We start from the raw sequence: 40,455 nt of genomic DNA on the forward strand, positions 1-40,455 counted from the left end.
ACTATATACAATAAAATGTGTTTTCAAAAAAATAGGACGGTTGTCACCGTCCTATTTTTACCTCTAGTCCTATACTTTACCTCTAACAGATAAATTATAAACAAGAGTTCATTCAACTTATTGCTATACCGTACTTATATCTCAATTAAATTATATCTGTTCCAACTCCTAATTATTAATTCACTAACTATATAAAATAGCCGTATTTCATGTTTTCTGTACCAACAAGTGTTACAAAGGTTAATCTTCTGTTTCCTATTATTTATGTGCCAAGTGATCCCAAGCATAAAACAGTTCAGATACAACACAACGGCTACGAGTCAATTTCATATACGCAAACCATCGCCGCATATAATACATATGCTCTTGCAAGGCTTCCCGCAATTTTCGTTGTGTATGTTGCATGGAATGGTACACCATAATAGGTTCAAAATCACCATAGCAAATATAGCAAGTATCTGGTGTTTTACCCGGTTTCAACCTGTACGATTCAGGTAATACCACATTGAATTGACCATATACAATATCACGACCAATCGGTTGACGTACTTTCAAAAATGCCATCGTCATATGTGGTCCATAGGTACGCGGATCTGTATATGCAGGTTTTACCCCCGTTACAGGACGAATAGGCGATACGCCCCATCCTTCATCGCGAAGCAAGTTACGCAAAAATCGACGCATAGATTGTTCTACAACGACCTCGCGCCCATCCGCATAATAACAATGCGTACCATCTGTACCGTTAACATACTGAGGCAATACACAGCAAATGTATTTGCTAGGATCTCCGTATACATCGTGAAATTGATTGTCTGCGACTGGTTCTAGTGTTGTATCAGTATCCAATTTGATATACATGGCTGTACTTTCCTTTCTTTACAAAGAATAAAGTAATATAAGGAATATTCCCACCATAAATTGTATATGCATATATTGTATGAAAATTCGCCTCCGCTCTTATGAGTTTATTGTATACCTATTATAATTACTTGTAAATATATAAATCGCGATTTTTAGAATATTTATTTAATTTATACCTTGAGATGAACTGCTGGTAGCAATCATCATATACTGCTGTAACCGTTGCAATGCCCTTTTATGACGGTTTTGTACGGCTTGTGGTGTAATGTGTTCTCTACGCCCAATCGATGTGAAAGAATGACCTTCTACATATACATTATGTAGCAATTGCTGTTGGTCAGGGGTTAATCGTTGCAAAGCAGACCACAATGTATGACGTAGTGAATCTTCCTCTGATTTGTCTAACACAGTAGATTCTACTGTGACCGTATCAGCAAATTGTTCCATCGATATCAGAGTACCGTCTTCACCATCACTGACCGCAGGATAAGAAATTTCATGACGCCAACAACGGGTTGTTTGTTTAAAAAATCGTAAGTGACCATAATGCATCATGGATTTAACATATCCAGCAAAGGGAATATCTCCTGATGTGTCATAACTCTGAACCGCTTCGAGGAATACAATCCATAAAAATGATTCCACATCATCCGCCACCGTTTGATGGGACGATAAACGAGCATATTTCAAAATAAGGGGTCTATACCGACGACATAATTCAATCTGCGCTGCATCTAAGGTCAACCCTGAGCAATCCACCACCTCTTGACTAGAACTTTGCACAGTCATCAACGGAGATTGACAAATACGTATTAAACTCACATCCGTAACAGCTGCTAATACAACAGGCGAACAAACAACGGTCTTGGTAGGTTCTACTATAGTTCGATTTTGTATGCTACTCATAACTATATCCTTTCTGCCTAGGCCTAGTTGCATCATACTAAACATTAAGAACGTGCGCAAATCGGTGATATCAGTGAAAAACAGTGAAATAACCGATAGAAATCATGTATTATAATCGGTACATAAATTTTATAATGTATTTTCTCCCATATATGCTACAATATAATTGAGAATTCATGAGCTTTACATGAATATGCCTTTTCAATGTATTAATTTGAAAGAAGGGATTACTATGCGAAAACGGCATTTCTTATTATCCATGTTAATTCAAGGGGCATTGGCATCTAGTCTACTCGTAGCAGGTGCGGTAGACACCACCCCAGGATCAGGCGTCGGTGTCGCTGTCGGCACCGGCAGTAGTGCACCTAAAGCAGAGAATGTGGCCATCGGCAAAGGCGCTACTATCTCCTATAGCAATGGTGCCAGTGCCGCCACTGGGGATATTGCCATTGGTGCAGGCGCCAAGACAAACAACTATGCCAGCCAAGGTGGCAGCATCGCCATGGGTAGAAACGCATTTGCAGAAAATATGACAGGTAAACAAGAATCTAATTTCACCTTTGGTCAATCTACCTACCATGCTGGCAACTGGCTAGGCACTTTACAAATACCAGATAACCCAGAAAAATTAGCTGGCAGTATTGCCATCGGCGATAACACCTACGCCCGTAGCGGTAGTATTATGATCGGTTCTCACAATTTTGATGGCCCTATGGGCGATGCAACTAGTGTCCAATCTAGTGCTACACGTTCTCGCAACATCAATGTTAATGCTACCACTATAGGCACCAATAGTTATAACCAAGGTGCTCACAGCACCATTACAGGTTCCTATTCCATCATTACTGGCGCCTATAATGGTTCTGCTTTTAGCGGCTATGCCACACAAAATCTAGGTGCTACCATTACCGGTTCATTAAATAGTATTGAATCAGAAACCTCTAACAATAGATATTCCGGTATTGCTAACACTATATCGGGCGTAGCGAACCGCACCAATAATTCCAATGGTTCTCTTATTTACGGCGCAGGCAATGAAATTATCAATTCCCATACGAGTTTAACAAATGTACCGACTAGTGCTACTGGTACGGTTCCAGAATTCGCGGAACAATTACGCAATTCTGTGCGTGCATCCAATAGCGGCGGTGCTACCATGATTCTCGGTGGCGGAAATAAAGCAGATACAACACAACATGTATCGCTAATTGGCGTAAACAATACAGCAAAAAACACTGAAAATTCCCTCGTTATGGGCGATAATCACACAGTCAATGATTCAGAACACGCCATCATCATCGGTACTGCTGATGCGAATAAAAACATGACTACCACTGCCAGCAATATTGTCGCTATCGGTCATAACAGCAATGCACAAAAGGACTATGCTATCGCCATCGGTGAGAATGCTGTTGTTAGTGAAAGCGGGTCCCTCGCAATTGGTTCCAATGCAGTTGCCTCTGTAGATAACGGTGTAGCCCTCGGTACATATTCAAAAGCCACTGTTGCAGCCGGTGCCGTAGGTTATGACACAAGCACCAAAAAAGCATCTACCGATACAACACCAACATGGAAATCCACAGCAGCTGCCGTATCTGTAGGTGACGTAGATAATAGATTAACCCGACAAATTACATCTGTCGCAGCTGGCACAAACGATACCGACGCCGTCAACGTGGCACAATTAAAAACAGTACAACAACAAATCGATACCAATACAAGCGATATTAAAAATCTCACAACCAAAGTGGACAATCATACAACCACAATTAACAATCACACACAACAAATCGCTGATAATTCTAAACGGATTACCAATAACACAAATAATATCGCGGACAACCGTCGCATTATCGACGCGAATACTAAAAATATCACCAACAACACAAACAACATCGCGGACAATCGTCGTCTAATCGATAAAAACACTAAAAATATTACTAATAATACCAACAATATTGCTGACAACCGTCGCCTCATTGACGCTAATACGACAAAGATTAATAACATCTCAAACAATATTGCTGACAACCGCCGTCTCATCGATGCTAATACGAAAAATATTACCAACAATACTAACAATATTGCTGACAACCGTCGCATTATCGATGAAAATACTAAAAATATCACCAACAACACAAACAATATTGCGGATAATCGCCATCTAATCGATGCTAATACTACAAAGATTGATAACATCTCAAACAATATTGCTGACAATCGTCGTCTAATCGATGAAAATACTAAAAATATTACTAACAATACTAATAATATTGCGGATAATCGTCGCCTCATCGATGCTAATACTACAAAGATTGATAACAATACCAACAATATTGCTGACAATCGCCGCCTCATCGATGCTAATACGACAAAGATTGATAACAATACCAACAATATTGCGGATAATCGTCGTCTCATCGATGCTAATACGACAAAGATTGATAACAATACCAACAATATTGCTGACAACCGTCGTCTAATCGATACGAATACGACAGCGATTAAATCTATCAACTCCAATGTTCGTCAACTAGATAATCGAATGAACCGTGCCGTAGCTGGTGCCGCAGCGTTAGCAGCTTTGCATCCACTCGATTTCGATGAAAATGCAAAATGGGACGTAGCCGCAGGTTACGGTCACTACAAAAACGGTAATGCCGCAGCCCTCGGAGCTTTCTACCGTCCAAACGAGGATATGCAGCTCAGCATAGGGTCCACTGTCGGCAATGGTGAAACCGTCCTCAACGCAGGCATATCCGTTAAAATCGGTTCTCACGACACCGCATCCGTATCTCGCAAAACATTGACAAAACAAGTAGAAGATCTGCAACATACAGTACAAACACAACAACAAGAAATAGAGGAACTTAAGGACATGATTCGGTCCATAAAACAATAATAACTATGTTATAAACGATATGAATGTTATAGTCTAAATAAAACACCTATTATCATCAGAATAAATTTGATGATAATAGGTGTTTTTTCCTTTATCTATTGATTATGCCTAGAAACTAACTCATTATTAATTCTATAAGTACTATCTATATATGTTATATATCCCAATAATAGCATATATAGATGTATTGCAAATCGATGCCCCATGCTAAGATCCACAAATCCTTGTATAATAATACCCAATGTAACCCATAACATAGCTAAATACATTATATGATTCCTATCATTTAAATAGTTACGAATTAAATATATTACACACAAAATATTAAATATAATGTAACCCAAAGCACCGATAAGTCCAGAACCAGTGAGAAAATATAAAAAGGTATTATGTGGATGTGATACATTAGGCTCTTTTGCTTTTGGATAAATGTATTGCTCTTTATAATAATATTTCCACTGCTCTAATCCTACACCAAATACTGGGTAATCGTACCACATATTAATGCTAGATTTATAAATTAGTAATCGTTCATTATCATAATTTCTTGCCCACAACGATGGGTTAATTGCTAAATACGAAAGAACACTAATACATAAAGCACCAATTATAATTGTTATCTTAGCAAATGTATTGTTCCACCTATTTAATATACCATATAGCATACATGCTATAACGCCACCGATGATAAATCCAGCAAAACCACCTCTAGAATATGTATGGATTAATACATACCCATTTAGCAATATAGTGATCAGTATAATAAAAGCTTGAATTCTATAGAATTTATATATTTTCATAAATCCCACTATAGAAAATGGCAATACTTGAATCAATGTATTGGCCAGTATATTAGCATTTGAAAATATAGATACAAGTCGAGGCATTGAATTATTTCCAATACTTTCCCATATAGCTATTAAACTTAACAAAGCACCACTAATAGATACAATACAAACTATATAGGACTGTATTCTATATAAATGATTAGCTAGTATCATAGATACAAAAGGTAATGTCCAAGTTACAAAGGAAATCGTTTTCCCTGGTACTGTTCCATTATATATACCTGCAATCAACAAACTACCCAATAGACTACAATAAGCTATAATTAATAATTTTGATTTTTTTGATATTTCTAATTTCTTGTATGATATAATACCACATATAATAGATATGCCTAATACTACATTAGATAATCCTGTAGAAAAGGGAATTACACTAATAACTATAAGGGCTATAATAGAGACATTCCAAATATAATATACAATTTTATTCATCAATATTGCATCCTATATATTTATAATATTAACTTTAATACATCTATCATATATAACGATTTTAATCGACAAAAATATACTAACAAGGAGGCTCTATGAATTATTATTTTATTTCCGATAAGAATAATGCCAAAAGAAGAGAACACATTGCTAATCAATGCAAAAAAATTGGATTAGAACCACGTTATTTCGATGCCATTATGGGAAAAAATATATCAAATCTAGAATTACATCAGTCTGTTGTAGAAACAAACTGTTTAACACCTAGTGAAATTGGTTGTGCCTTAAGTCATCTTTCATTATATAAACAGTTGATTGCATCATCTCATCAAGCATTAATAGTCTTTGAAGATGACGTACATTTTACCGACTCTTTATCATTAGATATATTACAAGAATTATATCAATTTGTAGAAACACATAAAGGTCCTTGTGTACTTACCTTAAAAGCTAGCGAAACATACTATACAAAAGTAAAATTTCTCAATCCTTTTACTATCTACTCTACACCACGTTTTATGGATGCCTATGCTTATATAATTAATAAAGAGGCTGCCCAAAATATAATAGCAGCACAAACACCTTTATCATTTGAAATAGATGTATATAGATATTATTATTATTTAAACCTCTGTGATTTATATTCAGTATATCCTAGTCCAACCTATGTGGATGATACAATAGAATCCACTATAAAAGACCGCGATACAGAAGAGTTTAAATTATTGCGTTCAAAATATCGCACAGCAAATTTTAACCAATTATTTTCAAAACTTTCATTAAAAAATAAAATACTATCAATATATCGACGAATCAAAAAACACCAAAGTAAATCGACATATTAATGATTATTCTCTTTTAAATATGGTTTCAAATTTTCTCCAATTTGTTGTTCATACGCATCCAATAATTCGTAGCGTTTACGGTATTGGCTGCGTTTTTGTGATTTGATGTCTTCTAATGGTTTACGGTATTCTTCTACAGGTATAGAGTAAAAACGCGGATCTGTAGTAATGGTACCACCAATATCTTCCCACAATGGGTCTAGCTCTGCTACCTTTGCTTTATGACCTCGCACCATATGGGTGTTAGCGTAAAAGCCTTCATCAGACACAGCATACATGGATTCTACACGGCAATATTTCGCCAGTTCTCTAATAAGGAACACAATAAAGTTCTTTGGACGGTATCCAAACATTTTTTTCGTAATGTGTTTCGCATTATCAAGACCATCTTTATATCCTTGGATAGTACCAATCCACAATGTTGGTTCCCCTTTTAAGCCTTTACCAAGTCGAATGTTGGCGTGATATACGCCTTCATTACCAAGTTGTAACAATATCGTAAACAAACCTTCCTTACGTTGACCAGTCATGAAATTAAGATGCGCCGTCATGTTTAATTCTTCGTCACGCCACAATAAAATACCTTGTTCCAAACCTGTTGGTTTTAATTCATCAGGATTATATATCAATTCAATGGCTTCACTCGTGAATACTGTTTCAAGAGTTGTAAAATGATTTTTTACAGCATCGATACGCTCCCGCAATGTAGAGTCTTTAAATAAGAAAATACGACTCATCAATTCATATAAGCCTTCTTGTTTGTCTAAAATATGTGGATCTGGTTTATAATTAGCAAAAAATGATTTATATTCCATCATTTCCGATTTATGCAACACAGTACGCAAAAAATGCAAAGTTACACGGCGAGTTTCACGCCATGATTTACTACCATAAATGGCGCGACCATTAGCCCACTGTTCTTTTATATATTGGAACATACACTCTCCTCACTACTATACGATTGTATGTGTTTAAGATTACGATTTCAATATAGATGTAATTAGCTGTCTGTGACTATAATCTTCATTAGCTTTTTTTAGCCCTTCTTCGTACACCTCAGGATGTTCAATCATTTGATTCACAAATTTTTCAAGTCCCTTACGAATGGTATCCACCGAAGATATATCGAGGCTTTCACCAATTCGATAATGAGCGAGCACCTCTGGATTAATTTCCGGTGACATAAGGGATGGTTTGTAAAAACCGATGGCAGTATAGAGCATAGCACTCCAGTGATAGCGATACCGCTCAGCGCCATAAGGCATGAGAATAGCATCAACGGACAGGAGGGCACGGTCCCAATCGGAACCGATAAGGTTAGCATGGAGAAATTCGATAGTATCCACATCATTGTACTCTTTCGCAATATTCTCAAACAACTCACCATCTTCTAGTTTCGCCGTCGCCCCTTGTACGAGAAGCTTTACAGCACCTGTGAAAGTAGCGGTTTTGAAAGCATCCAACAAAGGGATGATGTTTTTTTCTTTTCTAAATTGACCGAAAAACCCCAGTCGCAACGGTTGGTGTGTAATAAATGTCGGCGTTTCCCCTGTAGATGGAGTAAACACCGGAGGTTCCACAGCGCGAACGCGCGGCAAATCACTGCGTAACATATCATCGCGCAAGGTGATGACATCTAAATAGATATTGTCATACTGATGAGCCCGCTCTGCTTGTTTGATAAAACGCTCATTTTCTCCTTTGCCAATGCCGTGAAAAATGAGATGTACTGGCACTTGTGCATGTTTGAGCTCCGTATCTAAGAGGGCTTTCACATAACGATAAGTAGCCGTAGGAATGATGATAGCATCACAACGATGTTCTTTGATAAGGCGAGCAGCGGAATTAAACCACCCGCGACGTCGTTTTTCGCGGAGTATCGACAGAAATGGTTTCTTCCATCTCGAAGCACCTGCATAGGTTACCACAGGACCACCTGCAAGATACAATACCTCTACTCCATAGTCCACCTTAAAGGTAAAGCCTTCAGGTACCATCAATACAGGTTCATGGCCTTGACGTTTCAGTTCATTGATGATGAGACGATCAAATTCCACCTCATGACCGGCAGGCATGATAATACTTTCAAGAATTGCAACGCGCACGGTAGAACCTCCTTATAATAATATAGCCTTCTAAGCATTCGATACTAATTTGATACTGCATCATAGAGAAAACACATTATGGCAATATGATTCGCTATCATATTTCTACTACAATTTACCATTGGATTTGAGCAAATAATATAGTTTCACATATTTAATCATGGTATAGAAATAGTGATTTACAGACAAAATAAATCCCATTTTGCCATCCAAGAATCCTCTATCCAAGATGTATACCTTGAAAAAAGCCCAACTAGGACGAATGATAATATCCTTAAAAAAAGAGCAGGATTTACCAGCATCTCTATATTTTTCCGCTGCCAAAGTAGTATAATTGTTGAATTTGTTGAAGTATTGTTGCCAATTGTCGTATGTGTAATGGTACATAGGCCCCTGTAATTTTGCTTCTTTATAAGGTGTAATGATAGCCGGATGCACATAGCCTTCTACATAACTACCTTCTGCAGGCATGAGGCGCAATACATAATCGGGACGCAATACGCCATGAGTGGCCTTATTATGATGAAATTTATTTCGCCGCTGCATCCAATATGCCTTTGGCTCATCCTTTTGCACAGCCGTAACGATTTCTGCACCTAATTCAGGAGAAATCCGCTCGTCCGCATCAAGGAATAGAATCCATTTCGATTTCGCCTCTTGAATGGCAAATGTTTGTTGACCACCCCAATCACCGTTCATAGCGTGCTGTACTACGCGGGCACCCATGGATGCCGCTATCTCCGGCGTCTGATCCGTACTGAAATCATCGATAACCAATACTTCGTCAGCAAATCCTACCGTATCGATGCAGTCCTTAATATTCTGTTCTTCATTTTTTGCCAAAATAATAACTGTTACTGTAGACATATGTACCTCATAAAATAATATCTAGTAAATAACTTCTACTATCTTTCTATTATTTTGTAACTCTAATTTGTTTACGCCAATATGATAGTTTAGCTCCCAACTTATGAATAACATCAAAACGATTGAAAGCCCATAAAAATAATTTATATTTAGTGCTAAGCATCTTATAGGAATATTGATTTCTATATTGTCTAACTAATTCTGCACATTTTTCATAATATATTCTATTTGACTCATTAGGCTGTGCATAATAGGCTGTTAAACATGATAATACAGATTTCATCAACAAACTATTACAAGCATCAACATATGGTAGTCGTTGTTGCATAGCAAATTCTAATCGTTCTATATAGCCTAAAACAAAATCCCATCTTGATTTGGCATCAAAAGATGTTTGCGTTATAGAGTTAGGATTAAGTCTATAATAATATAAACATGTATCAATGTGACCTATCTTTTGAGCATTATGCATAATTAAATAGGAAGTAGCAGAATCTTCAAATTTACGACCTATAGGAAATCGAACGGTATCTATCACACTTCTTTTATATAATTTATTCCAAGCCGCTGTAAATCCATCACATAAAGATAGCTTTAAAGCCTCATCATGATTATATATAGTCAAAGCTCCATCATTTTTATAAGATTTTATATTATTCTCTGACTTATATCTAAAAGCATTACATTCGATTATGTCTAATTGATGTTGTTCTAAAGCATCTACTAATACACTATACATAGTTAAGTCTAAAAAATCGTCAGAATCAACAAAAGCAATATAGTCCCCAGTTGCTTCATCTATCCCTCTATTTCGAGCCGCACTTAAGCCACCATTATGTTGATGAATTACCTTTATCCTAGAATCTTGATTTGCATACGTATCACAAATAGTTCCACTATTATCAGTAGATCCATCATCAACAAGAATAATTTCTAAATATGTATATGTTTGATGAATAATAGATTCAATACACTGTTTGAGGTATGGCTCTACATTATATACAGGAACAATGACTGATAGTAATTTCATAGACTCCCCCTTGCTCTCTTATAAACAATACAATTACAAACTACATGCTTTTCTCCTAATCATATAGATTATTTTACTCCACCTTATTCCCCTGTTTTATCCGCCACGCCGCCAGTTGTCGCATGGTGTTCATATAATCTTGATAGGATTTTGGCATGTCCTTATTTTCTATGTAGATGCCATTCGCATCCATCCACAATCGATGGTTAAATACGAACGAATAAGGTTCAAATAAACTCGGTACCATAGATGTATATGTTTGACCAGGTCGTCCTACTAATTCTGCCAAAGTAGGGATAAGTTGGATGCTCATACCAAATGCATCGGGTCTAAGCCATTCTTGTTTGATTCCTTGACCATAGAAGATAAGTGGTATGGTAGAAGCCACCTTTGGTTCTTGTTCGGTAGCAAAGTTGAATCGTTCACTATGGTCACCGGTAATAACGAATAATGCCGATGGATCGTGTTGTTGTTCTTCTCGTATATATTGACCCATTACATGATCTGCGTACCAAATATGGCCGATTTCATTAATTTGTTGATCTGTATTAGTCATTGATTCTGGCAGATGGCTGCGCACAAATTCTGCATCAAAGCCTTCTTTGGTGACATCAATGCTATATGGCGGATGATTCGACGTAGTCATAATGACATTTAGGATTTTCTCGTTTCTGTGTTCATTCATATACGCAAATATAGCTGCAAACATATCTTTATCTGCTACACCCCACGCATTGGATTCTTCACTTTGCATTTCTGACGCATCGTGAAATTCATCAAAACCTTGTGCTAAGGCGAAAGCTTTCACATTTTGCCATGTACTAAAACCACCATACCAAAATACAGTTTTGTAACCTAAATCTTTCATTACAGGACCAACACCTAAACCATAGGGTTGTTCGTAACTCATATGTTCATAATTAGGATATAATCCCGTATCCGGCATACCTGTTAATAGACCATTAATAGCAGGCATAGTTCCCGTTCCTTGTGCTAATGCGTACTGCGTATGCATCGCATTCGGTTGCTGTTCAACATAACGACCTTCACTGACGATATAGGAACCTAACTCATTAAATTTGCTTAGAAATGGCCATAATCCATAAGACTCACCGAGGATGATATGAATAGATTGGGGTTGTTGTTGTAATCGTTCGATACTAATTGTTTTTGTGAAAGCTTCATCAAAACCTGCTCCATTCCAATGCCCACCTACAGATTCGATATGTTGTTTCAATTCATCTGGTGTAAATTGAACGGTTTCTAACTGACGAGTCCGTTCTGCGATAGCTTTCACACGATATAGAGCCTGTGCATCGTCCAATATCGTTTCATTGAGCAAATTAGAATTGAGTCGAGCCGCGCTTTCCCAATTAATAGAATGGGTATAGTTGAAAGCTCCACCAAAGCGAAAGAAAATAAATAAAATAACAAATCCTACCAAACTGCTTATGCCTGTCATCCATTGACTTCGTTTAGACTTAGGTTGCCAAACTAAAGTAGGTATGTTAAGCAATTTCACCAACAACCAGCTCAATAGAGTACCTACTATCAGCGCACCAATGAGAAATGGAATGGCATGGTATTCATTGATAGCCGTGTTAATAATAGCCTGTATATCATCGTGTTTACCATTGATGAGCATCGCATTATAAGATGAATTAAAAATAGTATAGAATGGAATGCGACCAAAAAACAGTAAGGTCATGACTATTGTAACAATGGTATACCAAATGTTTCGTATCCGTTGAGCAGGCCAATGGCTCGTGATGACATGACATAATGTAGCAAATACTAATCCTACCAATGTAATGGCACCTACGGTTTTCAGACTCAATCTAAACCCAAGCCACAAAGACATTCCTATATCAGCCCATGATGTATGAGATAGCTGAGATTGAAATAAGGTTAAAAAAACAACTCGGAATATGGTAATTAAGATAGCCATAAACAAAAAAGCTTTTGCTTCCTGTTGAATACCACTAATCCATCGTTCCCAGCGATTCATCATATGTCTAATCCCCTTATACTAAAATTTTTAATTATCTATCTGCTATTAAATTGCTATTTACTTCTGTTAAATTACTATTTACTTTGGATATTTGCCACACTTAGAGCCTTTACAGCGCTTACACTTACCACAACCACGGTCTATCGTAGCACCCGCATGTGTGGAATGTTGTTTCCATGCTACGATAATTTCTTTTTTTTTAATTTTTTAGATTCTTTAGACCCTTTGATTTCTTGCTTCGCCGCTTTTTTAGAGGCTTTCTTGGCGGCTTTACTTTCTTTTTCTAACGCTTTATCTGCTTTTTTGGCTGCTTTCTTAGCAGCTTTTTTTTCTTTTGCTAAAGTTTTTTCTGCCTTTTTATCTGCTTTTTTAGCAGCCTTTTCCTCTTTAGATTTAGACGATATTTCACCTTTAGTAAGTTTACCGGAGATTTTAGCCCATTCTTTTTCAATGCGCTTCATTTGTTTTTTCAACAATTTATCAATTTTCTTTTGTTCTTTTGAACGATGATGTTTTTCTTTAGCAGATTTCTTCTCTTGTTTAGACATAGAAACTTGTTTATCTACGTCTATTATATTAAATTTTATTTCTTCGTTACTTTCTCTATCTTCTTTACTTTTAGTATCTGCTATATCAACCAAGTCAGAGGTATTCCGTTCACTAGTTTCTGTCATATCATCACCTAGTAAATCATGTTCCAAGTTATCATAACTATGTAACAATGACATACGATGCTGCACCGCTTCAATTTGATTCCACAATTCCACGAGATTCGCCGTATACTGCATACGTTCCTTGATTTCTAAATACGCTTGGTACACAATGGCCAATTCCTGTTCACTAAGTCCCGCTTCAGCACCGATTTCCTCAATTAACTGCTGCATTTGCTGATCTTTGTCATACTGATGAATGAGGCCGTCCCGAATTGTATCTATTACTGCTGTTTCTATATATTCCATGGCGTCCTCCTTTGTGATATACACTTATTCCTAATGTACCATTATATCAAAAATTACACTGTTTTTCTGCGATAAATTGGGGATGTTACATAAAAATAATCTAAAGTCGTCAAACATTTGTAACACGTACTCATAAAGATATGTTTTTTTACAAATATACATATCCTCAAAATCACTAAAAAGTCTATTTAATACGTAACGCTATACACCAGTATTTTCTCTTTTTCATCATCTTCATCAAACAAATCTCCACAGTCAATGGTATCGTCCAATTCCAATCGCCAATGGTTATTTAAAAACTGTTCTGTTTCTTGTGACGGATAATAGAAAAACAATTGAATGTGCCGTTCTTGTTTGTGAAAGGAGTCAAATATATTCGACAATACACGTTTGATAGTATGTAATGGAAAAGGATTAAAGAAAAAACAGCGGTCTACTATTTCTGACACTTCATAGGTGGCAGCATCGCCTAATACAAATGACACTCTGTTGCGTGCGGCGGCGCTTTCACCATTGATAAGAGCCCGTTCGTACAAGCGTTCATCGTACTCTACTCCGATAACGTGGCATCCTGTTTGATACGCCATGAACACAGCGACCCGTCCCTTACCACTGCCGTAATCAATGAGCGTATGTTTCTTGCCAATATATCCACTATTAGCGAGGCGTTCAAGAACACAATAATCCGTTGCCTCGTATGGATGATGATCTCCATCAGACCGACTATCATCGCGACCGGACGTTTTTATCTGTAGTATCTGTTCCCATTGTTGTTCGTCAATCATTGTTATACCTTTACAAATCATAGTTCTAGATGTAATATAATAATACAAAGGAAATTAAGGCATCGCATTTTTGCACGCCAAATGAAAAAAGCAGGGTGGCAGCCCTGCTTTTTTCGGGCTAGTTACTGACCTAAGTATTCATCTAGCCACTTGCAGATATAGTGGGTAATTACACCTGCTATGATGGACACTATTAAGGAAATTAAGACTTCTAGCATCTCTACACCCCCTTCCTGTTACCAGTCTGGGGCAGTAACAATTTTATTATACTATCGATGTATACCATAATCCATAAAGAAGATATATTTGTAAATGTAATGACAAGTATATTTGCTACAAAAGACACATAAAACAGCAGAGCTCCAGCTCTGCTGTTTTATGTTATAATGATACTATTATAATTTTTCTTTACGTAAAGGAGCAACCCCACATGGACAGTGATCTGACCTTAGATTTTATCATTATCATCGCATTGATTATCGCCAATGGTCTATTTTCGATGACGGAGCTCGCCATCGTGAATGCCAAGAAACGCCGCCTCGAGGAGATGGCAGAGTCTGGTAATGAACGTGCCAAAAAGGCTTTTGAACTGGCTGAGAATCCAAATGATATGTTCTCCACTATTCAAATTGGTATCACTTTGGTAGGTATTTTAACAGGTCTTTATTCTGGCGCTACTTTCTCAGGTCCTCTTGAGGATGTATTGGTGAAAGCTATTCCTAGTATCAGTGCCTATGCTGCTTCCATTAGTTCCTTTTTAATCGTTGCCATTATCACTTATTTATCCCTCGTCATGGGCGAATTAGTGCCAAAACGCTTGGCACTCAACAGTCCTGAAACCATTGCCGTATTAGTAGCAAAGCCAATTTATTGGCTTTCACAAGCATTAAAACCTATCGTGTTATTCCTAGGCGCATCTACGGAATGTTTACTCAAATTGTTAGGTGTAAAAATCAAGGAAGAAGCACCGGTGACGGAATCGGAAATCAATAAAATGCTCACCGAAGGGGTTGCTATGGGCGCCTACGAAGAAGAGGAACCGATTTTGGTGGAAAATATTTTCCATTTAGCAGACATGAATGCCGGTGATGTAATGACGCCACGAACGCAGTTGAAATGGATTGACATAAATAGCGATGAACAGGACATTATGGATGTGTTAAAAAATGCGAATTATCACAGAATTCCTGTAGGCGAAGATTCACTAGATGAATTTAAGGGTTTCATTACCGTGTCTGATGTGCTGGTTCAAATTATGCAGAATCGTGAAAGCGCCGACAGCGCGTCTACATTGTCAATTCACAACATTATCAAATCTTGTTTGCGCGAACCACTCCTCATGCCGGAATCTATTTCTCTCATGAAATTATTGAACACCTTGCGTACAGAAGGGGTACATGAAACTATCATCCTCGACGAATATGGCGGTTTTAGCGGTCTTGTTACCTTGCATGATATTATGGAAGAAATCGTAGGTCTCATGCCGTCTGGTGAAGAGGAAATCAAGGAAGAGGAAAATCGCATCGTAGAACGAGACGATGGTACTTGGCTTGTCGATGGATTACTGGACGTAGACGAATTTAAAGAATTTTTCCATATCCACAAAGATTTACCACGGGAAGAAGATGATTTATATAAAACCATGGGTGGTTTATTAAATTTATTATTTGGACGTATCCCACGAGAAGGGGATTGTACATCGTGGGATGGATATACCTTTGAAGTTATGGATATGGATCATACGAGAATCGATAAAATTCTCGTTTCTTATGTACCTCCTATCATAGAAAGTATAGAAGAAGAGTAGTTTCTATTAACATTTACTATGACATATTATAAAAAATAAATGATAGTAGAAAATAAATGTTAAATACCTTATATGCCTCCCACATTTTTATAAAGCAATAAAAAGAGATTAGCCAATCTGAACAGTATCCTTATGTTATACCTTTAGGATTATTACAGATTAGCTAATCTCTTTTTTTTCGGAAGAATATCATACCTCAAAAAAATCTAACTTTAATGGAATACAATATTTAATTCGTATTAATACCATCCACTACAGAATCAACAATTATATTCTTAATCTATAAAAAATAAATTATGGTCTTTTCTAATATCCTGTAGTATATTTAATTGTATAAAACGTATTAAAGGAGAATCTATATGAGGCGTGTATTATCTTATAGCATAGGATTATTTCTAAGCACTATATTACTTAGTGGTTGTGGATCTAATCAAGAATTATCACAAATGCCAGTTAAGGTTAGAACGATGACAGTAGGTGAATCATCAGCCATACAAACTGCAGGATATTCTGGAACTATTCATAATCGGATAGAAACGAGTTTAGCCTTTCAAGTAGGTGGTCGCATTATTAATAAGTTGGTAAATGTAGGCAGTCCCGTTGAAGCTGGTCAAATCATCGCTGAAATTAACGGTATAGATACAGCAAATCAAGTTCAAAATGCACAAGGCGCTGTGGCAGCGGCTCAGTCTGCTTATGAATTAGCAAATACAAATGCACAACGGTATCGTCAGCTCTATGCACAACAGGCGGTAAGCAAATTACAATTGGATCAAATGGAGAATCAATTAAATGCCGCACAAGCACAGTTACAACAAGCACAAGCTAATCTCAATTTGAGCAGCAATCAGAATAGTTACACCAATCTCATAGCACCAGACAGTGGTATTATTACAGCCCTCAATGTGGAAGTAGGCCAAGTGGTAGCAGCAGGACAAAATATAGGAACCTTAGCAGCTGGTCACGAGCCAGAGGCAGTGATTTCATTACCAGAACAAGAAATGTCCACAGTCCATGTAGGCAGTACAGCGACGGTGACATTTTGGGCTCTTCCTAATGTAACAGTGCAAGGTATAGTCCGTGAAATATCCCCTGTGCCAGATCCAGTAGCAAGAACCTATACAGTAAAAATTTCTTTGCAAAACCCTCCACAGGATATTCAACTAGGCATGACCATTAATGCTGTCATTAACAAGCAATCCACAGGCAATATATCTATACCATTAACGGCACTAGTGAAAGACAAACAAGGAAATAACGCAGTTTACATCATCCGTGACAACAAAGCCCATTTAGTGCCTATTACAACAGGTGATTTTGGCAATAATTCTGTTATTGTCACTAATGGTCTCGCTAAAGGAGATATAGTTATCACCGCAGGTACACAACAATTACAAGAAGGAACGGCGGTGCAACAATGATGAAAAATTTTAATCTTGCCGATTGGGCGCTCCGTCACAAATCGATTATTTATTATTTCATTGCTGTATTGATGACATTCGGCATTTTTTCGTACACCCACATGGGACGTATGGAGGATCCAGATTTCACCATGCGTACCATGGTGGTCGGCGTATCTTGGCCTGGTGCATCGCCACAACAGATGTCAGACCAAGTAACGGATAAATTAGAAGAAAAATTGCGCGATTTGCCCGGCGTGGATTATACGAAATCTTTCACAGATGGCAGTAAATCCGTCATTTACATCAATTTAAAAGAAGATATGCCATCTAGCAAAATTCGTCCCGCCTGGGAAGAAGCGCGGAATATGATTACCGACGAGTGGCGGAATTTGCCGTCTGGTGTACAAGGACCTACCATTAACGACAGATTCGACGATGTGTACGGCATCATATATGCCGTTACTGGCGATGAATTTAGTTACGAAGAAAAACGGCAACAAGCAGAAGATTTAAAACGCCAATTATTATCTGTACCAAACGTAAAAAAAATCACCCTCGTAGGGGTGCAAGCAAAATCCTTGGACGTCACCATCAATAAGGATAAATTAGCATCCTATCAGGTGAGCACTCAACAATTGTTAACCGCCTTGCGCCAACAAAGTGCTATGGTACCATCTGGCATGATTAATACGGATACAAATAATGTATATATCCGTATTAATGGTGTATTCGATAGCGTAGATGCAGTGAAGCAAATGCCTATACGTATCAATAACCAAACCTTGCGCCTCGGTGATATGGCGGATGTAAAAATGACCTACCAAGATCCGGCGAGTCCGCAATTTTACTACGAAGGTAAACCAGCGGTAGGCATCGCCATTTCCATGGACGCTGGCGCCAATAACATCGAGTTTGGCGATGCTATCGATAAAAAATTGAGCGAATTGAAAACCACCATTCCTGCAGGCATGACGATCGAGCAAGTATCAAATCAGCCTCACATAGTAAAACAATCTATTGGTGATTTTTCGCAATCCCTCTTTGAAGCTATCGCCATCGTATTGCTCGTCAGCTTTGCGTCCCTCGGCCTCAGAACGGGCATCGTAGTAGCCCTTACGATTCCTGTAGTAGTATCTACCACCTTTATACTCATGTTTGAAAACGGAATTTACCTTCACAAGGTGAGCCTGGGTGCCCTCATTCTCGCGTTAGGCCTCCTCGTAGACGACGCCATTATCGTAGTGGAAATGATGAGTGTCAAATTAGAAGAAGGTTTTGACCATTGGAAATCGGCTACCTTTGCTTATGAATCTACAGCATTTCCTATGCTTTCCGGCACTCTCATTACTTGTGCAGGATTTCTCCCACTCGCCTTGGCAGATGGTATGGTAGCAGAATTTACAAAAACCTTATCTATTGTTGTATTTATAGCTCTCATACTTTCTTGGTTCGCATCGGTACTAGTCAGTCCTGTACTAGGTTACAAAATTATTGAAAACAAGGCACCGAAACCTAAATCAGAATGGTCCCGTCGTGATCATATTATGCATCGTATGAAAACTGTTTTTTATGATCGTTTTGAAAGTCTCCTTCATTGGGCGCTCAACCATCACAAAACAGTATTAAGTATCACCGTAGGAGCCTTTGTGCTTTCATTATTATCATTTCCACTCATTAAACAGGAATTTTTCCCATCCTCCACACGAAATGAAATCATCGTATCTATGCAGTTCCCGCAAAGCTCATCCATCGATTATACGGCAGCGCAAGGGAAAACATTTGACCAATACCTCAAAGGAAACGAACACATTGACTCATTTACGTCCTATGTAGGTCAAGGGGCACCACGTTTTGTACTCACCTTTGAACCTGAATTGCAACGTGCTAATTTCTTGCAATATATTATCGTCACAAAATCATTAGACCACCGTGACGCATTATACACAGAGTTACAAAATTACTTGAACAATGAATATCCATCAGCCCTTGTTAATTTGCAATTCGTTCAAATTGGACCACCTTCAAAATATCCCGTTATGCTCCGCATATCTGGTCCTGAATCATCAAAGGTAAAGGACATTGCCAATCAAGTAAAAATGCAAATGCAACAAGATTCAGAATTACATAATATTGCATTTGATTGGCCTGATACGGAACCAGTAGCAAAGGTTCACATCGATCCAAACAAGGCTCGATTGCTAGGTATCGATAGCTACGCCGTATCATTGCATTTACAAAGTTTATTATCCGGGACAAAATCTGGTGAATACTATGAAGGCAATCAAACCATTCCTGTAACTTTCAAATTAGGCGGTAATGAAAGTCACAATCTAGGGGTTCTTTCATCATTACCAATTCAAACAGGAAATGGTTCCTACGTACCACTCAGTCAAATTGCTACCATTTCAATGGACCAAGAAGAGGGTATTATTTGGCATCGCAATATGATGCCTACCATTAGTATTCACGCCAATGTAGGTCCTGGTGTATTAGGCAATGCGAAAACGAAAGAAATTTATAACAACCTCAGTCAATTACGACAAGATTTGCCGACTAGTTATACTATTGAATTAGACGGATCCGCTGAAAAAAGTGTGACAGCTATTCAAAAATTACTCATTCCTATACCAATTATGTTATTCGTCATTATGACGATTTTAATGTTCCAATTGAAAAAAATTCCTCTCATGTGTATGGCATTATTGACTGCCCCTCTAGGATTAATCGGCGTAGTCATAGCACTTAACGTGACGAGAACACCATTAGGATTCATGGCTATTCTAGGAATTATCGCCCTTAGCGGTATGATTATTCGAAACTCTATTATTTTATTAGACCAAATCGAAATTCACCGCACTCAAGGTCAATCACCGCGAGAAGCTATCATCAGCTCCGCTACCTTGCGTTTTAGACCGATTATGCTCACCGCCATCGCTGCCATTATGGGTATGATACCACTCATGGGATCCATATTTTGGAGTCCATTGGCTATCGCCTTTAGTGGGGGATTGTTAGTGGCTACCGTGCTCACACTCATCGTGTTGCCGGTTATGTATGCAAGTTTTTACAAAATCGATTAAAACGCCTAGGATTTGTTGGGCATAAACAATTCTATAATATAAGTAATGAAAGATAGATTTCCCCCTTTTCGCTCCATACGCTTAACGCACATTCGTGCTACGTATAAGTAGGGTGTGAGGCAGCAGAGGAGCGTAGTGACGCATGAAGCCCACACATCACTTAATTCTGAGCGTAAGATTTTGCAAAGCAAAATCCACAGCGAAGATAAAGTCGCTAAAAGGGGGAAATCTATCTTTTCATTTTACAGTATATATAAATTAGTCCCAACAAATCACTTACGTCAGCGGCCTTTTACTCTCGGAAAGAGGGGTCTATTAGTTGGTAGTATACATTCTTTTTCTTTTGGTGATTATCATTTGTTTGCAGTAGCATTTTGTATTATTAAATATATTCCTCAAAGTATTGTAAGGTACTGTATTCTACAAGTTGTTTGTTATGATTTTTTGTTAAATCTAGTTTCGCTTTTTTATATAATTTTATATATGATATAAATTTAGATTTTAAAATATATTCTTTACCTTTTAATGCATTAAATTCTTCTTGTCTAATAGTAGCTGGAACTGTTTGATTTGACTCAGATATAGGAACTGCTTTAGTTAAATCAATACCACAATTATTAATTTTATCAGTCCATTGTACAAATTTATGTTTTATATTAGACCTTAATGGTAAGGCCCATAATTGATGATTAATGGATATAACAATTTGGGCATAAGGTCTTTCCATTTTATTTTCTATTTCTGGATATGAAGATTTTGGATATGTATTATAAAAGCTTTTTGTTAAGTATATAAATTTCATAATCAAATCTCCCTCTCAAAATATATAGCAAAACCCCCAATGTAAACTTACAAAGGGGGTTTTACTCTATTGAGCTTTCTTTTTTTTACGTGGCACGCTCTATGACCACCTCTTCAATTGAGCTTTCTTTTTTTTACGTGGCACGCTCTATGACCACCTCTTCACTGTTATTATATAATGGTATAAAACAAATTATCAATAGGCTTATAAAAATATCTATAAAATACGATTTATATATATTAATAAACTTCAATATATAATTAAATTTTCTCTATTTTATATAACAACCGCAGTTCCAGTGCATGTAACCATTAACATACCTCCATCTTGACCTAGTGTATTGTATTGCACAGATACGCCAATAACTGCATTAGCACCGATTTTTTGAGCTCTATCAGCCATTTCATCAAGAGCTGCTTGACGAGCTTTCATCAATGAATTTTCGTAGCTACCGCTGCGACCACCAATTACGTCACGGATGCCGGACATAAAATCTTTAAGGAAATTACGGCCTTCAACGACTTCACCAAATACAATGCCTTTATATTCTTTTACATCATGACCTTCTACGTTCATTGTAGTTGTAATAATCATAATTTTCTCCTTTCATGTTCAAAAATCCCATATTTTGAACATCATTTACTAAATTATACCAATCATGTTCAAAAAATCAAAATTTTGAACATAAAATATACAATATGAAATAATACCCTCTTTTTCGCTCCATACGCTTACGGCCTAAAGGCCTACGTAAAGTCGCGAGAAAAGAGGGTATTATTTAGTATTACTAGTATATAATTTATTAAAACTATATTTTATTTTTCAAAATCTCTGTCTAAGTTAACTTCTTTTAAAGGCACTAATTTAGTTTTCTTCGTATATTTATATCCCAAGTACACTGCAAAGAATACAGGTAAACCGATATAGGCTACGGATACACCGTACCAGTCGATGGTATCACCCATGAAAGCGGAGTAGTTTTGGCCTGCAATGATGAATATACAGAGAATAAACGCCAAAATTGGTCCAAATGGGAATAGAGATGCTTTGAATGGCAATTCGCTAAGATTTTTACCTTGGGCTTTAAAAGCACGACGGAAACGATAGTGAGCCACTGCAATGCCTACCCAAGCGATGAAACCAGACATACCAGAAATATTAACAATCCAGTTATACGCTGTACCTTCACCGATAAAGCTAGTTAAGAAGGCAAATAAACCAATAGCTGTTGTGATAATCAATGCTGGCACAGGCACGCCTTTTTTGTTCAATTTAGCAAATATTTGTGGCGCTTGTCCTTCTTTTGCTAATGCATACAGCATACGTGTAGAGGAATATAAGCCAGAGTTACCAGCAGATAATACAGCTGTCAAAATAATGGCATTAATAAAGCTAGCAGCGAAAGAGAATCCAAAGCGGTCAAATACGAGAGTAAATGGGCTAATGGATACATTTTCTACACTAGAATTTAACAAATTCGGATCCGTATAAGGAATGAGGAAACCGATAACTGTAAAAGCACCAATATAGAATAGTAAAATGCGCCAGAAAATAGAATTAATAGCTTTTGGTACATTTTTTTCTGGTTCTTCAGCTTCGCCAGCGGCTACGCCAATGAGCTCTGTTCCTTGGAATGAGAACCCAGCTACCATAAAAATAGCTAATATGGAACCCCAGCCACCAACAAATGGCGCTTCTCCTGTGGTCCAATTTTCAAATCCCGGAGATGTACCACCAATACCAAAAATGAGCATAAAGCCACAGAAAAGGAATACAAAAACGGTGATAACCTTAATAGATGAAAAAATATATTCGCTTTCACCAAAGGCGCGAGTAGATAAATAATTCAATCCAAATAGAAGCAATAGAAATAAAGCGGACCAAACGATGGCAGGTACATCAGGAAACCAATATTTCATAATGAGAGCCCCTGCCAATACTTCAGCAGCTAATGTAATAGCCCAGTTAAACCAGTAATTCCATCCCAATGCAAATCCGAATGCAGGGTCAACATAGCGTTTTGCATAGGTTCCGAAAGAACCAGGTATGGGCAAATAGGTAGCCATTTCGCCGAGAGATGTCATAAGAAAATATACCATAATACCAATTAGGCAATATGCCACAAGGGCACCACCAGGACCAGCAGTACTTACTACTTCACCGCCGGCCACGAATAAACCTGTACCGATGGCGCCACCTAAGGCGATCATATTCATATGACGAGCTTTGAGAGAACGTTTTAAATGTTGTTCCGTATTCGATGTGTATTCAACATTTGGATTCGTTATCGTTTGATTCGATTGTGTCGAATGTTGAGACAAATTAGTCACACTTGTTTGATTATCATTTTGATTAGCCATACGCATCTCCTTTTACAAATCAAGATTGCGCACATATTTGGCGTTATCTTCAATAAATTTACGACGTGGTTCTACTTTATCCCCCATAAGCACTGTAAAGATTTTATCTGCTTCGATAGAATCTTCTAAACTTACTTGCAAAATAGTACGATTTTCTGGGTTCATCGTAGTTTCCCACAATTGTTCAGGATTCATTTCCCCTAAGCCTTTGTAACGTTGGATGGTGATGCCATCGCGACCGATTTCATCAAGTTTTTCTGTTAATTCCACATCGGAGTATACATACCAATGGGATTTTCCCTTTTTAATTTGATACAAAGGTGGTTGCGCAATATAGATATGACCTTCTTCTACTAATGGCTTCATATATCGATAGAAGAATGTGAGGAGCAAGGTACGAATATGAGCGCCATCAACATCAGCATCTGTCATGATGATGATTTTATTGTAACGAGATTTCGTAATATCGAATTCTTCACCAATACCAGTACCAAAAGCAGTAATCATAGAACGAATTTCATTATTCGCCAAAATTTTATCAAGACGAGCTTTTTCTACGTTTAATATTTTACCACGCAACGGCAAAATAGCTTGGTAACGGCGATCGCGACCTTGTTTAGCGCTACCGCCCGCAGAATCGCCTTCGACGAGATAAATTTCTGTCATGGACGTATCTTTTTCAGAACAATCTGCCAATTTACCAGGCAAACTAGATACTTCTAACGCATTTTTACGGCGTGTTAAATCACGAGCTTTACGAGCAGCCTCACGAGCACGGCTCGCCATAGTTGCTTTTTCAATGATTTTTTTCGCATCTTGTGGATGTTCTTCAAAAAATGTTTTCAAACCATCGGACACAATAACATCAGTAATACCTTTTACTTCACTATTACCTAATTTCGTTTTTGTTTGGCCTTCAAACTGCGGTTCAAGTACTTTCACAGATACGACAGCAGTCAACCCTTCGCGCACATCTTCACCAGATAAATTAGATTCATTTTCCTTGATTAAACCAGATTTACGACCATAATCGTTCAATGTACGAGTCAAAGCAGAACGGAAACCAGATAAATGAGTGCCTCCATCGATAGTATTGATATTATTAACGAAGGATAAAATATTTTCGCTATAACTATCGTTATATTGCAATGCTACATCGACTACAACGTCATCTTTAGCATTTTCAATATTGATTACCGTAGGATTAATGGTTTCTTTATTTTCATTGAGGAATGTAATAAAAGAACTTAAACCACCTTCATAATGGAAACTTTCCACACGAGGCTCATCTTGGCGTACATCGCTTAACGTAATGCGCAAACCTTTATTAAGAAAAGCTAATTCTTGTAAACGAATTTTTAATGTATCAAAATTGAACACCGTAGTTTCAAAAATGTCAGCATCTGGTTTAAAAATAACAGTCGTACCAGTTCCTTCTGCTTTTCCTATTTCTGTTAATTCTGATGTTTTATGACCACGAGCAAAGGTAATTTCTTGAACGATACCGTTTTGAGATACTTGCACGCGCGTCCATTCACTCAAAGCATTAACAACGGAAATACCAACGCCATGAAGACCGCCAGATACTTTATAACCGCCGCCGCCAAATTTACCGCCAGCATGCAATTTCGTCAATACTAATTCTACTGCAGACATACCGGATTCATGCATTCCTGTAGGAATACCACGGCCGTCGTCCACAACGGTAATACTATTATCTTCATTAATGGACACTTCGATATGCGTAGCGTAACCAGCCAGCGCTTCGTCCACGGAATTGTCTACAACTTCGTATACGAGGTGATGTAAACCGCGCACCGACGTACTACCAATGTACATCCCCGGGCGTTTACGCACCGCGTCTAGGCCTTCTAATACCTGTATATTCTGGGCCCCATAATCTTGTTCAGGCATGAAACAAACTCCTCCTAACAATTTCGTAACAGAACATAACCTCATTGTCAGTTCCTGTATAAAATCTATCTTTTTATTATACTATATATCCCATCATATAGGGAATTACTTTTCTTTTGGTGAAAACTAGTTCTCTACGTCTTTTTTTATGATATATCACTGTAGATCCTTATCCACTTCCACCTTGATGATTAAATCCCAATATCTACCATTGCCGCGGATGCAATAATCCATAAAACTCAACAATTCGTTTTTGCAATGTTTTTAGTGAAATCCCAGAAGCATACACTACATCATCAGTAATAATATAAGTTTTCACATCCTCTGGTTCCACCATATATATAATCTCTCCATCATAATGAGCGATAGGACTCTTTTTTAATTCATCTCCCTTAGCATGCACCATAGTGATGATAGCACCCATAGGAATACTCACATTATCGCCAATATGTACGTACATATTACTCCTTTATTTCCTCAGGAATATCTTCCCATTCGTTAAACCCACGAAGAGCATTAATTTCCTTTTGTTTTTCTTCACTCAAAAATTTAGACCTATATTTATGGCATAAATTGATAACATGTTGATCCGTTAATTCCTCCGGCCGTTTATGAGTAATGAGCATGGCCGCCATATACATATGATTACGGCTAGTCGATCCTTTATAGATTTTATCTAAATAAAAATAAATAAGTTCACGTACAGCGGTAGCAAATTCTATAAAACTGCACGGTACATGAGGCATACAATCATTATATTTACAATAAGGATACTTCCGCACATACTCTTTAATGCGCTTAATCTTAGCGCGGGCTATATCATACTCACAGGATACACAATATGTTGTGTTTCTCTCCATCAACACATGACAACGATGACATCTGTGAAAGCCTTGCTTTTCTAAATGGATTTCTTTTTTCCGCCGATTAATAAGCAATGTGCGAAAAGCGTCTTTTAGTTTTTTATCCTTCGCATTATCTACAAGGGTATCAATATTCTCCATATCTTCATCGGAAATGGAAATATTACCCCTATTAATAAAGCCATTCGCCTTTTTTTTAATTTCAAAATCCAATGGTTCTTGAGGATTAGCTTTCACATAACTCTGACGATGCATGATGAGGCGCATATCTGTAATAATCTCTGATTTATAATAATCATTGATATGTTGAAGTATGCGTTTCTGACTCATCTTAATTTCCTGCATCCATTGCGAAGTATCGGCACTGATGATAATATGCGGTGGTTTAATATCGATAATACGCGTATGTGCAGCGATAACGGGGCCCACTACATCTTTCCAATGGTGGGTAATACTATGTAATTTAAATTCTTCCAATAGACCCAATTTACTAAGACCCTTGGCCATATAAATATCAATAGTATCCATATTAAATGCCCTTCTAATCCATAATCAACTTATATTACGCAATGAACCAAATTCACTTACCAATCAAAAACATCTAAAACTTCAATTTTAATTAGCCATACTGAATACGTCCCTCTTGGCAATGAATGAATTGAACTCCTGGTAAATTTTTAAAATCGTGAATATCTGTAGTAGTAATCACCGTTTGAATCCGTTTATGAATAAACTGCAATAAATTCGTCCGCCTTAACTCGTCTAATTCGCTCAATACATCGTCTAGGAGTAATACAGGATATTCCCCTACTTCGGATTTAATAAATTCTAATTCCGATAGTTTTAATGAAAGCACCGCAGTCCGTTGTTGTCCTTGAGAACCAAATTTTTTTAAATCTATAGCATCCGAAAAAAATCGCAAATCATCCCTATGAGGACCAACACTAGTAGTTAATCGATGGCGATCTTGAGGCAAGTTCTGTTTCAACAAATCATAAAAATCTTCTTTTTTATAGATAATGTTACCTTCTTCGCCATAAGTTTGTTCATAGCCGATGGTGAGATTCTCAAGACCTCCTGTCAATTTACGATTCATCAAATCGATGAGTAAATTAATTTTTTTTAGACTTTCCAGACGTTTTTTGACGAGAAAAGATGCCATATCTGCTAATTGAATATCCCATTCGTCTAAAGGGATATTCTGTTTTCCTCTATATTCTTTTAATAATGTATTGCGCTGCTGTAACAATCGATTGTATTGCAACAGTTGATGATAATAGGTAGCGCTTGTTTGGGATATTTCCATATCAAGAAAACGGCGACGTCCCGATGGACTGCCCTTGATAAGCTGTAAATCTTCTGGACAAAATATAACTGTATTTAAAGTACCAATCAATTCCTTTTGAGATATTTTCATATCATTTAAACGAATATCCTTCGACCCTTGGCGAAATAATTTTATATTTACCTTTTGCGGCGTATCTTTTTTCTCAAAATTGACTACAATGCCTGATTCATTAGCATTAAACATCAACATATCCGATGTATCATTAGTACGATGGCTTTTACCAATGGTACCTACGTAAATAGATTCCAATATATTGGTTTTACCAGCCCCATTTGTACCATAAAGAACGACGATTTCTGGATTGAGTTCAATATCGATAGACTGATAATTGCGAAATTGAAATAATTGCAGTGAGTTAATTCTCACTGATTATGCCTCCTCTTTAGTGATAATAAAATCGACTTCAAGACCATCTATACCAATCACATCACCAGGACGGCATTTTTTACGTTTCTCTGTTACCAATACACCATTCAAAGTGATTACTTCATCATCAATAAGAGATTTAATTTGACCACCAGTCTCAATTAAACCTTCTAATTTTAATAACTGGTCTATTTGAATATATTCGGTATGAATAGATACCATTTGTTGAGGTTTGCTCATATTGTCCTCCTATAATGGACGGTTTAATTACTATACCTATGTATTATAGTTATAGATTTTTATTATATATAAGTATTTTTATACAAAATATATACAATAGTTTATAAAAATTTATACATGTAAATTTTTAATTTATATTTTATAATCCTGTACAATTTCTAATTATTAGTACGAACAGGAGTTACTACATAAGTATAATTTGGATTATTATCTTGACGAATTACAACGGGGCCATTTTGTTTGAGATACAAATGGATATTATCACCAGTAGAATGGCGAAGAATATCGGAAATATAACGACCATTGAAGGAAATAGTAAATGGAGTACCCTTAAATTCTACAGGAATATTTTCTTTAGCCATACCAATTTCTGCATTTTGACTAGATAAAGTTACATTTTCTGTAGACCAATCATAACGGATAACATTATAACTCATATCTTTAGCAAGTAAGGATACGCGATCAACAGCGCCGGCAAATTCTCTTCGATCAATAACAGCACTAGAATCAAATTGAGATGGAATTACTTTTTCATATTCAGGATAGGAACCTTCGATAAGACGGGAAATAATATAAATAGATTCAAATATGAATGCAATTTGATTACGATTCCAAATAATTTTAATCACTGCAGGATTATCAGTTGGCAGTAATCGAGATACTTCAGCTAAAGCTTTAGTCGGTACAATAACACGCATTGGAGATGTAGCAGGTTCATCAATAGTAACTTTTTTTACTGCCATTCGATGTGTATCAGTAGCTACCATAGTTACTTTTTTATCATTAGCATCTTTTATTTCAAGAAGAGCACCAGCAAAAACAGGTCGATCATCATCATTAGCAGCTGCATAATTTGTTAAATCTATTAATTCTTTCATTGCTTGGCTGTCGATAGTTACATGATCTTGATCGTGTATTTGTTCGACTAAGGAAAAATCATCTGGATGTAATGTAACAAGGTTAAATTCAGAGGAACCAGATGTGATTTTAAGAGAATTACCTTCTTCTGGTTTACTTAATTGGATAATGTCACCTGGTAATTTACGAATTAATTCTTGAAAATAACGAGATGCTACTACCATAGTGCCTGGTTCGATAATTTCTGCATCAATAGTTAAACGAATGCCTAATTCAAAATCATTACCTTGTAATTCAACTTGATTATTTTTTGTTGTCATGTAAATTGATCCAGGTAAATTAGAGCTTGTTTTATTTTGAGATACTTTTTGTAATACATTGATAGCTTTTTGGAGATTTGATTTTGGAAATTTTATATTCATATTGTATGGACTCCTTATTATGTTGTTTGTTAATTCTATAATGATGTACTATTGTAGATTTTCTAATGTATAACATATTCTTGTTTATAATGAATTATGAAAGTATATTGTTTCGTGCTATATAGATAATCTACGTTGGATCGTTTTCTACAATTGTTTTTTGATTTGTTTGTTAGTTTAGTTGTTTTAGTAGTAGGGCCTGTGTATGTGTGTAAAAGTGAAGATTCTTTTGTTATGACGTGGTTTTTTGGATGTGAATAACTATGTGTATACTATGTATTGGTTTATCCACATAATCACAGAAATTTTATGTTTTTGAGTTATCCACTAAGTTATACACAATATATCCACAAAAATATACACATGTGGTTATAAACAATATATCTACATATAATTTATATTATATCCACAATTAAACCTTAATTTATCCACAATTTATCCACAGTTAACCTATATTCTATGGTTAATGGTCATGTTTTTTATTAGAATTCAATTTTTCCTTAATTTCTAATATTTGTTGTTTTAATTCTTGGTTTTTATCTATTTCTTTGCTAATTTTATCGTATGCATGGAGTATGGTTGTATGATCTCTAGAGAAAGCCTGTGCAATTTGCGGATAGCTTTCATTTACCACATCGCGGCATAGATACATGGCAATTTGGCGAGGAAAAGCGAATTGAGCTTTCCTTTTTTTACCTAATAAATCTTGTTTTTTGATATTAAAATAGGTGCTTACCACATCTTGTATAGTTTCAATATTGATGTAAGTAACATGTTCATGTTTTATAAGGTTAGCTAACGTTTTTCTAGTAAATTCTAAATTAATCGGCATTGTTTCTTTACTAGCTGATGCTATGAGCGTTCTAAAAGCGCCTTGCAGTTTTCTTATATTTTCATCAAATTGAAGAGCCATATAATTAATGGCATCATTTTCAATATCAATAATATGTTCATCTTTATTTTCCCGCTCAATAAGGGATTTTAAAATAGCGATACGGGTTTCTAAATCTGGATGTTCCATTGTGGCTACAAATCCTGCTTGGAATCTAGAGCGTATGCGTTCTTCAAATTGATCCATATCATCAGGCATGGTGTCCGATGTGAGGACAATTTGCTTACCATTATTGTAGAGTTCATTAAAGGTGTTGAAAAACTCTGTTTTTGTTCCTTGTTTATTTTCTAAATATTGAATATCATCAATCATTAACACGTCGATATTTCTGAAAGTATTCCTAAATAGTTCGCCTTGTCCTTTTTGGATGGATTCTACGAAAAGGGTTACAAATTTTTCACTGGTAATACTCATCACTTTAAGATTTGGCTGTTTTTCATTAATAGCATTACCGATGGCATGCATTAAATGCGTTTTTCCTAGACCTGATGGACCATAGATAAATAGAGGATTATAATTTTGTCCACCTGGATGCTCTGATACGTATTGTGCAGCACTAAATGGAATACGATTGGCATTACCTGTAATGTAATTATCGAAACGATATGATGGATTTAGATTGGATGCAGATAAATCGATAGGCACATCCTTTGGTTGCAATGTATTTATTGACTTTGTTTGTTGTTTTATTTTCTTTGGTACTACCATCGGCTCATCAGAGATATGTACTGGTTCTTCAGTCATATTGATATCGGTTACCACATTTTGTTCTGTAGATGGTAATTTGCGTTCTATTACAACGGGATCTTGATATATTGGGATATAAAATTCCTCTTGATAAGGTTCTTCTTGTGATGGTAATGGCATAGGTGGTGCTTCTATAATAGGTGTGTCAATTCCCATTTCTTCATTCATATCGCGCAATACTAATTCTTTATGAGATTTTGTAATTTTATCGATTGCATTTTGTAGTGGAATACTAACAGCAGGTTGGGATTCAATTAAGTTTTTTATAAAACTTTGCATACAGCCAATGTGAATCTCGTTATTTTGGAGATCGATGGGATAAATAGAATAAGCAATCCTATCATATAGGGATGGTGGCATGGAACGTTTTATTTCTTGTAATATATCTTCCCATATATTATTTAATTCAAATGATTGCATATTGTGCCCCTTGTGAATAACTTTAATAAAAATGTGAATAACTTTAATCGAAAATGTAGATAACTTTGTGTAAATTTGTGAATAATCGCAAAATACATGTGTAAAAGGTGTGTATATCTTGTGGATTAGTAAATTACAAAATACCTTTAAACTAGATAAATACTGAGTTTTTACTATACACAGGTAAAAAGAGAAAAAATGTGGATAACCAAATTTGGTTATCCGCAATTTTTATAAAAGTATTACAATTTTCTTGAAATTCTGAGTTAATTTTACCAAAAAATAAGGTAAATGTCATTTAAAATGTGGATAACTTTTTATCATGATCGAAGTTTTTAATGTGTGATGTGGATGCAATTTAGGTAATAAGGGATGGATATTCTAATGTAGTAAATTTGAGTTGTGTTTTGTATTTGCAGAGACATTTTTTATAATTCGTGTAACGTGAATTGATGCGAAGGGTTTTGTTCAGTACGCTTAACGCCCTCTTCGAGGGCTACGTAAATTCACAAAACCCTTCGCATCAATCCCCATTGGGCCACTATCATTAACTAGCCAAATACAAAACACAACTCAGAATCTCATATACAATATCCACCACTTACTTCTCCTACTAGTCATCAGTTAAGGGTGCAGATGTTGGTCAATAAAAATCTTGTAGGCTCCTAGGTATATTGTGGTTAGAAATGGAGATATTAGTATATAAGGTTGATGTATTTTATAATTTGTTTGGAACCTTTACTAATACAGTTTAATGACAAATTGCGGGTTACTTTTTTAGTCTGTTAGGTAATATGTATTTGAGTGTTAGCCATTGGTTTGACTAATTCATAGTTACAGTTTTCTGATGGACAGATAGGGGGCGTTCTGTGAATTTACGTAGCACGAAGGTGCGTTAAGCGTATTGAACAGAACGCCCCCTATCTGTCCATCAAACTAAAATGTAGCGTTAAAACCTGCAAACCAATGGCTAACACTTACATATACACTATTAATTTCTAATAGAAAAGTGACCCGCAATTTGCCATACCAAAATGTAGTAGTTGTAAGAGCAAACAAATTATAAAATATACTACATATATAATGACCTTCATTTCTCTGATAAAAACATAGGAAAATACAGGATTTTTATTGACAGATTTGCGTTTTAACACTATAATTACCCTGTTATGGTATAAGTAAAACAATATATAACGAGGAGGTGTTTTACTAATGAAACGTACTTACCAACCAAATACTCTTTGGAGAAAACGTACCCATGGTTTCCGTGAACGCATGAAAACTATTGGTGGCCGTCTCGTTTTAAAAAGAAGACGTGCTAAAGGCAGAAAACGCTTATCTGCATAATATAGTAGCTCAGCAGGAGCTTTTGAGAAAACTTGGCGCTCTTGCCAAGTTTTTCTGTTCTATAGGAATCGGACGATACAATGAATTACCGCTTAGAAAAAACAAGACGCATCATCAACAACAATGAATATCGCCTTGTATATAAGCATGGTAAATACGAGGTTGGCCGTATGTGTGTGCTCTATCGCATGCCTGTAGCAAAACAGCCTACACGGATTGGTTTTGTAACGGGTAAAAAGGTAGGTGGCGCCGTACAGCGCAATCGGGCGAGACGACTTATGAAAGAAGTATATCGTCTTCACCAACATGAAATTCGTGAAGGTTATCACATTGTTATCGTTGGGCGTGGACCACTAAAGGATGCAACCTATGAACGAGCGGAAAAGGAAATACTGTACTTATTGCGTAAAAGCAAGCTCTTAGTATAATCCCATATAGGACCTATGTGTGGCAATGCCGTGCGTTGGTCCTATTCGTGTATTTACATATAATCGCTAATCACTACAATCTAATAATGTAGATATATGATTATTGTAATCTAATGTAAACATGGGTTGTTAAGCTAGATAGCGATTTGTACGTATTACGAAATATTATGGAAATCATGGTGAACACTATGGAAAATAATAACAGCATGTGGCTACGACGCTTATTAACGACAATATTGCGGCTCATGATACGGTTTTACCAAGTGGCCATATCCCCAGCTAAACCGGGGTGTTGCCGATACTACCCAACTTGTTCCACATATACTCTGCAGGCTATTGAAAAATATGGACCTTTTAAAGGTAGCTGGTTAGGATGTAAACGGATTCTTCGTTGCCACCCTTTTCATAAGGGCGGTTACGATCCGGTTCCTTAATGATGGTGAAAGCTTTCACAAATCATAAACCAGCACAGTTTTGGAAATACCGAAGCATCTGGATGGATGAAATATAGACCATACCATAACCACTGATAGATGCGCAAAGGCACTATTTTTACCTGTATGTTAAGGAGACACTATGGAATTTTTATCTTCTATTTTCAACCCTATCGTTGAATTAATGCGCACATTGCTTACTTATGCATTCCAATTGACGGAAATGGTAGGTTTCCCAAGTTATGGGGTAGCCATTATTTTGTTGACTATTGTTATCAAGGCGATTTTAGCGCCATTAACGGTAAAACAAATTAAATCTATGAAGGCTATGCAAGAATTGCAACCGCGCATGAAAGCTATTCAAGACAAGTACAAAAATGATCCACAACGGATGCAACAAGAAATAGGCAATATGTACAAAGAAATGGGTGTTAACCCATTGGCAGGTTGTTTACCATTATTAGTGCAAATGCCATTTTTGATCGCCATTTTCTATGCGTTACAAAATTACCCATACGATCCAAATTTCGTACAATTCTTATGGTTACCAAGTCTTGGTGAAACTGACCCATACTACATTTTGCCAGTATTGAGTGCAGTATCCACATGGCTTATGTCTCGCCAAACGTCTCAAGGGGCTACTGGTGCTGCGGCGAGTCAACAAAAAATGATGATGTGGTTTATGCCGCTCTTCATTGGGTATATTTCCCTAAACTTCCCAGCAGGTTTAGTTATTTATTGGATTGTGTCCAACGTATTCCAATTTGTGCAACAGCATTTCATTTACAAAGGCTTGGAAGCTAATAAATAGGAGGCACTATGGAATTTATCGATGTATCTGCTAAAACGATTGAAGATGCCATCGCTAAAGGGGTGGCTGAATTATCTGTAGATGGCCATGAATTGGTAGAAACTAAGGTTATGGAACAACCATCCAACGGTTTTTTAGGTATTGGTCGCAAACCAGCGGTGGTGCGTTTGTTTTATACCTCTGTGAAAGCTACTGCTACGCCTGAGGAATCTACGTCTATTGCGGAATTGTCTGATGCTGTATCTGCTGCACCAGTAGAAACTAATGTTGATGATGTAGCTGTTCATGTAGAAAATTCCGATGTTTTTAAAAGCACTAGTAAGGAGCTTTCAAAAGAAACACAAGACGTTATAGCTCAAAAAGGAAAACAATTCCTAGAAGACATGTTTTCTCAAATGGGACTTACCGTTCTTATCGAAAAAATGATGACGAAGGACAAAATTACCTTCCAAGTGCACGGCGAAGACCTTGGCATTTTGATTGGTAAACACGGTCAAACCCTCGATGCTATTCAATATTTAACGAATTTGGTAGCTCATAAAGAGGTATCTGGTCATTGTCATATTGTGGTAGACGTAGAAAATTATCGTTCCCGTCGGGAAGACACATTGATTAACCTGGCAAAACGTTTGGCGGTTAAAGTAAAACGGACTCGTCAAAAAGTCTCCCTTGAACCGATGAATGCTTTTGAACGGAAAATCATTCACACCGCACTTCACGATGATGCACATATTATCACCAATAGTGCCGGTGATGAACCTTTCCGCCATGTTGTTATTTCTTATAAAAAATAATATATAATAGGAACTATTTTATATTTGTATTAACCCCCTAGTATTAGAGTTTTTGTAGACCTAATATTAGGGGGTTATAATAATTTTTTATAGATATAGAAGATGGTTTATTTTGTTACTATTTGTAACATATAATATTTTTATGATATTATGTGAGCAATATTATATAGTTACTACTATTATGTTTGAAGGAGTTAACACATGAATGAATTAACGGTATGGGAACATTTTGTAGATTCTATGAAAAACAAATATGCTACTTTTTCTGGTCGAGCAAGCCGCAAAGAATATTGGTCTTTTGTATTATTTAGCATTATAGTTAGTATTGTGGTAGCTATAATTGATGTATCTTTTGATTTTAATGAAATTCTTGTTAATATAGTATCAGTTGTGTTTACTATACCAAGCATTAGTGTAACGGTACGACGTTTACATGATCTCAATAAAAGCGGTTGGTGGTATTTGATTTACTTCTTACCTTTATTGGGTGCTCTTTACATGTTGTATTTAATGTTGAAAAAAACACAATTAGAAGATAATCAATATGGTCTATCTTTGGTAAATAAAATGTAAATATGGGACTTATGGGACTGCAACTAGAATGCGTTAAAACCGCATTCTGTTACAGTCCTTTTAATATATGATTCAGCACAATTACATGGTTTATGGTATACTATCATAGTATATAGGTTATGGTGAAAGCTAACCTAAGGTAATCTTCGGCGTGGAAGGTTGGTTTAGTTTAACTTTCACGGGAAGACAATTTCATAATTAACGAATTAATAATAAGGAAGATTCTATGTATATAGATGATACAATAGCAGCCATTGCGACGCCGCCGGGTATTGGTGGAGTTGGTATTATTCGAGTGAGCGGTAAGGATAGTTTTGCTATCGTCAATACATTGTTTAAAAGCGCTGGTACGGTGCCTTTAGGTGAAAGACCTAATAGAACCATTCAATATGGTACAATCGTCGATTCTGGGTCAAATAAAACGATTGATGAGGTATTGTTGTTATTGATGCACGGTCCTCATTCGTATACAGCGGAGGATGTAGTTGAAATTCAATGTCATGGTGGCATTGTGCCAGTTCGGCAGATTTTGAAACTGCTAGTGAATCAAGGGGTTCGTATGGCAGAGGCTGGAGAATTTACAAAGCGTGCTTTTATGAATGGGCGCATTGATTTAACTCAAGCAGAGGCCATCATCGATATTATTGAGGCAAAAACGGAGGATTCTCTGTCCCTCGCTGTAGCACAATTAGATGGAACGGTGTCGAAATTCGTCAGTGATGTGAGAGAACAGCTCATCGCTATGATTGCCCATTTAGAGGTGACTATCGATTATCCTGAAGAGGATATTGAGAATGTGACTAGTCAAGAGGTACGGGAACAGTTAGAACCTATTTTGACTCACATGGATGAATTATTGGCCACTGCTAATACTGGTCGCCTCATTCGAGATGGTATTATGACGGTTATCGTAGGCCGTCCTAATGCAGGAAAATCGAGTCTTATGAATGCTCTGTTGAGAGAAAATCGCGCCATCGTGACGGATATTCCAGGCACTACGCGAGATAGTATCGAAGAATTTATGACTATTGAAGGGATTTCTCTTCGCCTCATCGATACGGCAGGTATTCGAGATACGGACGATACGGTGGAGGCCCTTGGCGTGGAACGGGCTCGTCAATATATTGACAAGGCGGATATCGTATTATGTGTTATCGACGCATCTACTCCTCTTACCGATGAGGAACGGCATATTCTTGTTTCCGTATCGGGGCTTAATACGATCGTATTGTTGAACAAGAGTGATATGGGGCTTGCTGTTTCTAGTGAAAGCATCGCCTCTATGGGGACTTTCACAGCTATTGAAACCATTAGCGCCAAGGATGGTGAAGGTACGGCGGTACTTTCAAAATGGGTAAAAGAGTTGGTATATGGTGGTCAAGTGAAGCAGACGAATGATGCCATGATTAGCAATGTGCGCCATATTAGCCTCATGGAACAAGCGAAGGGGCAAATTGAACAAGCTATTACCTCTATCGATGCTAGTATGCCTGTGGATTTTATCGCCACGGATTTACGCAGCGCGTGGGAATTATTAGGAGATATTACCGGTGATTCTATTCGAGAATCCATGGTAGATGAATTATTTAGTAGATTCTGTTTGGGAAAATAAGGAATTAACATGTATATAGTAGATAATTACGATGTTATCGTCATCGGTGGTGGTCATGCTGGTTGTGAAGCAGCTCTCGCTTGTGCCCGCATGGGACACCGCACGCTTATGGCAACTATTAGTTTAGATAATATTGCGCTTATGCCGTGTAACCCCGCTATTGGTGGTCCTGGTAAAAGCCATCTTGTGTATGAATTGGACGCATTGGGCGGGCAAATGGGTATCAATGCTGATGCAACGGCTATCCAAATGCGTATGCTCAATATGGGCAAAGGCCCTGCTGTACATTCTTTGCGTTGTCAGTCGGATAAAATTAAATATCAACATTTGATGAAAGAAACCTTGGAAAATACGGATAATTTGAATGTAAAACAAATTATGGTAACAGACCTTAAGGTTGAAGACGGCAAGGTTGTTGGTATTGTAACGGAATTAGGCGAATTTTATGGTGCTAAGGCTGTTATTTTATGTACTGGTACGTATTTGAAAGGGAAAATTCTCATTGGTGATATAGATTATACGGGAGGTCCTAATGGACAACGGACATCAGAAGTATTTTCTCAATCCCTTCTCGATCATGGTGTCGAATTGATGCGCTTTAAAACTGGTACTCCTGCCCGTGTTGATAAAAGGACTCTTAATTTGGAACATATGGACGTTCAAGAAGGCGATGTGCATCACCATGCGTTTTCTTTTATGGATGAATGGATTAATCGCAATGAACAAGTGTGTTGGTTAACGTATACAAACAAGGAAACTCATGATATCATTCACAATAATATTCATCGAGCTCCTATGTATAGCGGTAAAATTGAAGGTGTAGGCCCTCGATACTGCCCTTCTATTGAAGATAAAGTAGTTCGTTTTGCCGATAAAGAACGTCATCAATTATTTGTAGAACCAGAAGGTAATCAAACGAATGAAATGTATGTGCAAGGGATGAGTACGTCTTTGCCTATGGATGTACAATATGCGTTTTTGCGTACTATTCCAGGACTAGAAAATGTAGAAATTATGCGTCCTGCATATGCTATTGAATACGATTGCTTAGATCCAACACAATTGACGCCAGCATTGCAAGTGAAACATATTAAAGGGCTCTACTCTGCTGGACAAGCGAATGGTACATCTGGTTACGAAGAGGCTGCTGCACAAGGCCTCATGGCAGGGATTAATGCGGCACTGTGGATTCAAGGTCGTGACCCATTTATTTTAGCCCGTTCTGAGGCTTATATCGGTGTTCTCATCGATGATCTTGTAACGAAAGGCACCCAAGAACCATATCGCATGATGACGAGCCGCAGTGAATATCGATTGCTCTTGCGTCAAGACAATGCAGATTTGCGCCTTACTGAAAAAGGTCGTGCTATCGGTCTTGTAAAAGATGATCGGTGGGCGAAATTTACAGCTAAAAAACAAGCTATTGAAGAAGGTATGGAATTGTTGAAATCTACGCCTGTGAATCCGTCTAAAGAAACACAGGCTTTATTGGAATCTCTTGGTACTGCGCCTATCCGTACAGGTATTCGAGCTTACGATCTTGTAAAACGCAATGAATTATCTTATGCAGTTGTGGCAGATGCTTTCAATTTGAAACGATATAGTCCTGATGTAGAGGAAGAAATTGATATTTCCATTACCTACGAAGGATACATTAAAAAACAAATGGATCAAGTCGATAAAGTACGCAAATTGGAAGAAAAAATCCTTCCTCAAGATTGGGATTATATGAATATGAAAGGAATTTCTTTAGAAGCGCAACAAAAACTGACAAAAATCAGACCTCATTCCATCGGCCAAGCGAGCCGTATATCTGGTGTATCTCCAGCAGATGTGTCGGTATTGCTCGTGCAATTAGAACAATACAATCGTAGTAAATAACTGAAAATGCCCTACCTAATAACATCTGATCAGTTTTAGGTAGGGTTTACTTTTTATTTTCATATGATATACTATAAGTAGCTAAATGATTAAAAGTAGCCACTATAAAACATGAAAAGACCACCTAGAAACGTCCAAAATAACTAGGTGGTCTTTTTGTATGATAATTTGGGATGTAATATAACAAAGAAACCACCTAGGAACGTCCAATACCTAGATGGTTCTTAATTATCTGATTACGTAGATAACACGATGCTCATCACCATTTTAAATACCTATCGAGCAATTTACAAATGTAATAGCTAATTACATTTGTCATAATAGGAATAAAAATAATTAAAAGTAGAGTTTCCACTATAAAACACCTCCTCTCTGTACCTGATTCTCCAGATTAGAGTTGGTGACACTTTTATTATAGCAAACTAATGTTTACATAAAAAGCGACATACAAGAATGTATAAATATAATTATAAATATTCAAATTTATATTACTATGTCT

The 40,455-nt window shown here is 36.9% G+C and carries 33 protein-coding genes; 13 read left to right on the top strand and 20 right to left on the bottom strand.

The features are described 5' to 3' along the window. Positions 1-258: 258 nt before the first annotated feature. Both EO120_RS07100 and EO120_RS07105 read right to left on the bottom strand, forming a co-directional pair. Entirely contained in the window at positions 259-861 is a 603-nt protein-coding gene (locus EO120_RS07100) for a hypothetical protein (protein ID WP_127134792.1), read from the bottom strand. Between the two features lie 168 nt (positions 862-1,029). Then, the gene (locus EO120_RS07105) at positions 1,030-1,770 is read right to left on the bottom strand and encodes a sigma-70 family RNA polymerase sigma factor (protein ID WP_164725734.1); all 741 of its coding nucleotides are present in this window, start codon (positions 1,768-1,770) and stop codon (positions 1,030-1,032) included. Positions 1,771-2,002: 232 nt separating this feature from the next. On the opposite strand from EO120_RS07105, the gene EO120_RS07110 reads away from it, so the two are divergent. Then, positions 2,003-4,672: a YadA-like family protein gene (locus tag EO120_RS07110; protein ID WP_241234914.1), complete on the top strand. Its 2,670-nt coding sequence runs from the start codon at positions 2,003-2,005 to the stop codon at positions 4,670-4,672. A 95-nt stretch (positions 4,673-4,767) separates the two neighbouring features. Here the strand turns inward: EO120_RS07110 and EO120_RS07115 are convergent, their stop codons facing one another. Then, the gene (locus tag EO120_RS07115; protein ID WP_127134794.1) at positions 4,768-5,952 is read right to left on the bottom strand and encodes an O-antigen ligase family protein; all 1,185 of its coding nucleotides are present in this window, start codon (positions 5,950-5,952) and stop codon (positions 4,768-4,770) included. Positions 5,953-6,047: 95 nt separating this feature from the next. On the opposite strand from EO120_RS07115, the gene EO120_RS07120 reads away from it, so the two are divergent. Then, a complete protein-coding gene (locus EO120_RS07120; RefSeq protein ID WP_127134795.1) occupies positions 6,048-6,797 on the top strand; it encodes a glycosyltransferase family 25 protein in 750 nt (249 codons plus the stop codon). On the opposite strand, the gene EO120_RS07125 is transcribed toward EO120_RS07120, so the two are convergent. From EO120_RS07125 to EO120_RS07155, 7 genes are all read right to left on the bottom strand, one after another. Next, positions 6,794-7,735, bottom strand: coding sequence for a VirK/YbjX family protein (locus tag EO120_RS07125; protein WP_127134796.1), 942 nt, complete (start codon positions 7,733-7,735; stop codon positions 6,794-6,796). The two genes, EO120_RS07120 and EO120_RS07125, sit on opposite strands and share 4 nt — an antisense overlap. Positions 7,736-7,774: 39 nt before the next feature. Then, the gene (locus EO120_RS07130; RefSeq protein WP_127134797.1) at positions 7,775-8,902 is read right to left on the bottom strand and encodes a glycosyltransferase family protein; all 1,128 of its coding nucleotides are present in this window, start codon (positions 8,900-8,902) and stop codon (positions 7,775-7,777) included. A gap of 108 nt (positions 8,903-9,010) precedes the next feature. Next, a complete protein-coding gene (locus EO120_RS07135) occupies positions 9,011-9,769 on the bottom strand; it encodes a glycosyltransferase family 2 protein (RefSeq protein WP_127134798.1) in 759 nt (252 codons plus the stop codon). Positions 9,770-9,818: 49 nt separating this feature from the next. Continuing rightward, a complete protein-coding gene (locus EO120_RS07140; RefSeq protein ID WP_127134799.1) occupies positions 9,819-10,799 on the bottom strand; it encodes a glycosyltransferase in 981 nt (326 codons plus the stop codon). 73 nt (positions 10,800-10,872) lie between these two features. Then, positions 10,873-12,807 (bottom strand): LTA synthase family protein, encoded by a 1,935-nt coding sequence (locus EO120_RS07145; protein WP_206512479.1) that lies wholly within the window; start codon positions 12,805-12,807, stop codon positions 10,873-10,875. A 182-nt stretch (positions 12,808-12,989) separates the two neighbouring features. Next, positions 12,990-13,769 (bottom strand): hypothetical protein, encoded by a 780-nt coding sequence (locus EO120_RS07150; protein WP_127134801.1) that lies wholly within the window; start codon positions 13,767-13,769, stop codon positions 12,990-12,992. 188 nt (positions 13,770-13,957) lie between these two features. Further along, positions 13,958-14,554 carry an SAM-dependent methyltransferase gene (locus EO120_RS07155; RefSeq protein WP_127134802.1) on the bottom strand — a complete coding sequence of 199 codons (597 nt, stop codon included), beginning with the start codon at positions 14,552-14,554 and terminating at the stop codon, positions 13,958-13,960. A 430-nt stretch (positions 14,555-14,984) separates the two neighbouring features. On the opposite strand from EO120_RS07155, the gene EO120_RS07160 reads away from it, so the two are divergent. The 3 genes from EO120_RS07160 (at position 14,985) to EO120_RS07170 (ending at position 20,844) form a co-directional block, all read left to right on the top strand. Further along, on the top strand, positions 14,985-16,361 hold the full coding sequence (locus EO120_RS07160) for a hemolysin family protein (RefSeq protein WP_127134803.1): 1,377 nt from the start codon (positions 14,985-14,987) through the stop codon (positions 16,359-16,361). Positions 16,362-16,720: 359 nt separating this feature from the next. Then, on the top strand, positions 16,721-17,782 hold the full coding sequence (locus tag EO120_RS07165; RefSeq protein WP_127134804.1) for an efflux RND transporter periplasmic adaptor subunit: 1,062 nt from the start codon (positions 16,721-16,723) through the stop codon (positions 17,780-17,782). After that, positions 17,782-20,844: an efflux RND transporter permease subunit gene (locus EO120_RS07170; protein WP_127134821.1), complete on the top strand. Its 3,063-nt coding sequence runs from the start codon at positions 17,782-17,784 to the stop codon at positions 20,842-20,844. Before EO120_RS07165 ends, EO120_RS07170 begins: the two co-directional genes overlap by 1 nt. A 382-nt stretch (positions 20,845-21,226) precedes the next feature. Here EO120_RS07170 and tenpIN read toward each other — a convergent pair whose 3' ends face one another. The 10 genes from tenpIN to dnaA form a co-directional block, all read right to left on the bottom strand. After that, complete coding sequence (gene tenpIN / locus EO120_RS07175) at positions 21,227-21,646, bottom strand: type III toxin-antitoxin system TenpIN family toxin (RefSeq protein ID WP_127134805.1); 420 nt, start codon at positions 21,644-21,646, stop codon at positions 21,227-21,229. Between the two features lie 276 nt (positions 21,647-21,922). Then, positions 21,923-22,240, bottom strand: coding sequence for a YbjQ family protein (locus EO120_RS07180; RefSeq protein WP_127134806.1), 318 nt, complete (start codon positions 22,238-22,240; stop codon positions 21,923-21,925). 221 nt (positions 22,241-22,461) lie between these two features. Beyond that, positions 22,462-23,862, bottom strand: coding sequence for an amino acid permease (locus EO120_RS07185; protein ID WP_241234916.1), 1,401 nt, complete (start codon positions 23,860-23,862; stop codon positions 22,462-22,464). Between the two features lie 156 nt (positions 23,863-24,018). Next, the gene (gene gyrB / locus EO120_RS07190) at positions 24,019-25,920 is read right to left on the bottom strand and encodes a DNA topoisomerase (ATP-hydrolyzing) subunit B (protein WP_127134807.1); all 1,902 of its coding nucleotides are present in this window, start codon (positions 25,918-25,920) and stop codon (positions 24,019-24,021) included. Between the two features lie 205 nt (positions 25,921-26,125). Next, positions 26,126-26,380, bottom strand: coding sequence for an extracellular matrix/biofilm biosynthesis regulator RemA family protein (locus EO120_RS07195; protein ID WP_127134808.1), 255 nt, complete (start codon positions 26,378-26,380; stop codon positions 26,126-26,128). A gap of 1 nt (position 26,381) precedes the next feature. Further along, a complete protein-coding gene (locus tag EO120_RS07200) occupies positions 26,382-27,311 on the bottom strand; it encodes a DciA family protein (protein WP_127134809.1) in 930 nt (309 codons plus the stop codon). 91 nt (positions 27,312-27,402) lie between these two features. After that, positions 27,403-28,497, bottom strand: a complete 1,095-nt coding sequence (gene recF / locus EO120_RS07205) for a DNA replication/repair protein RecF (protein WP_127134810.1) — start codon at positions 28,495-28,497, stop codon at positions 27,403-27,405. 3 nt (positions 28,498-28,500) lie between these two features. After that, the gene (locus EO120_RS07210) at positions 28,501-28,737 is read right to left on the bottom strand and encodes an RNA-binding S4 domain-containing protein (RefSeq protein ID WP_127134811.1); all 237 of its coding nucleotides are present in this window, start codon (positions 28,735-28,737) and stop codon (positions 28,501-28,503) included. A 158-nt stretch (positions 28,738-28,895) separates the two neighbouring features. After that, a complete protein-coding gene (gene dnaN / locus EO120_RS07215) occupies positions 28,896-30,017 on the bottom strand; it encodes a DNA polymerase III subunit beta (protein ID WP_127134812.1) in 1,122 nt (373 codons plus the stop codon). A 463-nt stretch (positions 30,018-30,480) separates the two neighbouring features. After that, positions 30,481-32,076, bottom strand: coding sequence for a chromosomal replication initiator protein DnaA (dnaA, locus tag EO120_RS07220; RefSeq protein ID WP_127134813.1), 1,596 nt, complete (start codon positions 32,074-32,076; stop codon positions 30,481-30,483). Between the two features lie 1,212 nt (positions 32,077-33,288). Here dnaA and rpmH point away from each other — a divergent pair. The 8 genes from rpmH to mnmG all read left to right on the top strand — a co-directional run bounded on the left by rpmH (position 33,289) and on the right by mnmG (position 39,956). Beyond that, the gene (gene rpmH / locus EO120_RS07225) at positions 33,289-33,423 is read left to right on the top strand and encodes a 50S ribosomal protein L34 (RefSeq protein WP_004692946.1); all 135 of its coding nucleotides are present in this window, start codon (positions 33,289-33,291) and stop codon (positions 33,421-33,423) included. An 80-nt stretch (positions 33,424-33,503) separates the two neighbouring features. Continuing rightward, positions 33,504-33,851: a ribonuclease P protein component gene (gene rnpA, locus EO120_RS07230; protein ID WP_127134814.1), complete on the top strand. Its 348-nt coding sequence runs from the start codon at positions 33,504-33,506 to the stop codon at positions 33,849-33,851. Between the two features lie 206 nt (positions 33,852-34,057). Beyond that, on the top strand, positions 34,058-34,285 hold the full coding sequence (gene yidD / locus EO120_RS07235) for a membrane protein insertion efficiency factor YidD (protein ID WP_206512480.1): 228 nt from the start codon (positions 34,058-34,060) through the stop codon (positions 34,283-34,285). A gap of 142 nt (positions 34,286-34,427) precedes the next feature. Beyond that, positions 34,428-35,096, top strand: coding sequence for a YidC/Oxa1 family membrane protein insertase (locus tag EO120_RS07240; RefSeq protein ID WP_127134815.1), 669 nt, complete (start codon positions 34,428-34,430; stop codon positions 35,094-35,096). Positions 35,097-35,104: 8 nt separating this feature from the next. Continuing rightward, positions 35,105-35,890, top strand: a complete 786-nt coding sequence (gene jag / locus EO120_RS07245; RefSeq protein ID WP_127134816.1) for an RNA-binding cell elongation regulator Jag/EloR — start codon at positions 35,105-35,107, stop codon at positions 35,888-35,890. 201 nt (positions 35,891-36,091) lie between these two features. Further along, positions 36,092-36,463, top strand: a complete 372-nt coding sequence (locus EO120_RS07250) for a DUF805 domain-containing protein (RefSeq protein WP_127134817.1) — start codon at positions 36,092-36,094, stop codon at positions 36,461-36,463. 226 nt (positions 36,464-36,689) lie between these two features. Next, the gene (mnmE, locus tag EO120_RS07255; protein WP_127134818.1) at positions 36,690-38,075 is read left to right on the top strand and encodes a tRNA uridine-5-carboxymethylaminomethyl(34) synthesis GTPase MnmE; all 1,386 of its coding nucleotides are present in this window, start codon (positions 36,690-36,692) and stop codon (positions 38,073-38,075) included. A 9-nt stretch (positions 38,076-38,084) separates the two neighbouring features. Next, complete coding sequence (gene mnmG / locus EO120_RS07260; protein WP_127134819.1) at positions 38,085-39,956, top strand: tRNA uridine-5-carboxymethylaminomethyl(34) synthesis enzyme MnmG; 1,872 nt, start codon at positions 38,085-38,087, stop codon at positions 39,954-39,956. The last annotated feature ends 499 nt before the right edge of the window (positions 39,957-40,455 follow it).

The organism is Veillonella caviae, assembly GCF_003992125.1.
Lineage (GTDB): Bacteria > Bacillota > Negativicutes > Veillonellales > Veillonellaceae > Veillonella > Veillonella caviae.

Excerpts from the sequence above, each read along its gene's own strand:
- mnmG (WP_127134819.1), top strand. The coding sequence starts at position 38,085 with ATGTATATAGTAGATAATTACGATGTTATCGTCATCGGTGGTGGTCAT.
- rpmH (WP_004692946.1), top strand. The coding sequence starts at position 33,289 with ATGAAACGTACTTACCAACCAAATACTCTTTGGAGAAAACGTACCCAT.
- yidD (WP_206512480.1), top strand. The coding sequence starts at position 34,058 with ATGTGGCTACGACGCTTATTAACGACAATATTGCGGCTCATGATACGG.
- EO120_RS07100 (WP_127134792.1), bottom strand. The coding sequence starts at position 861 with ATGTATATCAAATTGGATACTGATACAACACTAGAACCAGTCGCAGAC.
- EO120_RS07185 (WP_241234916.1), bottom strand. The coding sequence starts at position 23,862 with ATGAATATGATCGCCTTAGGTGGCGCCATCGGTACAGGTTTATTCGTG.
- EO120_RS07125 (WP_127134796.1), bottom strand. The coding sequence starts at position 7,735 with ATGTTCCAATATATAAAAGAACAGTGGGCTAATGGTCGCGCCATTTAT.
- EO120_RS07135 (WP_127134798.1), bottom strand. The coding sequence starts at position 9,769 with ATGTCTACAGTAACAGTTATTATTTTGGCAAAAAATGAAGAACAGAAT.
- EO120_RS07240 (WP_127134815.1), top strand. The coding sequence starts at position 34,428 with ATGGAATTTTTATCTTCTATTTTCAACCCTATCGTTGAATTAATGCGC.
- EO120_RS07105 (WP_164725734.1), bottom strand. The coding sequence starts at position 1,770 with ATGAGTAGCATACAAAATCGAACTATAGTAGAACCTACCAAGACCGTT.
- tenpIN (WP_127134805.1), bottom strand. The coding sequence starts at position 21,646 with ATGAAATTTATATACTTAACAAAAAGCTTTTATAATACATATCCAAAA.
- mnmE (WP_127134818.1), top strand. The coding sequence starts at position 36,690 with ATGTATATAGATGATACAATAGCAGCCATTGCGACGCCGCCGGGTATT.
- EO120_RS07110 (WP_241234914.1), top strand. The coding sequence starts at position 2,003 with ATGCGAAAACGGCATTTCTTATTATCCATGTTAATTCAAGGGGCATTG.
- EO120_RS07170 (WP_127134821.1), top strand. The coding sequence starts at position 17,782 with ATGAAAAATTTTAATCTTGCCGATTGGGCGCTCCGTCACAAATCGATT.
- EO120_RS07210 (WP_127134811.1), bottom strand. The coding sequence starts at position 28,737 with ATGAGCAAACCTCAACAAATGGTATCTATTCATACCGAATATATTCAA.
- EO120_RS07195 (WP_127134808.1), bottom strand. The coding sequence starts at position 26,380 with ATGTACGTACATATTGGCGATAATGTGAGTATTCCTATGGGTGCTATC.
- EO120_RS07145 (WP_206512479.1), bottom strand. The coding sequence starts at position 12,807 with ATGAATCGCTGGGAACGATGGATTAGTGGTATTCAACAGGAAGCAAAA.
- jag (WP_127134816.1), top strand. The coding sequence starts at position 35,105 with ATGGAATTTATCGATGTATCTGCTAAAACGATTGAAGATGCCATCGCT.
- dnaN (WP_127134812.1), bottom strand. The coding sequence starts at position 30,017 with ATGAATATAAAATTTCCAAAATCAAATCTCCAAAAAGCTATCAATGTA.
- EO120_RS07115 (WP_127134794.1), bottom strand. The coding sequence starts at position 5,952 with ATGAATAAAATTGTATATTATATTTGGAATGTCTCTATTATAGCCCTT.
- EO120_RS07200 (WP_127134809.1), bottom strand. The coding sequence starts at position 27,311 with ATGGATACTATTGATATTTATATGGCCAAGGGTCTTAGTAAATTGGGT.
- EO120_RS07165 (WP_127134804.1), top strand. The coding sequence starts at position 16,721 with ATGAGGCGTGTATTATCTTATAGCATAGGATTATTTCTAAGCACTATA.
- rnpA (WP_127134814.1), top strand. The coding sequence starts at position 33,504 with ATGAATTACCGCTTAGAAAAAACAAGACGCATCATCAACAACAATGAA.
- EO120_RS07155 (WP_127134802.1), bottom strand. The coding sequence starts at position 14,554 with ATGATTGACGAACAACAATGGGAACAGATACTACAGATAAAAACGTCC.
- gyrB (WP_127134807.1), bottom strand. The coding sequence starts at position 25,920 with ATGCCTGAACAAGATTATGGGGCCCAGAATATACAGGTATTAGAAGGC.
- EO120_RS07140 (WP_127134799.1), bottom strand. The coding sequence starts at position 10,799 with ATGAAATTACTATCAGTCATTGTTCCTGTATATAATGTAGAGCCATAC.
- dnaA (WP_127134813.1), bottom strand. The coding sequence starts at position 32,076 with ATGCAATCATTTGAATTAAATAATATATGGGAAGATATATTACAAGAA.
- EO120_RS07150 (WP_127134801.1), bottom strand. The coding sequence starts at position 13,769 with ATGGAATATATAGAAACAGCAGTAATAGATACAATTCGGGACGGCCTC.
- EO120_RS07180 (WP_127134806.1), bottom strand. The coding sequence starts at position 22,240 with ATGATTATTACAACTACAATGAACGTAGAAGGTCATGATGTAAAAGAA.
- EO120_RS07120 (WP_127134795.1), top strand. The coding sequence starts at position 6,048 with ATGAATTATTATTTTATTTCCGATAAGAATAATGCCAAAAGAAGAGAA.
- EO120_RS07250 (WP_127134817.1), top strand. The coding sequence starts at position 36,092 with ATGAATGAATTAACGGTATGGGAACATTTTGTAGATTCTATGAAAAAC.
- EO120_RS07160 (WP_127134803.1), top strand. The coding sequence starts at position 14,985 with ATGGACAGTGATCTGACCTTAGATTTTATCATTATCATCGCATTGATT.